The organism is Aliivibrio sifiae, assembly GCF_002954705.1.
Lineage (GTDB): Bacteria > Pseudomonadota > Gammaproteobacteria > Enterobacterales > Vibrionaceae > Aliivibrio > Aliivibrio sifiae_A.
Map to the genome: position 1 here is coordinate 294,167 of NZ_MSCO01000002.1, position 57,671 is coordinate 351,837.

Annotated in this window: 55 protein-coding genes (2 of these 55 running past the window's edge); 41 read left to right on the forward strand and 14 right to left on the reverse strand. The window is 38.5% G+C overall.

Going from position 1 to position 57,671, the window contains the following annotated elements:
• A protein-coding gene (locus tag BTO22_RS12305; protein ID WP_105055776.1) for a YoaK family protein crosses the window boundary here: on the forward strand, positions 1–235 show its end. Its footprint begins 431 nt before the window's first position; only the last 235 of its 666 coding nucleotides appear in the window; its start codon lies off the left edge, out of view; it ends in the stop codon at positions 233–235.
• Between the two features lie 110 nt (positions 236–345).
• Here the strand turns inward: BTO22_RS12305 and sstT are convergent, their stop codons facing one another.
• Positions 346–1,590 carry a serine/threonine transporter SstT gene (gene sstT, locus BTO22_RS12310; protein WP_105055777.1) on the reverse strand — a complete coding sequence of 415 codons (1,245 nt, stop codon included), beginning with the start codon at positions 1,588–1,590 and terminating at the stop codon, positions 346–348.
• Positions 1,591–1,779: 189 nt separating this feature from the next.
• Between sstT and BTO22_RS12315 the strand changes: the two genes are divergently transcribed.
• Entirely contained in the window at positions 1,780–2,724 is a 945-nt protein-coding gene (locus BTO22_RS12315; protein WP_105055778.1) for a chemotaxis protein CheV, read from the forward strand.
• Positions 2,725–3,059: 335 nt separating this feature from the next.
• Here the strand turns inward: BTO22_RS12315 and glgX are convergent, their stop codons facing one another.
• Complete coding sequence (glgX, locus tag BTO22_RS12320) at positions 3,060–5,015, reverse strand: glycogen debranching protein GlgX (protein ID WP_105055779.1); 1,956 nt, start codon at positions 5,013–5,015, stop codon at positions 3,060–3,062.
• A 73-nt stretch (positions 5,016–5,088) separates the two neighbouring features.
• Complete coding sequence (gene malK, locus BTO22_RS12325; RefSeq protein WP_105055780.1) at positions 5,089–6,198, reverse strand: maltose/maltodextrin ABC transporter ATP-binding protein MalK; 1,110 nt, start codon at positions 6,196–6,198, stop codon at positions 5,089–5,091.
• 400 nt (positions 6,199–6,598) lie between these two features.
• Between malK and malE the strand changes: the two genes are divergently transcribed.
• The 4 genes from malE (at position 6,599) to BTO22_RS12345 (ending at position 12,074) form a co-directional block, all read left to right on the forward strand.
• Positions 6,599–7,783: a maltose/maltodextrin ABC transporter substrate-binding protein MalE gene (gene malE, locus BTO22_RS12330; protein ID WP_105055781.1), complete on the forward strand. Its 1,185-nt coding sequence runs from the start codon at positions 6,599–6,601 to the stop codon at positions 7,781–7,783.
• A gap of 143 nt (positions 7,784–7,926) precedes the next feature.
• The gene (gene malF, locus BTO22_RS12335; RefSeq protein WP_105055782.1) at positions 7,927–9,471 is read left to right on the forward strand and encodes a maltose ABC transporter permease MalF; all 1,545 of its coding nucleotides are present in this window, start codon (positions 7,927–7,929) and stop codon (positions 9,469–9,471) included.
• A gap of 80 nt (positions 9,472–9,551) precedes the next feature.
• Positions 9,552–10,442 (forward strand): maltose ABC transporter permease MalG, encoded by an 891-nt coding sequence (gene malG / locus BTO22_RS12340; RefSeq protein WP_105055783.1) that lies wholly within the window; start codon positions 9,552–9,554, stop codon positions 10,440–10,442.
• 438 nt (positions 10,443–10,880) lie between these two features.
• Positions 10,881–12,074: an acetate/propionate family kinase gene (locus BTO22_RS12345; RefSeq protein WP_181044685.1), complete on the forward strand. Its 1,194-nt coding sequence runs from the start codon at positions 10,881–10,883 to the stop codon at positions 12,072–12,074.
• Between the two features lie 81 nt (positions 12,075–12,155).
• On the opposite strand, the gene BTO22_RS12350 is transcribed toward BTO22_RS12345, so the two are convergent.
• On the reverse strand, positions 12,156–13,910 hold the full coding sequence (locus BTO22_RS12350; RefSeq protein ID WP_181044643.1) for an EAL domain-containing protein: 1,755 nt from the start codon (positions 13,908–13,910) through the stop codon (positions 12,156–12,158).
• Between the two features lie 734 nt (positions 13,911–14,644).
• Between BTO22_RS12350 and BTO22_RS12355 the strand changes: the two genes are divergently transcribed.
• The 12 genes from BTO22_RS12355 (at position 14,645) to BTO22_RS12410 (ending at position 28,357) form a co-directional block, all read left to right on the forward strand.
• Positions 14,645–16,240, forward strand: coding sequence for an ABC-F family ATPase (locus tag BTO22_RS12355; protein ID WP_105055786.1), 1,596 nt, complete (start codon positions 14,645–14,647; stop codon positions 16,238–16,240).
• 152 nt (positions 16,241–16,392) lie between these two features.
• Positions 16,393–17,289, forward strand: a complete 897-nt coding sequence (locus BTO22_RS12360; RefSeq protein WP_105055787.1) for a helix-turn-helix domain-containing protein — start codon at positions 16,393–16,395, stop codon at positions 17,287–17,289.
• A 145-nt stretch (positions 17,290–17,434) separates the two neighbouring features.
• The gene (locus tag BTO22_RS12365; protein WP_105055788.1) at positions 17,435–19,585 is read left to right on the forward strand and encodes a TonB-dependent siderophore receptor; all 2,151 of its coding nucleotides are present in this window, start codon (positions 17,435–17,437) and stop codon (positions 19,583–19,585) included.
• A gap of 128 nt (positions 19,586–19,713) precedes the next feature.
• The gene (locus tag BTO22_RS12370) at positions 19,714–20,481 is read left to right on the forward strand and encodes an ABC transporter ATP-binding protein (protein WP_060992883.1); all 768 of its coding nucleotides are present in this window, start codon (positions 19,714–19,716) and stop codon (positions 20,479–20,481) included.
• Positions 20,475–21,419, forward strand: a complete 945-nt coding sequence (locus BTO22_RS12375) for an iron-siderophore ABC transporter substrate-binding protein (RefSeq protein WP_105055789.1) — start codon at positions 20,475–20,477, stop codon at positions 21,417–21,419. Before BTO22_RS12370 ends, BTO22_RS12375 begins: the two co-directional genes overlap by 7 nt.
• A complete protein-coding gene (gene fhuB, locus BTO22_RS12380; protein ID WP_105055790.1) occupies positions 21,412–23,427 on the forward strand; it encodes a Fe(3+)-hydroxamate ABC transporter permease FhuB in 2,016 nt (671 codons plus the stop codon). The genes BTO22_RS12375 and fhuB overlap by 8 nt, the downstream gene beginning before the upstream one ends.
• 76 nt (positions 23,428–23,503) lie before the next feature.
• Positions 23,504–24,271, forward strand: coding sequence for a DUF3450 domain-containing protein (locus BTO22_RS12385; protein ID WP_374954022.1), 768 nt, complete (start codon positions 23,504–23,506; stop codon positions 24,269–24,271).
• Position 24,272: 1 nt separating this feature from the next.
• The gene (locus tag BTO22_RS12390) at positions 24,273–25,634 is read left to right on the forward strand and encodes a MotA/TolQ/ExbB proton channel family protein (RefSeq protein WP_105055792.1); all 1,362 of its coding nucleotides are present in this window, start codon (positions 24,273–24,275) and stop codon (positions 25,632–25,634) included.
• Positions 25,634–26,167 (forward strand): MotA/TolQ/ExbB proton channel family protein, encoded by a 534-nt coding sequence (locus BTO22_RS12395; protein ID WP_105055793.1) that lies wholly within the window; start codon positions 25,634–25,636, stop codon positions 26,165–26,167. Before BTO22_RS12390 ends, BTO22_RS12395 begins: the two co-directional genes overlap by 1 nt.
• On the forward strand, positions 26,164–26,568 hold the full coding sequence (locus tag BTO22_RS12400) for an ExbD/TolR family protein (RefSeq protein WP_105055794.1): 405 nt from the start codon (positions 26,164–26,166) through the stop codon (positions 26,566–26,568). Before BTO22_RS12395 ends, BTO22_RS12400 begins: the two co-directional genes overlap by 4 nt.
• The gene (locus tag BTO22_RS12405; RefSeq protein WP_105055795.1) at positions 26,568–27,191 is read left to right on the forward strand and encodes an energy transducer TonB; all 624 of its coding nucleotides are present in this window, start codon (positions 26,568–26,570) and stop codon (positions 27,189–27,191) included. Before BTO22_RS12400 ends, BTO22_RS12405 begins: the two co-directional genes overlap by 1 nt.
• Complete coding sequence (locus tag BTO22_RS12410; RefSeq protein WP_105055796.1) at positions 27,188–28,357, forward strand: tetratricopeptide repeat protein; 1,170 nt, start codon at positions 27,188–27,190, stop codon at positions 28,355–28,357. The genes BTO22_RS12405 and BTO22_RS12410 overlap by 4 nt, the downstream gene beginning before the upstream one ends.
• Positions 28,358–28,413: 56 nt before the next feature.
• Here BTO22_RS12410 and BTO22_RS12415 read toward each other — a convergent pair whose 3' ends face one another.
• Positions 28,414–29,163, reverse strand: coding sequence for a phosphatase (locus BTO22_RS12415; protein ID WP_105055797.1), 750 nt, complete (start codon positions 29,161–29,163; stop codon positions 28,414–28,416).
• A gap of 143 nt (positions 29,164–29,306) precedes the next feature.
• Here BTO22_RS12415 and BTO22_RS12420 point away from each other — a divergent pair, with 143 nt between their 5' ends.
• Positions 29,307–29,486, forward strand: coding sequence for a hypothetical protein (locus tag BTO22_RS12420; RefSeq protein ID WP_105055798.1), 180 nt, complete (start codon positions 29,307–29,309; stop codon positions 29,484–29,486).
• 183 nt (positions 29,487–29,669) lie between these two features.
• On the opposite strand, the gene BTO22_RS12425 is transcribed toward BTO22_RS12420, so the two are convergent.
• Together BTO22_RS12425 and BTO22_RS12430 are read right to left on the reverse strand one after the other, a co-directional pair.
• On the reverse strand, positions 29,670–30,290 hold the full coding sequence (locus tag BTO22_RS12425) for a LysE family translocator (RefSeq protein ID WP_105055799.1): 621 nt from the start codon (positions 30,288–30,290) through the stop codon (positions 29,670–29,672).
• A gap of 110 nt (positions 30,291–30,400) precedes the next feature.
• A complete protein-coding gene (locus BTO22_RS12430; protein WP_105055800.1) occupies positions 30,401–31,273 on the reverse strand; it encodes a LysR family transcriptional regulator in 873 nt (290 codons plus the stop codon).
• Between the two features lie 78 nt (positions 31,274–31,351).
• Between BTO22_RS12430 and BTO22_RS12435 the strand changes: the two genes are divergently transcribed.
• From BTO22_RS12435 to BTO22_RS12445, 3 genes are all read left to right on the forward strand, one after another.
• Positions 31,352–32,563: a multidrug effflux MFS transporter gene (locus BTO22_RS12435; protein ID WP_105055801.1), complete on the forward strand. Its 1,212-nt coding sequence runs from the start codon at positions 31,352–31,354 to the stop codon at positions 32,561–32,563.
• A 221-nt stretch (positions 32,564–32,784) separates the two neighbouring features.
• Positions 32,785–33,441 (forward strand): 2OG-Fe dioxygenase family protein, encoded by a 657-nt coding sequence (locus BTO22_RS12440; protein ID WP_105055802.1) that lies wholly within the window; start codon positions 32,785–32,787, stop codon positions 33,439–33,441.
• Positions 33,425–34,657: a cysteine desulfurase-like protein gene (locus BTO22_RS12445; RefSeq protein ID WP_105055803.1), complete on the forward strand. Its 1,233-nt coding sequence runs from the start codon at positions 33,425–33,427 to the stop codon at positions 34,655–34,657. The genes BTO22_RS12440 and BTO22_RS12445 overlap by 17 nt, the downstream gene beginning before the upstream one ends.
• Here the strand turns inward: BTO22_RS12445 and BTO22_RS12450 are convergent.
• Entirely contained in the window at positions 34,624–34,980 is a 357-nt protein-coding gene (locus BTO22_RS12450) for a c-type cytochrome (RefSeq protein ID WP_105055804.1), read from the reverse strand. The genes BTO22_RS12445 and BTO22_RS12450 overlap by 34 nt on opposite strands.
• 218 nt (positions 34,981–35,198) lie before the next feature.
• Here BTO22_RS12450 and BTO22_RS12455 point away from each other — a divergent pair, with 218 nt between their 5' ends.
• The 10 genes from BTO22_RS12455 (at position 35,199) to BTO22_RS12500 (ending at position 42,653) form a co-directional block, all read left to right on the forward strand.
• Positions 35,199–35,807 carry a sigma-70 family RNA polymerase sigma factor gene (locus tag BTO22_RS12455; protein ID WP_105055805.1) on the forward strand — a complete coding sequence of 203 codons (609 nt, stop codon included), beginning with the start codon at positions 35,199–35,201 and terminating at the stop codon, positions 35,805–35,807.
• Positions 35,800–36,453, forward strand: a complete 654-nt coding sequence (locus tag BTO22_RS12460; protein ID WP_105055806.1) for a ChrR family anti-sigma-E factor — start codon at positions 35,800–35,802, stop codon at positions 36,451–36,453. The genes BTO22_RS12455 and BTO22_RS12460 overlap by 8 nt, the downstream gene beginning before the upstream one ends.
• Before the next feature lie 125 nt (positions 36,454–36,578).
• Positions 36,579–37,007 carry a nuclear transport factor 2 family protein gene (locus tag BTO22_RS12465; protein WP_105055807.1) on the forward strand — a complete coding sequence of 143 codons (429 nt, stop codon included), beginning with the start codon at positions 36,579–36,581 and terminating at the stop codon, positions 37,005–37,007.
• On the forward strand, positions 37,004–37,741 hold the full coding sequence (locus tag BTO22_RS12470; protein ID WP_105055808.1) for an SDR family NAD(P)-dependent oxidoreductase: 738 nt from the start codon (positions 37,004–37,006) through the stop codon (positions 37,739–37,741). Before BTO22_RS12465 ends, BTO22_RS12470 begins: the two co-directional genes overlap by 4 nt.
• Positions 37,741–39,018, forward strand: coding sequence for an NAD(P)/FAD-dependent oxidoreductase (locus BTO22_RS12475; protein WP_105055809.1), 1,278 nt, complete (start codon positions 37,741–37,743; stop codon positions 39,016–39,018). Before BTO22_RS12470 ends, BTO22_RS12475 begins: the two co-directional genes overlap by 1 nt.
• Positions 39,015–39,746 (forward strand): DUF1365 domain-containing protein, encoded by a 732-nt coding sequence (locus tag BTO22_RS12480; protein WP_105055810.1) that lies wholly within the window; start codon positions 39,015–39,017, stop codon positions 39,744–39,746. The genes BTO22_RS12475 and BTO22_RS12480 overlap by 4 nt, the downstream gene beginning before the upstream one ends.
• Before the next feature lie 10 nt (positions 39,747–39,756).
• On the forward strand, positions 39,757–41,031 hold the full coding sequence (locus BTO22_RS12485) for an SAM-dependent methyltransferase (RefSeq protein WP_105055811.1): 1,275 nt from the start codon (positions 39,757–39,759) through the stop codon (positions 41,029–41,031).
• An 80-nt stretch (positions 41,032–41,111) separates the two neighbouring features.
• Positions 41,112–41,684: a DUF2878 domain-containing protein gene (locus BTO22_RS12490; RefSeq protein WP_105055812.1), complete on the forward strand. Its 573-nt coding sequence runs from the start codon at positions 41,112–41,114 to the stop codon at positions 41,682–41,684.
• Positions 41,641–42,135, forward strand: coding sequence for a chalcone isomerase family protein (locus tag BTO22_RS12495; RefSeq protein ID WP_258132583.1), 495 nt, complete (start codon positions 41,641–41,643; stop codon positions 42,133–42,135). Before BTO22_RS12490 ends, BTO22_RS12495 begins: the two co-directional genes overlap by 44 nt.
• Positions 42,135–42,653 carry a DUF3833 domain-containing protein gene (locus BTO22_RS12500; RefSeq protein WP_105055814.1) on the forward strand — a complete coding sequence of 173 codons (519 nt, stop codon included), beginning with the start codon at positions 42,135–42,137 and terminating at the stop codon, positions 42,651–42,653. Before BTO22_RS12495 ends, BTO22_RS12500 begins: the two co-directional genes overlap by 1 nt.
• Before the next feature lie 92 nt (positions 42,654–42,745).
• Here BTO22_RS12500 and BTO22_RS12505 read toward each other — a convergent pair whose 3' ends face one another.
• A complete protein-coding gene (locus BTO22_RS12505; protein WP_105055815.1) occupies positions 42,746–43,693 on the reverse strand; it encodes a ChaN family lipoprotein in 948 nt (315 codons plus the stop codon).
• Positions 43,694–43,874: 181 nt separating this feature from the next.
• On the opposite strand from BTO22_RS12505, the gene BTO22_RS20000 reads away from it, so the two are divergent.
• Positions 43,875–44,012: a hypothetical protein gene (locus tag BTO22_RS20000; protein ID WP_181044644.1), complete on the forward strand. Its 138-nt coding sequence runs from the start codon at positions 43,875–43,877 to the stop codon at positions 44,010–44,012.
• A gap of 39 nt (positions 44,013–44,051) precedes the next feature.
• On the opposite strand, the gene BTO22_RS12510 is transcribed toward BTO22_RS20000, so the two are convergent.
• The 3 genes from BTO22_RS12510 to BTO22_RS12520 are packed head-to-tail and all read right to left on the reverse strand — an operon-like array spanning position 44,052 to position 48,358.
• Complete coding sequence (locus tag BTO22_RS12510) at positions 44,052–45,932, reverse strand: alkaline phosphatase D family protein (RefSeq protein ID WP_105055816.1); 1,881 nt, start codon at positions 45,930–45,932, stop codon at positions 44,052–44,054.
• A gap of 52 nt (positions 45,933–45,984) precedes the next feature.
• Positions 45,985–47,424 carry a deoxyribodipyrimidine photo-lyase gene (phrB, locus tag BTO22_RS12515; protein ID WP_105055817.1) on the reverse strand — a complete coding sequence of 480 codons (1,440 nt, stop codon included), beginning with the start codon at positions 47,422–47,424 and terminating at the stop codon, positions 45,985–45,987.
• Entirely contained in the window at positions 47,414–48,358 is a 945-nt protein-coding gene (locus BTO22_RS12520) for a YbgA family protein (protein WP_105055818.1), read from the reverse strand. The genes phrB and BTO22_RS12520 overlap by 11 nt, the downstream gene beginning before the upstream one ends.
• A 150-nt stretch (positions 48,359–48,508) precedes the next feature.
• Between BTO22_RS12520 and tyrR the strand changes: the two genes are divergently transcribed.
• From tyrR to BTO22_RS12535, 3 genes are all read left to right on the forward strand, one after another.
• Positions 48,509–50,053, forward strand: a complete 1,545-nt coding sequence (gene tyrR / locus BTO22_RS12525; RefSeq protein WP_105055819.1) for a transcriptional regulator TyrR — start codon at positions 48,509–48,511, stop codon at positions 50,051–50,053.
• Positions 50,054–50,064: 11 nt separating this feature from the next.
• Entirely contained in the window at positions 50,065–50,622 is a 558-nt protein-coding gene (rimJ, locus tag BTO22_RS12530; RefSeq protein WP_105055820.1) for a ribosomal protein S5-alanine N-acetyltransferase, read from the forward strand.
• Between the two features lie 131 nt (positions 50,623–50,753).
• Positions 50,754–50,963 (forward strand): hypothetical protein, encoded by a 210-nt coding sequence (locus BTO22_RS12535; protein WP_105055821.1) that lies wholly within the window; start codon positions 50,754–50,756, stop codon positions 50,961–50,963.
• An 83-nt stretch (positions 50,964–51,046) separates the two neighbouring features.
• Here the strand turns inward: BTO22_RS12535 and bioA are convergent, their stop codons facing one another.
• Positions 51,047–52,327, reverse strand: coding sequence for an adenosylmethionine--8-amino-7-oxononanoate transaminase (gene bioA / locus BTO22_RS12540; protein WP_105055822.1), 1,281 nt, complete (start codon positions 52,325–52,327; stop codon positions 51,047–51,049).
• A 160-nt stretch (positions 52,328–52,487) separates the two neighbouring features.
• On the opposite strand from bioA, the gene bioB reads away from it, so the two are divergent.
• From bioB to bioD, 4 genes are read left to right on the forward strand one after another with little or no spacing between them, the layout of a single operon-like run.
• On the forward strand, positions 52,488–53,540 hold the full coding sequence (gene bioB / locus BTO22_RS12545) for a biotin synthase BioB (RefSeq protein WP_105055823.1): 1,053 nt from the start codon (positions 52,488–52,490) through the stop codon (positions 53,538–53,540).
• The gene (gene bioF, locus BTO22_RS12550) at positions 53,524–54,675 is read left to right on the forward strand and encodes an 8-amino-7-oxononanoate synthase (protein WP_105055824.1); all 1,152 of its coding nucleotides are present in this window, start codon (positions 53,524–53,526) and stop codon (positions 54,673–54,675) included. The genes bioB and bioF overlap by 17 nt, the downstream gene beginning before the upstream one ends.
• Positions 54,676–54,682: 7 nt before the next feature.
• Positions 54,683–55,504 carry a malonyl-ACP O-methyltransferase BioC gene (bioC, locus tag BTO22_RS12555; protein ID WP_105055825.1) on the forward strand — a complete coding sequence of 274 codons (822 nt, stop codon included), beginning with the start codon at positions 54,683–54,685 and terminating at the stop codon, positions 55,502–55,504.
• Positions 55,497–56,177, forward strand: a complete 681-nt coding sequence (bioD, locus tag BTO22_RS12560) for a dethiobiotin synthase (RefSeq protein ID WP_105055826.1) — start codon at positions 55,497–55,499, stop codon at positions 56,175–56,177. Before bioC ends, bioD begins: the two co-directional genes overlap by 8 nt.
• 233 nt (positions 56,178–56,410) lie before the next feature.
• Here the strand turns inward: bioD and BTO22_RS12565 are convergent, their stop codons facing one another.
• Positions 56,411–57,289, reverse strand: a complete 879-nt coding sequence (locus tag BTO22_RS12565; protein ID WP_105055827.1) for a LysR family transcriptional regulator — start codon at positions 57,287–57,289, stop codon at positions 56,411–56,413.
• 115 nt (positions 57,290–57,404) lie between these two features.
• Between BTO22_RS12565 and BTO22_RS12570 the strand changes: the two genes are divergently transcribed.
• A protein-coding gene (locus BTO22_RS12570; RefSeq protein WP_105055828.1) for an HlyD family secretion protein crosses the window boundary here: on the forward strand, positions 57,405–57,671 show its start. The gene runs 801 nt beyond the window's last position; 267 of the gene's 1,068 nt are visible here — the first part of the coding sequence; the start codon lies at positions 57,405–57,407; the stop codon falls past the right edge of the window.

Consider the following 57,671-nt stretch of genomic DNA (forward strand, 5'->3'; position numbering starts at 1 on the left):
TGTGCTTACAGACTTAGGTATTATGTTAGGTATGAAACTAAAAGGTGAGCCAATTCATCATCGTCGTTTGGCATTGTACTTATTTATTGCACTTGGTTTTATTTTTGGCGGTGTCATTGGCGGCTATTTCTACCCCTCTTTAGGGATTAATACGCTAGCGATACCTGCTACATTATGTGCGTTACTGGCTCTTTCTTATTCGATTTATTTGTACCAACATAAAGATCATCAATAATACCAATTACATTAATGATCATCTAATTAGTTACATTAGATAATAAATCCCTAAATAAAAAATGGCAGCTAATTTTATCTGCCATTTTTGATTTTATTTCTTAGTATTGATTAAGAATTTGATGTTTGAACTAGTGGCTTATATGGATTGTCTGCTTTACGACAAGCAGCTGTAGTGAACAGAACATCAGTAGAGCTGTTTAGCGCTGTTTCTGCTGAATCCTGAACTACACCAATGATAAAACCGATAGCAACAACTTGCATTGCGACTTCGTTTGGAATACCAAATAGGCTACATGCTAATGGGATAAGTAATAATGAACCGCCAGCAACACCAGATGCACCACATGCAGAAACAGCAGCAACGAGGCTAAGTAATAGAGCCGTTGGTAAATCAACCGCAACGCCTGATGTATGTACTGCTGCAAGTGTAAGTACGGTAATTGTAATTGCAGCACCGGCCATGTTAATTGTCGCACCTAGTGGGATGGATACAGAGTAAGTGTCTTTATGCAGATTTAAACGCTCACATAATGCCATGTTTACTGGAATGTTGGCTGCAGAGCTTCGAGTGAAGAATGCCGTTACACCACTTTCACGTAAGCATAAGAAAACAAGTGGGTATGGATTACGTTTTGTACGAATAAACACAATTAGTGGGTTTACAACTAACGCAATAATTGCCATTGAACCAAGTAGAACCGCGAGTAGGTGAGAGTAGCTTGCTAATGCATCAAAACCAGTCTCAGCAAAGGTACTTGCTACAAGACCAAAAATACCAATTGGAGCGAACCGGATAACGACCGTTACAATGTTTGAAATACAGTTTGAAAGGTCAATAAACACTTTTTTTGTTGCATCAGATGCAGAGTGTAGACCTAAACCAAGAGCAATCGCCCAGGCTAAGATACCAATAAAGTTGCCAGTCATTAAAGCATTGATTGGATTATCAATGATTTTGAATAATAAGGTATAAAGAACTTCCATAATGCCTTCAGGCGCACTATTGGTTGCAGCGTCAGTGACTAGAGATAAAGTGGTTGGAAAAATAAAACTCATAGTAACGGCAGTTAGTGACGCACAAAAAGTACCAACCAAATATAAAACCACGACAGGTTTCATGTTTGAGTCTTGGCCTCGTTTTTGGTTAGCAATAGAGGATGCAACAAGAATGAATACAAGAATAGGAGCGACCGCTTTTAGGGCACTAACAAATAATTGACCAAAAAGACCAGCAGAAACAGCGGTTTCTGGTGATAGCGTGGCTAGTGCGACACCGGCGACAATACCAATTAAAATTTGTATAACGATGTTTGTATTCATCATACGAACGAGTAAAGGTTGGGCTTGCGGCATATTAAATTCCTTTAATTTAGTACAACATGCATCTTATCTGATGCTTATGCGAAAGATAGTAACATTATTGTCTATTTTTTTGCACTAACTTGTTAAAGACTTCTAGAAAAATGCCGATAATATATTAACGTGTTACAGAAATAATTGCTGGTGATAATATCGGCAATGACAATCAAATGAGTGATGATTATGAGTGAAATGTTAAATAGTGTTGATCAGCGAACCCAACTCGTGGGTGAAAATAGATTGGAATTGTTGCTTTTTAAGCTAAACACCACTCAAATTTTTGCGATTAATGTTTTTAAAGTAAAAGAAATATTAAAAGTCCCTAAGTTAACTAAGCTGCCGGGCTCTCATTATCATATTTCTGGAGTTGCGAGTTTACGTGGTGAATCTGTGCCTGTTATTGATTTGCGTGGTGCTATTGGTATGAAGCCAATGGGTAATGATGAAGAAAGCACCCTAATTGTTACTGAATATAATCGTACAACCCAAGGTTTTTTGGTTGGGCAAGTCCAGAATATTATTAATACCACATGGGCTGATATTCAGCCGCCACCAAAAACGGTAGGACGCCATAACTTTCTTACTGCAATTACTCAAGTTGAGATTGAACCAAATACCACGCGAATTGTTGAAATTATTGATGTAGAAAAAGTATTAGCTGAGATTATTGAATACGATATTTCAATTTCTGAAGGTGTATTAAACCAAGAATTGGTTAGTCATATGCATGGGCGTAAAGTGCTTATCGTTGACGATTCAAGTACGGCACGAACTCAAGTCAGAAATACATTACAACAACTTGGTCTTGAAGTGATTGAGCGAAGTGATGGACGCCAAGCGCTTGATCTTTTAAAAGGGTGGTGTGATGAAGGTAAAGTGGTTAATGATGAGATTTTATTAATGATCACCGATGCTGAAATGCCAGAAATGGATGGTTATAGACTGACTCATGAAATCAGAAATGATCCTAGAATGAATGATTTGTTTATTACGTTAAATACCTCGTTAAGTGGCAGTTTTAATGATGCAATGGTTCAAAAAGTAGGATGTGATCGTTTTATTTCTAAGTTTCAGCCTGATCTCATTGTCGGTGTTGTGCAGGAAAGGCTAGCTCAAATTATTTCGTAATCTTATTCGTTTTATATCCTACGAAGTTATTTACATCATCATAATGTGGGTGAATCTATGCCGAATGTGATAATCTTGTTATTTCTTGGTGTGGATTTAATGGTTATGTTACATTGATGCACTAAGAGCAAGACGCTTTGTCTTTTACACACCATGTTATAAGGTAGATTGTTCGTATATGATCTGGATTACATCCAAGCTAATAATTACGCTGACGGTTTTAGCGTATAGAACATATCACAAAGGACGTGTAAAATCTGAAGCTGGGCTAGACTAGCTTAGTGGAGAACAAAAGGAGGCTTAATTGCCTCCTTTTTTATTGGTATAACCTTTCTTTATTCAGCATTAAATATGGCAATAGACAACGGCGATAGGCTGTAATCAAAAACAGCATGTTTTGGTGTTATTTGAGTATGCTGGGTATTACACACTAAAGCCCAACGAGAATATTGTTTTGGATTTGGTAACTCAAAACGAGTCGGTATATTTGATTGGTTTATTAAGATAAGTAATTCTTTAGTCCCATCATATATATTGAGATGAAGACATAAAGACTCAGCACCGTGCCAATTTGCATGAGTCATATTATTGCCTTCTGAGGTGTACCAAGCGACTTTTTGCTTGGCTCTACTTGTGCCACTAAATGCATTAATGACTGGTACCATATGAGTTTGTCTTGCTTGTATCATCTCTGATAACCAGCGTTTAAACTCTAGAGCCGTTTTATCTAAATTCCAATTAACCCAACTAATATTACTGTCTTGACAGTAAGCATTGTTATTGCCTTGCTGACTGTGTGAGCAAGCATCTGCCGCTAAAAGATGAGGGATACCAAAACTAAATAGTAAAGTTGTCATCATATTACGTTTTTGCTTTTCACGCATGGCAATGATTCTTGGGTTATCCGTTGGACCCTCAATGCCATAGTTATCAGAGCGATTATCGCCATGCCCATCGCGGTTTTCTTCGCCATTGGAAAGGTTATGGCGCTCTTTGTAACTAACAAGATCTTGAAGTGTAAACCCATCATGATAACTGACATAATTAACAGGCAGTTTATGAGGCCAACGAGAGGCACTCACTAGATCGCGAGATCCCATTAAACGCGTTGCTATCGATTTTAAGTAGTTCTGCTCACCACGCCAAAAACTTTTTGTTGTGTCGCGGTATTTATCGCTGCACTCATTCCAACCATCAGGAAACTGACCGACTTGATAACCGTTAGGGCCTATATCCCATGGCTCTGCGATCAGTTTTATTTTTTGAAGAACAGGATCTTGGGCTACAGCTTTGAAGAAAGCGTTGTTCGGAGTAAATTGATCGTATTCACGGCCTAATGTTGCCGCTAAATCAAATCTGAATCCATCGATATGGTATTGTTCAACCCAATAACGCAGAGTATCCATGACTAGATTTAGGCTTGGTTGATGAGTAATATCTAGCGTATTTCCACATCCAGTATAATTTGTATATTTACCGTGATGGTGCAAATAATAATCTTGGTCTAAGCCTTTTAGATTAAAGGTGACTCCGCCATCTCCACCTTCAGCAGTATGGTTATATACCACGTCGAGAATGACTTCGATATTGTTTTTATGAAGCTCTCTGATGGCTGTTTTTAATTCTGTGACAGCATCATTACGCGCATAACGTGGGTCGGGTGCCATAAATGAAATGGGGTTATAGCCCCAGTAGTTCACCATGTTCATTTCAAGTAAATGAGGCTCATGCATACAAGCAGCAACAGGAAGTAACTGAACGCTTGTAATACCTTGGTGTTTTAAGTGTGCGATGTTGGCAGGATCAGCCAACCCAAGGTAAGTTCCTCTTACTTTTTCATCTACTTTCGAATTTAATAGAGTAAACCCTTTTACGTGAGTTTCTAATAAAATGGTTTCGGAGCGAGGGACCTTTGGTCTTGATGTATCTTGCCAATCAAAAGAATCATCAACGACAAGAGATTGCGCTAAAGTCCAGCTTTGTTCCGCTGTATAAGGAACATTATAATGAGGGGTATGTTTTAAGGCTTTACTGTATGGATCAAGTAAAAGTAGCTCTTCCTTCCCTTGAATTATTTTAAAACCATAAGCGGTGTCTTTAGTGATATTGTCAATGAAGGTATATTTAATTGAGCCATATTCTTCAGTGAATGGATGTTCTTTATGGGTCCCATCTTCATTAAATATAATTAATGAGAGAGGAAATGAAGACGAATGATGGACTGAAAAATTACATCCACCGGGAGTTAATGTCGCCCCTAGAGGGTACGGGAAAGCATGATGTGTGTTCACAATATTCCTCTTACTGAATAAACAACAAAACCCCAATTCATTGTTGGGCTTTTTTATAAATGAGTAATGTCAGTTAAGCGCCAGCTTCTTTATAGAGCCTTTGGCATGCTTTTCCATCACCATGGAATAAATGGCAACGGTGTGCAGGTATTCCCACAGAGAAGGCGTCACCAGCCTCAATTAATGCAGTATCAGGGACACGGTATATCATATCGGCATCGGCATCTTCAATTGTTAAATAAATTTGTGTTTCATATCCCAATTTTTCAACAACAAGCACTTCGCCTTTAATTACGGTATCTCCATTTTCGGCAGAGACTAAGTGTTCAGGGCGTATGCCTAGTGACATTCTTTCTCCACGAGTGACGTGCGTACCATCAACAGGAACCCAGAATGAAGTTCCATTTTTGAATTGTACTTTTACTTGATCTTTTTCAACATCTTCGATGAATACACTAATAAAATTCATTTTTGGAGACCCAATAAATCCAGCGACAAAGCGGTTTTTTGGGTAATGATACAACTCTAATGGAGCACCAACTTGAGAAACATAACCGCCATCTAGCACGACAATTTTTTCAGCCATTGTCATTGCTTCAACCTGATCATGAGTAACATAAATCATGGTGCAGTTTAGTTTTTTATGAAGCTTAGCGATTTCGATACGCATTTGCACTCGTAATGCGGCATCTAAGTTAGATAAAGGCTCGTCAAGAAGAAAAACGTCTGGTTGAGACACCAGAGTACGGCCAATAGCCACACGTTGACGTTGCCCTCCAGAAAGCGCTTTTGGTTGGCGTTCTAATAAGTGACCAAGTTGCAGGATATCAGCCGCGTGATCGACGCGTTTTTTGATCTCGGCTTTGTCGGCTTTAGCGAGTTTAAGACCAAACGACATGTTATCGAATAAGTTTAAATGTGGATAAAGCGCATATGATTGGAAGACCATACCAACACCACGTTTAGAAGGCTCAACATCATTCATGCGTTTGTCACCCATGTATAAATCGCCTGATGTAATGTCTTCTAAGCCAGCAATACAACGTAATAACGTTGATTTACCGCAACCTGATGGACCAACAAATACAACAAACTCACCTGAGTTGATTTCTAAATCTACATTTTTCGATATTTTAACGTCGCCATAGGATTTGCAAACGTTGCGTAAAGTGACACTCGTCATTGTGTCCATCCTCTATTTTAATTTTAAATAATAGTAGCTATTCGCTTTATGGTGCCATTCTTCAGTAAAAAGGGCATTACGTCATCCTCCTCCTCCCTCTTTTTTTTGGGGGAGTAGGGGGGAGGAGTACCTAGGTCACGTTTTTAATAAATAGCGATGGAGTTCAAAGTTTTTTTAAATTTCAATGTGATATTGGTCTCATTTTGCGTTTGTTTTGTGAGGTGGGACAATGCATATTCTGATTGAGATCACGGTTTTCACCGCATGTTAAAAGGGCGTAGGGAGTAGGAGGATGAACTTAGGGGATTTATTCATGAAAATACACCATGAAAACTGAATCATCACCAATTTTTATTTCAACCCTACGGATGATTCGCTAATTATAAAGGAAGGATTCACAATGAAAAAAGTCCTCAGCACTGTCGCGCTATGCACAATGGCAGCTTTTGGTTCAATTAACGCTTCTGCAGCAATCGAAGAAGGTCAACTTACTATTTGGGTAACTGGCGATAAATCTTATGAAGGTATGGCTGAAGTAGGTAAACGATTCGAAGAAGATACTGGCATTAAGGTGACCGTTGCTTTCCCTGATAAAGCGGAAGAGAAGTTTGCTCAAGTTGCAGCCGCTGGTGATGGTCCAGATATGATCTTTTATGCGCATGATCGTTTTGGTGGGTTTGCAGAAGCGGGTCTACTTGCTGAAATTAAGCCATCTGAAGAACTGAAATCTGAAATCGTAGATTTTGCATGGGATGCTGTATCTTACAAAGGCAAAACCATCGCTTACCCAATCGCGATTGAATCTGTGTCATTAATTTATAATAAAGCAATCATTAAAACACCGCCAAAAAATTGGGAAGATATTCCAGCATTAGATAAAGAACTAATGACTAAAAACCAAAAAGCAATCATGTGGCCTTTACGTGGTGGTGCTTACTTTACATGGCCTCTACTTGCTGCTGATGGCGGATATGCCTTTAAGAAAACGGCAGACGGTTATGATATTAAGAACGCAGGAGTGAACCAAAAAGGGGTTCAAGATGCGATGGGCTTTATTGAGAAAATGGTAAAAGATAAGACCATTTCTGCAGATATGGATTACTCAGTTGCTGAATCTGAATTTGTGAAAGGCAATGTTGCAATGATGATTAATGGTCCTTGGGGCTGGGCAAACATTGAGAAAGCAGGTATCGACTATGGCGTAACAACCTTGCCTAAATTCCACGGTCAAGCATCTAAACCATTTGTTGGGGTTTGGGTTGGTGGTATTAGTGCTGTTTCTCCAAACAAAGATCTTGCTGTTGAATTTTTTGAAAGCTACCTACTTACAGATGAAGGTCTAAAAAGTCTGAATGATGATAAGCCGCTTGGTGCTGTAGCTTTAAATTCATACCAAGCACAATTAGGTAATGATCCTCGTATCGCAGCAACAATGGATAATGCAATGAATGGTGAAATTATGCCAAACATTCCACAGTTCACAACGTTCTGGTACAGCATGGAAGAAGCATTAGGTAATGTGGTTGATGGTCGTCAAATGATTAATGACGCACTGGCAGCTGCAGAACAACGTATGACCAAGTAATAAATATAGAAAAGAGGGGAGGTATTTTTTCCCTCTTTTAATATTAAAACAAAACTATCTTATCGACATATACCCACTGAGTAAGTTTGTTACCTCATTAATTGACTTACTAGGTTGGTATTTTAAAAAAGGTCTTGGAGCTTATGACAACAGCAGTCGCTTCGCATTCAAATTATAAATCATTAGCAAAATGGGGACTATTGTCTGCTATTGCTGCGATCAATGGTTATGTTTGCGTACTTATGTATTCTCGTGGTGAAACTGCATTTGCAATGTTAACTCTCGTGTTAACATCGTTAGCCGTTTATGTATTTGGTAGTAAGAAAACGTACGCTCATAGATATACCTTTCCTGGTATTGCAGGCATGATTCTATTCATTATTTTTCCACTAGTTTATACCGTTGGACTCGCATTCACGAACTATAGCGCTACGAACCAAGTGACATTAGAACGAGCGCAAACGGTTCATCTATCAAAAACATTTCAAAGTGGAAAGAGCTATAAATTTCAACTGATGAATCAGGGAAATGGTTATGCACTAACCATCAAAGACTCAGGTGGGTTGTTAGCGACAGAAACGTTTAATTTAACTGAGGCTATTGAGCGTAATCTGATCTTAACGCCTGTTGATTCTGTTAAAGGTAAAAAAGCGACAATTAAGCAAATTATCGGTAAACGCCCAAATTTAAATTTAATTACTTTATCTTTACCATCTGGTGGTGAGATTCAAATGAGTGGATTGCGTAAATTTGCAGCGGTAGCGCCACTGTTTGTTTTACAAGAAGACGATGAAACGCTTTATAACAATAAAACTGAAACTTATTTTAAAGCTAACCATGAAACAGGCTTCTATCAAGAAGTGAACGATAATGATGTTTTCATTGGTGATCCAATTTCTCCTGGTTTTGTTGTAAATGTGGGTGCTGCTAACTTTGAACGAATTTGGAAAGATGACGGAATTAAAGAACCTTTTATTAGCATCTTTATCTGGACGGTTATTTTTGCAACTTGTACCGTGGTATTTACTTTGGCAATAGGCTTAGTGCTAGCTGCTGTTGTGCAATGGGAAGAACTTAAAGGGCGTGCTGTTTATCGTCTTCTATTAATTCTCCCTTATGCGGTACCTGCATTTATCTCTATTTTGATTTTTCGTGGTCTTTTTAACCAAAGCTTCGGTGAAATAAATATGTTACTTGATAGCATGTTTGGTATTCAGCCTAATTGGTTCTCTGACCCATTTACTGCCAAAACAATGGTATTAATTGTGAATACATGGCTTGGTTTCCCTTACATGATGATTCTATGTATGGGGCTATTGAAATCGATTCCAGAAGATCTTTATGAAGCATCAGCGATTGATGGTGCAGGGCCAATTCAAAACTTCTTCAAAATCACAGTACCAATGATGGTTAAGCCATTAACACCGTTACTGATAGCTGCATTTGCCTTTAATTTCAATAACTTCGTAATGATTGCGTTATTGACAAAAGGTGGCCCAAATATGATTGGAACCACAGAACCAGCAGGTTATACGGATTTATTAGTAAGTTATACGTATCGAATCGCGTTTGAGGGCAGTGGTGGTCAAGACTTCGGTTTAGCAAGTGCAATTGCAACACTTATTTTCTTATTGGTTGGTGGCTTAGCGTTATTGAACCTACGTTTCACCAAATTATCAAATAACTAAATTAATACTAGTTAAGTAGCTATCTATGAAGAATATTGTATTTAGCTACTTGCATATTGAATAAATAAGGATTCATTGATATGGCAATGGTTCAAGGAAAAAACTTAAAGTACCGTGTTTGGGCTACTCATATAGCAATGTGGATATTTTTAGCAATGATAATATTCCCATTATTAATGGTTATTACTATTTCATTCCGTGAAGGTAACTTTGCAACAGGTAGCATAATTCCTGAAAACCCATCACTAGAGCATTGGAAGTTAGCATTAGGAATAGCAGTAGAACACGCTGACGGCTCTACAACTCAACCTCCGTTTCCTGTTCTCACTTGGTTATGGAATTCAGTAAAAGTTGCTGCGATTAGCTCAGTTTTAATCGTTGCGTTATCAACAACCAGTGCATATGCGTTTGCTCGACTACGTTTTAAAGGAAAAGAAACTATACTCAAAGGAATGATGATTTTCCAAATGTTCCCAGCGGTACTGGCGCTTGTGGCTTTATATGCTTTGTTTGATAAATTAGGTCAGTACATTCCGTTTTTAGGATTAAATACACACGGTGGACTTGTTTTTGCTTATCTTGGTGGTATTGCATTGCATGTTTGGACGATTAAAGGCTACTTTGAAACCATTGATAACTCATTAGAGGAAGCGGCGGCATTAGATGGTGCGACACCATGGCAAGCATTTCGTTTAGTATTGTTACCATTATCTGTGCCAATCTTGGCAGTGGTCTTCATTTTGTCATTTATTGGTGTAATTACAGAGGTTCCAGTAGCATCTTTACTACTTTCTGATGTAAACTCATACACATTAGCAGTAGGTATGCAACAATATTTATACCCTCAGAACTACTTATGGGGTGATTTTGCGGCCGCTGCGGTATTATCAGCATTGCCTATTACATTGGTTTTCCTACTTGCTCAGAAGTTCCTTGTGGGTGGTTTGACAGCCGGTGGTGTAAAAGGATAACGATAATTATACGGACCCGACACATTTTGGGCAGGGTCCATTTGCGTGAAGAGCTTTATGATGGTTTGGTCGCCGATCGGTAAAGTGTTCAGCGCAGTATTGGCATTACGCATAGCTGGGTAAGTGTTGCAGGATGCGACATTACTTCTTGTAATCAGAGCCTGAGTATTATCACTCAGGCTTTTTTCTGTTTGTTATTTACTCTATTGGTATAAATTTCCGATTAGTTTCTTCCGTGTACTTTGTACTTTTTTGAATTGAGATTTAGGACAGATAGCAGCCTATATTTGCTAATGTTGATCTAGAATAAAGAATTGACAAATAAAATATGAATAAATAAAAACAAAAGTTGAATAATTAAAAAAAAGTTGAATAATGGGAGTGTTACAAAAGGCACAAATATATGTGTAACCTACAGTTTATAAAAAGAGAATAATGATGAACAACGAATACGTATTAGTTATCAATTCAGGCAGCTCTTCACTAAAGTTTGCTGTTATCGATACTGCTTCTGGTGATGCAGTGTTAAGCGGGTTGGGTGAGTGCTTTGGTCTGGAAGATGCTCGTATGAGCTGGAAGTATCAAGGACAGAAAACGGAAATCGCCATTGAAGGCGAAGAAAATCACCATAAAATAGCCATTGGTAAATTAGTGGGCTTAACTGAAGAATTGGGTTTTACTGATGGCATCGTTGCTATTGGTCACCGTATTGTTCATGGTGGTGAGAAATTCACGCAAACAGTTCGAATTTCTGAAGAAGTAACAAAAGAGATTGAGAGCCTATCTGATTTAGCGCCATTACATAACCCTGCTGGCGCTATCGGTATCCGAGCAGCTGTTGAAGCCTTTCCTTCTCTTCCTCAATTTGCTGTATTTGATACAGCGTTTCACCAAACTATGCCAAAACGTGCATACACAGGTGCTATTGCTAAAGAGCTATATACTGATTTTGGTGTACGTCGTTACGGTTTCCACGGTACAAGTCACTATTTCGTAAGCCGTGAAGCTGCGAAAATGATTAACAAGCCAATTGAAGAATCTAGCTTTATCTCTGTTCACCTAGGTAATGGTGCATCGGTTTGTGCAATTAAAGACGGTAACAGTGTTGATACCTCAATGGGCTTCACACCGCTTTCTGGCCTTATGATGGGCACACGTTGTGGTGACTTAGACCCAGGTATCATCGAGTACCTACTTAAAAAAGGTTGGTCACAAGAGCAAGTATTTAACTCTCTAAATAAAGAGTCTGGTTTCTTAGGTGTGTCCGGCCTAACAAGTGATGCACGTGGTATCCTTGAGGCAATGGAAGAAGGCCATGAGGGGGCGACATTAGCATTCCAAGTGTTCACATACCGTGTAGCTAAGTACGTTGCTTCTTACCTAGCAGCGTTAGATTCTCTTGATGGTATTATTTTTACTGGTGGTATCGGTGAGAACTCATTACCAATCCGTCGTGAAATCTTAAACAATCTTAAAATTCTAGGATTTGTTGAAGATGTTGCAGGTAACGAAGGTGCTCGTTTTGGCGCTGATGGTGTTATTGCTAAATCTGAAATGCTAAATGCAGTGGCAATGGTTATACCAACCAACGAAGAATTTGTGATCGCTCAGCAATCGGTTGAACTTTTATAACCGTTTTATAACTTATTCAATTGATAAAAAGGCTCAAATTGTAGTTTGAGCCTTTTTTATTTCTCAAAAATAGAGAATAAGTTAACTTGCTTTTAACGTCTCATATTCACTATTTTTTAGTTCTGCTAAGTAATCCGCTAATGGGCGTGGCTTTGCTATTCCATAGCCTTGTCCGTAAGTGATCCCAAGAGGCTCTAAAATTTCAACGTGTTCTTGAGTTTCAACAAACTCAGCGACTGTTTCAAGTTTCATTTCTTTGGCTATTGTTGCAATTGAACTTACGATTAAGCGATCCGTTTCATTTGTTGGTAATTCTTTAATAAATGAACCATCAATTTTTAAAACATCTAATGGTAAGGTACGTAAATATGCAAAACTAGCATAGCCTGTACCAAAATCATCAAGAGCGATTTTACTGCCTGCTTCTCGCAATATATTCAATGTATCAATTGCTTGCTGTTCATTTTGTAAAGCGGATGATTCTGTTATTTCGAAACAAATACGAGATAATGGAATATTATGTTTATTTGCACTTAAAATAATAGAATGTGCAAGACTAGGTAAACCAAGTGATTTTGCCGTTAGATTGATGGCACATTTTTCTATTTTTCCCCAATCATCGACCATTAAATCAAGCATTTTAAACGTATTTTTTACAACCCAAGAATCCAATTTAGTTTCTAAACTAAACTGATTGATTAATGGGAAAAATTCAGCAGGTGGGATCTGTTCCCCTGTTTCTGATTTAATGCGAAGTAATACCTCAAAACTATGACTCTTTGCTGTTTTGTCTGATAAATTTAGATAAGGCTGGCAGTGGAGTTCAAAATGATTATTTTTAAATACACCTTGTATAAAACTCAACTTGCATATTTTATAAATTGGCGTTGGTTGTACGTCGACCCAATTGGTTGAAACTGAAACTAAAGGAGGCTGCTCACATAAGATCGAAACTGCCATTTCAATATCATTATCATTAGATATTTTTGCACAATGCAATGTAGGATCAACTAAAGTAATAGAGGAACCTTCCCAAAAAAACTGGAATTTCTTTAAGTATCGCGCTAAATACTTTAGCTCATCTTTAATGTCGTGTGATAAAGGGATAAAACTTAATAACCCCGTATTAAAAGGTGGGCGATAAAAATTACTCATGCCTTGGTCTCTTGCACTTAAATACAAACTTAATTGTTGGATAAGATGAGAACGGCCTGCATGACCGATGTCACTAACCGTGGTCAGCGTTGGTGTGATATCAAGATAAATAAGAACAGAGGTTCTTATATGTGATAAATCGTCTTTCAGTTGGGTGATATTATATAGTCCAGTGTAAGGATCTATACGTTCATTTAAGATTTGTTTTTGGGTTAATTCATAATTTTTAATGTTATGGCTAGCTAATAAATAGGCTAAAGCGGTAATTACGGATAAAACAACGAATAAACCATAGAAATTAGCATCTATGTTTTGAGATAAATTAACTCGGGTAACGCTATCAAAAACCATCATTAAAATGACAACCGCAGCCATAATGAGAGGTCGAATAAACCCATGTTTGCCAAAGCCAACAATAATGAGAACTAATAGAAAAAAGCATAATGAGTTTAGAAGGAGTGGATCTGGCTGAGTGACTGCAATTAGCATTAATAAGGTACAAGTTAATAACCATATTTTGTAACTTTTATCGTTATCTGAAGAATTACGCATATCACGATCAAGAGTTTTATACTCTTTTAAACTTTTTTCGTTAAATTGGCTAACGGCAAAAATAAGTACCGGCGAGATCAGACTTTGAGTAAGAAAAGATCCTAAAACAGAATAAGATAAAAAGTCCATGCTTGGTGCTATTTGATCGCCAATAAAACGAACCCAAAGTAAGAGCAATGAGTTGGATATAGGGAAGCAGCAGCAGAAGATTATAAAATATAAGCCAATTTTTTTAGATATTGGATAGTCGTTAAAACGCTTACTAATGGTATTAAAAAGTAGTGCGAAGACATAAGGAAGAGAGGGAAGTATCAAAGAAAAAAGAAGGGTAACTCCAATTTCTTTACCTGCAAAATAATAGTGTAAAAAAAGGCCACTAATTATACCAACTAAAGCTCGATTGCCGTAGCAGATAAAGCTAACAGCCATCACTGAACTGACAATAGAAATGGTAGGGAAATGCTCAGGTTCTATAACAAAAGCTTTTGAGATAATAAAGCTTATTAAAATAGCACATACAAAAGTGAGTGACCGTTGAAGATGTTTAATTAATATTGTCGAGGGCATGATTATCGGTAGTTCAACCAAAGTAGAGTGGCGCGGATAATATCAGATTTTTATTTTTTACAGCTAACACTTATTTAAGATATTTTATCTTGTATAAGGTTATATGACATAAAGCACAGAACTTGATTAGATGAGCTTTAAATCCAACAAAAATGCTAGCTAAGCTATTGAAAAGAATAAAGCAGAATAAAAAGTGATGTAAATCACAAATGCTGCTATAATTGGCGAAAATTTGAAAAGCTGGACATATGGGCCAGTTTTTTTATGTCTATTTGAATAACTAATTGGAATGTACTGTGCTAACGACTGCTAACATCACAATGCAATTTGGCGATAAGCCACTTTTTGAAAATATTTCTGTTAAGTTTGGTAACGGTAACCGCTACGGTTTAATCGGCGCGAACGGCTGTGGTAAATCTACCTTTATGAAGATTTTAGGTGGTGAGTTAGAACAGTCTGGCGGTACAGTTTCAACAGATCCAAATGAACGTATGGCTAAGTTAGGCCAAGATCAGTTTGCATTTGAAGAATACACAGTAATCGATACTGTTATCATGGGTCATAAAGAACTGTGGAAAGTAAAAGAAGAGCGTGACCGTATTTACTCTTTACCTGAAATGTCAGATGAAGATGGTATGCGTGTTGGTGATTTAGAAACTGAATTCGCAGAGATGGATGGCTACTCAGCAGAAGCTCGTGCGGGTGAACTTCTATTAGGCTTAGGTCTTCCTGAATCACAACATTTTGGTTTAATGAGCGAAGTTGCTCCAGGTCTTAAAGTTCGTGTTCTTTTAGCACAAGTTCTGTTCGCAGAACCAGATATCATGCTTCTTGATGAACCAACGAACAACTTGGACATGCACACCATTGCGTGGTTAGAAGACGTTCTTCTGGCTCGTAACTGCACAATGATCATCATCTCGCATGACCGTCATTTCTTAAACGCAGTATGTACACACATGGCTGATGTAGATTACGGCGATATTTGTCTGTTCCCTGGTAACTACGACGAATACATGACTGCAGCAACGCAAGCTCGTGAACAACTTCAAGCAGATAACGCTAAGAAGAAAGCGCAAATTGCTGACTTACAAACGTTCGTAAGCCGCTTCTCTGCAAACGCATCAAAAGCAAAACAAGCAACGTCTCGTCAGAAACGTCTGGATAAAATTGAACTAACAGAGATTAAAGCATCTAGCCGTCAATCTCCGTTCATTCGTTTTGACCAAGAAAAACCACTTTTCCGTAATGCATTAGAAGTAGAAGGTCTAAAACAAGGTTACGGCGAAAACATTTTAATCAATGGTGTAAACCTAATGGTTGAAGTGGGTGAGCGCATTGCAATCATCGGTGAAAATGGTATCGGTAAATCAACGTTCCTAAATACGTTAGCGGGCGAGATGGAACCAATGTCAGGCATGGTGAAGTGGTCTGAAAATAACAACATCGGTTTTTACGCACAAGATCACGGTCATGATTTTGCTGAAGATTTAAATCTATTAGATTGGATGGGCCAGTGGAAACAAGAAGGCGATGACGAACAAGTTGTTCGCGGTATTCTTGGCCGTATGCTTTTCTCTCAAAGTGATATTAAGAAATCAGTAAAAGTGATTTCTGGTGGTGAGCAAGGTCGTATGTTATTTGGCAAGTTAATTATGCAAAAGCCAAACATCCTATTAATGGATGAACCAACAAACCACATGGATATGGAATCAATCGAAGCATTGAACTTGGCACTTGAGAACTACAAAGGTACATTAATGTTTGTATCTCATGACCGTCAGTTTGTATCTTCAATTGCAACACGCATCATCGAAATTACAAAAGATGGCGTAAACGATTTCCACGGTACTTACGAAGAGTACCTAGCAAAACAAGGTCTAAAAGGCTAATTTAGCTAATAAATCCTGATAGAAATCTATATGGCAGCTTATTTATAAGCTGCCATTTTTTATGCTTGTATTATTTATTAACTATTGTACTTTATGGCAAGTACCTATATTTAATATAAGCGATTACCTACTTTAATGGTCGGAGAATAGTAATGTCAGCAGATATCGATAATGATAAAACGTTCAATCGAATCGATACTATTTTGGCGTATATCCATCAAAATATGGATAGCCCATTATCTGTTGAACTACTGGCAGAGATGAGCTGTTGGTCTCGGTGGCAATTACAACGTGTATTTTTAAATCATACTGGAATGAATGTGGCTCAATACGTACGAGAGCAACGTTTAAGTATGGCTGCGCTTGAGGTTTTAAATAAAAAATATCGAATGTTAGATATTGCCTATTTATATGGTTTTACCTCAGAGATAGCCTTTAGTCGTTCTTTTAAACAGTATTTTAAAATGTCACCACGAGAGTACCAAAAACAAGGTAAGAAAGTTGGTATTCGTAAGCCTTTTCTAAAAAGTAAAAGCCAAACAGAGATCCAAGGCTCTGGTTTTTATCAAGTACGTTTAGAGTATAGAGAGAGCTTTACGTTAACGGGGCTACCAACTAGGTTGCAAGGTTTGCTTTCTGATGTACCAGATTTTTTAGATAAGGTTCCTCAAGTATGGCAAGAGCTTGATGACTATTTGACGCAAATGTCTTCAACCCCAAAAAGTAAATATGGCGTCATTGATACTCGAAATGATACCGAGTCTTTAATTTACTGGGCAGGAATTATTGAAGATGAACATTTATCCCCAGAGTTAATGTTACTAAGTAAAAGTGTATCACGTATCATAATTCCATCTCAAGAATATGCGGTTCTCCCTTATATCGGGCCTTCAAGTGGTTTAGCGAAGTCCGTTGAATGGTTGATCTCAGAATGGCTACCGTTATCTGGTCATCAAGGCATTGAAGGTTTTGATCTTGAAATTTACCAGCAAAATACTAATGAAGAAATTATTGATGTTGAGTATTGGTTGCCAATTCGAAATCTGTAGCTGTTGTTATAAATCAATTTATCAGTAAAAATTTTATTTCATGCCCCAAATTGTTAACTTTAGATAAAATAAATCATTATACTCATGCGCAAGAGAATCATTCTCATTTGTATTCAATTTTTAAGAAGTTGTAAACAGGATTATAATGAACGTATCTACTGAACATCCAAAACTTAACGTCACTCTATTAGCAACGGCAATTGCTGCCTCTTTTTTATTTCCTATTTCAGCAATGGCTAATGACAATAACTCTTCTGATGATATTGAGACTATTTCAATATTTGGTCAGGCTTATCGTAATACCGCAACAAAAACATCGTTAGAGCCAGAGGAAACTCCTCAGGGCATTACTATTCTCGATGGTGAGGCATTAGAACAACGCAGTGTGAAATCTCTTAATGAGGCACTACGTTATGTTCCTGGTGTGACAACCGAGCAGAAAGGTGGTGCAGTGACAATGTACGATACGTTCAATATTCGTGGATTTGATGTAAACCAAAGCTATTACGATGGTTTGGTTTTACAAGGCTTAAATGGGTGGAATTTACAACCTCAGATTGATCCTATTGCGCTTCAACAAATTGAAGTATTTAAAGGGCCAACGTCAGTATTATATGGGTCAATGCCACCGGGTGGTATGGTCAATATGATCGCCAAATCACCACAAAAAGAAAAAAGTACGGATGTAAAATTAGCAACAGGTACTGGTAATCTTGTGGAAGCCTCTATTGATACGACAGGGCAGTTTGGAGACAGTGATTTCTCTTATCGTTTTATTGCCCTTGCTCGTCAAAAAGATGGTCAAGTTGATTACACAAAAGAAGAACGCTACGTTATTGCCCCATCAATTGATTGGCAAGTAAGTGACCGAACGCTGATCAACTTTAATATGTATTATCAGAATGATCCGTCAATGGGTATGAACTCTTCAATGCCATCTTCTGGAATGATTTACGACAATCCAAATGGCAGTACAGATCCGTCCACGTTTGTTGGAGATAAAAACTGGAGTACGTTTGAGCGTGAATTCTTTATGGCTGGTTATAAGATCAACCATGAGTTCAATAATAACTGGTCATTCTTACAAAACTTCCGTTATATGAATGCATCGCTGTATCAAGAGAATACATACCATATTGAAAGTAACTTTGATGCATCAACGGGCAATCTTGATCGCAATATTTACAGTACTGATGAAAGCTCAACTGGTTATACGATTGATAACCAACTGTCTGGTCGTGTAGTGACTGGAGGTATTGAGCACAATCTGTTGTTTGGTATTGATTACCAGAAATTAGACGGTGACTCACTTTATCAAGAGTTTGGTACGACCAATCAGTTTGGTAATTTTAATATTTTCAATCCAAACAATGACATGATTGATAAAAGTAAACTTACCAAGTCTTATGAATCGAAAGAAAAAATCAGTGTTGAACAATTAGGGTTCTATACTCAAGATCAAGTGCGAATTGATCGTTTAGTTCTGATTGCCGGTGGTCGTTTCGATCAATATAAATCAAGCAATACAACAAGCACAACGTCTAAAGATGCAGATCAAAGTCAATTCTCATACCGTGTTGGTGCACTGTATGAGCTTGAAAGTGGTTTCTCACCATTTATTAGCTACGCAACCAGTTTTGAGCCAGCTGCCGGTCTTGATGGAAAAGGTAACGCTTATGATCCTGAATTGGGTGAGCAAATAGAAGCGGGTGTGAAATATGATTCAGCTGATTATACAAAAACAGCGTCAGCATCGGTGTTTAGAATCGTAAAAAGTGACGCATTAATGTCAGATCCGACAGACCCATGGGGACCTCAATTGCAAATTGGTGAAATCCGTTCTCAAGGTGTTGAGCTGCAAGGTCAGTGGATGGTTAATGATAGCTGGGACGTCGCTGCAAACTATACGTATATTGATATGGAAATTACCAAAGACAGTGGTAATGACTTAGAAGGTAAAACACCAATTTATGTACCAACCCATGCCGCTAGCCTTTGGTCTAACTACTATATCTACGATGGTATTCTAACGGGAACACGCATTAGTGGTGGTTTACGTTATGTGGGTGAAATGGAAATGGATGCGAACAATACAGATAAAGTACCTGATTATACGGTTGCTGATGTCTCTATTGGTTATGAGTTGGATGGATTAAGTGAATCATTGGCTGGTGCAACGGCGCAACTAAGCGCAACTAACCTATTTAATACTGAATATTACAGTTGTTATGACTCGGCTAACTGTTGGTACGGTGCAGAGCAAACGGTAGAATTGAGTGTTAATTATAACTTTTAAGCTTAATTAAGAAAAAGGGGGAAGTACGTATCATTTTACGTGCTTCTTTTCTTGCGTTTTTGCCATGAAAGAAATGAATTAGGTATGACGTAAAGAAATCCATTTACACACATAAATAATGTAGCTGTATGTATCAACTAAATAATATAAAAGTGATCAGGGACGAACGTACGATTCTTGATATTGATGAATTAACAATAGATCCAACCGCCTTAACGGTGGTACTTGGCCATAACGGATCAGGTAAATCGACCTTGGTAAATTTGTTGGCGAATCAATTTTCACCAGAAGAAGGTGAAGTGAGATTAAATCAACAACAGCTGTCTACGTTAAATTCGAAAAAATTTGCTCAAAAAGTGGCGTTTTTGCCTCAAAAATTACCAGAAGTCGCAGGGCTTAATGTTGAAGAGCTTGTTCGCTTAGGTCGTTATCCTTGGCGTGGTGTTCTTGGGCGTTTTAATAAAGAAGATGCTCAGATTATTGACGAGTCAATGAGAAAAACAGGTGTAGAAACTTTTCGTTCAATATTGGCTGACCAACTTTCTGGTGGGGAAAGACAACGAGCGTGGGTGGCGATGTTATTAGCTCAGCAAGCGGATATTTTGATTTTAGATGAGCCAACATCAGCATTGGATATTCATCACCAATATCAACTTATGGGACTATTGAGTGAGTTAAACCAACAAACAAAAAAAGGGATCATTGTTATTCTGCATGATCTTAATTTAACACTTCGTTATGCGACACAAATCATTGCACTTAAAGGCGGAAAAGTGGCTTTTAAAGGAGAAGCAGGTCACTTGCTTGATGATGCGTTATTGTCTGACTTGTATGGCACACCGATCACCTTAATTGATCACCCTATTCATAACCACAAAGTTGCTATCGTATGTTGAAAAATCGTATTCTTTCGTTTATCACTCTTTTATTTTTGATGGTAAGTCACACTGCATCGGCTCAATTTTTTGTGCAAGACAGTCGTGGAGAACAAGTTCTGGATTCAATACCTCAGCGAGTTGTGGCCTTAAATTGGGATCTAGCAGAGCAAGTTATAGAGCTCGGTGTTACACCTGTCGCAATCACAGATACGGCGGGGTACAGTGAGTGGGTAGTACAACCCGCATTATCGAGTGATATTGAAGATGTCGGTACTCGCGCAGAACCCAATTTTGAGAAAATAGCGGCGGTAAAACCGGATGTGATTCTTGTTGCTTCTCCGCAGGCCGATTTAATTCCTCAGTTAGAAAAAATAGCGCCTGTGTTGTATTTTCAAACTTACTCTGCAGATCATGATAATAGCTTGATGGCGATTAATAATTTTAAAGCTATTGCCCTTGTGTTAGGAAAAGAGAAAGTCGCACAAGAAAAGTTAATTGAGATGGATATCGAGATAGCAGAATTAAAGCAGCAGTTAGCTGACGCGTATGGTAATGCGTTACCAGCCGTGTCTGTGTTTCGATTCGCAACTATGACCTCGGTCTTTATGTATGGTGATAATTCAACAGCGCAATACGCGTTAAATAAGTTAGGGTTTACCACCGCGTTGCCTCAAAAAAGCAACCAATGGGGAGTGACCCAACTTCGCTTAACAGAGCTTCGTCATATTGATGATGGTATCGCGCTGTATATAGAACCGTTTAATGAAGAGAGTAAATTAAACAAATCCGTTATTTGGAATGCGATGCCTTTCGTACGTGCCCATCGAGTGAATAGTGTTGAATCGGTATGGAGTTATGGTGGCGCAATGTCAATTAAATACACAACAAAAGCATTGGCAAAAAGTTTACTTGAGATAGCGCCTAAATCAATTAATGTTAGTGGTAATAATGAGTAGCCAGTTAAAGGGTGTCTCTTTCCGTTATCTATCGGTACTTTGTGTATTGATTGGGTTGGTGGCTGCTACGTTTCAATTTGATGCTGTATTGAGTTTATCTCAGCAATGGCAAGCAATAAGCCAAGCGAGTGTTGATCTCACTTTACTTGATGACTTTGATAAGATCATCTTTGTTGAGTCACAATTACCTCGTTTAATCATGGCACTTTTGGTTGGTGGAATGCTTGGATTAGTCGGTAGCTTAATGCAACAGCTGACTCAGAATGCGCTTGTTTCCCCAATGACACTTGGTACGGCATCAGGTGCGTGGCTAGCTTTGGTCATTATGAATGTGTGGTTTGCTGAATATGTGGCTGATTATGCGTCTATGGCGGCACTCGTTGGAGCCTCGCTCACGTTTGGTTTAGTCGTTGCTATTGCTGGTATTCGAAATTTATCAGGCTTACCTATCGTGCTATCTGGTATGGCTGTGAATATTTTTCTGGGTGCTGTCGCCACCGCTATTATTTTATTAAATGAGCAATATGCAAAGAACTTGTTTATTTGGGGGGCAGGGGATCTGGCTCAGAATGGATGGGATCAAATTGTATGGTTATTACCAAAACTATCAGCCGCTGTACTTATTTTTATCTTCGCGCCTAGAGTCTTAGCATTATTACGTTTGGGTAATGTTGGCGCTGCGGCTCGTGGGCTTAATGTTATTCCTGCTTTCTTTGGGTTATTTACTGTTGGTTTGTGGCTGGTTGCTTCTTCGATTACAGTGGTTGGCGTGATCAGTTTTATTGGTTTACTTGCACCGAATATTGCGCGTCATTTAGGAGCTAGAACTCCAAGAGATGAATTGTTCTTTAGCTTATTATTAGGCGCTACGTTATTAGTTGGTACTGATTTATTGGCGGTAGTGCTCAGTCATTACACAACAGATATGATCCCAAGTGGAACAGCGGCGGCATTCATTGGCGCACCTGCACTTATTTGGTTTACTCGAAGAAACATGAACTCGCAAGATCAACTGTCGATCAGTTTACCAAAAGGGAAATCGTATTTACCAACAGGGTTAATTACATCATTGATTGTGGGTCTTGTGGTCGTCGCGGTTTTAGCGGTTGTGATAACAAAAGATTCAACCCAAACACTTCATCCGTGGGTAATGATGATCCCAAGTGAGTTCAGTTGGGAGTTAAAATGGCCAAGGCTACTTACCTCTTTATCTGCAGGGGCTGGATTGGCCGTTGCAGGCGTATTATTGCAACGATTGATTTATAATCCTTTAGCAAGTCCTGATATTTTAGGTATCTCAGCGGGAGCGACATTAAGCTTAATTGGTGGCAGCGTTTTTTTAGGGTTTAATATCTTTGAAGCCGCGCCTCTTGTGGCTTTTTGTGGAAGTTTAGCGGTATTAGTGCTGTTATTGGTGCTAGGGAAGCGTCATCAGTATGCGCCTTCGATGCTCATTCTTACTGGGATAGCATTAACGGCGTTAATCGACGCTTTAGTCCAATTTTCATTAGCAAAAGGGAATGAGGATTCATATTCATTATTGAATTGGCTTGCCGGTTCTACTTACCGAGTGTCTCCCCAATCTGCTTTTGTTTTGTTCTTTTGCGTCGTTTTATTGGTGGCTTTTGCGTTATTAACCCATCGTTGGCTAACTCTTATTTCAGCAGGTCGTTTGTTTGCACAAGCCAGAGGATTAAACGTAACTAAGAGTTTTATCGCATTGCTTATTTGTGTTGCATTACTTTGTGGGGCGGTAACTGCTACCATGGGGCCGATTGCATTTATAGGCTTACTTGCTCCCCATATGGCGGTTCTTTTTGGGGCGAAAAAAGCATTTGAACAGATTGTCGTAGCGGCATTAATTGGCGCTTGGTTAATGGTGATTGCTGATTGGTTAGGTCAGCATATTTTATTTCCATCTCAAGTGGCAGCAGGAACGTTAGTGTCAGTGATTGGTGGTATTTACTTTATTGGGTTGCTGATAAAAGGCCAACGCTCTACACATTAACAATAGACGTTCAATAATGGCTAGCCTTGCATTGATATTGGCTAGATGAATTTAATTAATTAGCGATTTGATTATGATAAAAATGACGAAGAAAGCATGGCTATTGGTCATGATGGCACAACCAATGGCGGTATATGCCAGCGATTTAGGAACGGCTCAAGCCATTCAAAATAAGACCAATACGGCTTCTGCTCAAAGCCAGGCTCGTATTAGTCATAGTGCCGATTCTACTTTATCGTTGCGTGCTGATATTGAGCAACTGGAAGAAGAAGTTAAAAACCTCGATGTTTACCGCAAGCATTTAGAGGCATTAGTAAAAGATCAACACAGTGAATTGAGTAATATTGATCAGCAAATTTCAGACATTGAACAAACTCGTCAGGGGGTTGTGCCTTTGATGTATAAAATGATTGATGGTTTAAAACAAACAGTTAAAAACGACAAACCTATTCGTATTGAACAGCGCAATCTTCGCATTGAAAAGCTAGAGACCATGATGACAGTGGCGAATGTCAGTGATGCTGAGAAGTATCGTCGTATTTTAGAAGCGTATCAAATCGAACTGGATTACGGCATTAAGTTGGGTGTTTACCAAGATAAAATTACGCTTGATGATGATAAAACCATTGAAGCTAATATTTTGTATTTAGGTCGAATTTCTTTAATTGCATGTAATTTTAATCAAGACAAATATTGGGCTTGGGATCAAAAAGAAAAGGCATGGAGATTATTAGATTCGTCACTTAATTCGGATCTTAATCATGCGTATGCCGTCGCGAATAAAGAGGTAGCCCCAAGCTTACTTACGTTGCCTGTGTCACTGAATATTACTGAGGAGAAATAAGATGAATTACGTATCCACACTTCTTAGTGTTTGCTTATTAAGCCTTTCTTTTTCAGTTGCAGCTCAAGGTGATTTAGCAAGCAGTGCACAAGCTCAAAATAAAGCACAAAAGTCGCATGATGTGCAGCGAGAATCGGGGTTTAAGCAAACAGAGAAAACGTATCTACAACAGAAAAAAGAACTTGCTGAACGAAAACGCCAAGTTCAAAAAAAGATTAATGCATTGACGAAAACCTTCAGTGAAAATGAAGGGCTATTAGCAAAACGAGAAGAGAAACTGCGCTTAGATACTGGCAGTTTAGGTGAATTGTTTGGTGTGGTTCGTCAAGCAGCGAAAGAATTGAAAAGTGAAAATCAAACCAGTGTTACCGGTGCGGATCATCTTCAATACTCACAAGCGGTAAACACCATCGTATCTGCTAAAACGTTGCCAACCTTGTCACAGTTAACTGAATTATGGATGAGCATGGATGAACAAATCCAGGCCAGTGGTGAACTGAAAAAAATTAATACCAATGTGATTGATGGTGAAGGTCAAATCGCTTCTCAAGTGTCGTATCGCTTAGGATCGATAGGCTTAATTGCCGATCAAGGCTACTTGAATTGGAATGGCACACGTAAAGACGCCACTTATTATGTTAAGCAACCAGATAATGGCCCAAGCTTGAGTTCACTGTCTGATCTTGCAAGTGGTGATATGGAAACCATGGTTGTCGATCCGTCTCGTGGCTTCATGATAGACCAACTGGCATTAACACCAACCTTGGTTGAAAGACTCCAAGCCGGTGGTGTTGTAGGTAAAATCATTCTTGCGTTATTAACGTTAGGATTGGTGATTGCGATTTTCCGAGGCGTTAAATTAGCGATTATTCAACAACAAATAAAAACACAGTTGAAGAATCCAGAAGATCCAACAGACAACCCGTTAGGCCGAGTATTATCTGTTTACGATGAAGAAAAACACCGTAGTGTTGAGTCATTAGAATTGCGTTTATTAGAAGCGATTGTTGATGAGCAACAAGGGTTAGAAAAAGGGCTTTCAATGCTGAAATTACTTGCAGCCCTTGCGCCAATGCTTGGTTTGTTAGGTACAGTTACTGGCATGATTGAAACATTCCAAGTGATCACTCAGTTTGGGAATGGAGATCCAAAAGTGATGGCTGGAGGGATCTCGATGGCATTGGTCACCACCGTTCTTGGTTTGGTTGCTGCAATGCCGTTGTTGTTTGCTCATAATATTTTAAGCACTCAAGCTGAGAATATACGTAGTATTCTAGAGAAACAAGGCATTGGTTTAGTCGCAATACAGGCAGAAAAGCAACCGCAGTCGACAGTGAAAACAACGGTAGGAAGTAACATTTAATGGCAATATCATGGCTATCTAATTGGCTTGATATATTACTGCAATTTATGGCACAAGGTGGTCATATTTTGTGGTGGCTGGCAGGGGTTGTCGTTGTATGTTGGTTATTTGTTGTTGAGCGCGTGATATATCTTGGTTTTTATTTTCCAAAACGCCGTCAAGAATGGATAACACTATGGCATCAACGCAGTGAACATGAATCTTGGTATGCCCATGCGATTCGTGACAGTTGGTTAAATCAGGCCCACATAGAATTAAATCAGAACTTAAACCTAATCAAATGGTTAGTATCAATTTGTCCAATGTTAGGATTATTAGGTACTGTGACTGGAATGATCTCTGTTTTTGATGTGATGGCAACATTAGGCAGTAGCCAACCGAAACTTATGGCCTCAGGCATCTCACTGGCTACGCTACCAACGATGGCGGGTATGGTTGCCGCTCTTGCTGGATTGTTTGTTCATGCACGTTTAGCAAAGACGTGTCGTTTACGTGAATTGAAGTTAGAAAAATCATTAAGGAGTCCAACATGAGACTCGGAAGACGCGATACAAAAACAGAAGAAGCTCAAATTGATTTAACGTCAATGCTGGATATTGTCTTTATCATGCTGATTTTTTTCATTGTGACGAGTTCGTTTGTACGTGAATCAGGGGTTGAAGTGAATCGGCCTCAAGCATCCAATGTAACAAGCCAGAAAGACGCAGGCATCTTTGTTGGCATTGATGCATCAAATGATATTTACATCGATAAACGAATAATAGATGTAGAGCGTGTACAAGCGACGTTAGAGCATCTGTTATTAGAGCAACCTGATGCTTCACTTGTGATCCAAGCGGATAAGCATGCGTATAACGGTACGGTAGTTAAAGTGATGGATGCGGCAAAAGGGGCGGGCGTGAAGCAAATAGCATTGGCAGCGGAGAAGCGATAGTGTTTAGGTTACTAATGGCGTTACCTATAGCTGTCGCTATCAGTATTGCCTTATTTTCAATGATGGCATGGATGGTCGACAATGGTAACCAAGGAAAACCAGAAGCCAGCGAAAATCTAAGCTTTACAATGATGATGGTTGAACCTGAAAGTGAGCTTCAACGTCGTCAGCGTTCTGCTCCTGAGCAGCCTAAACCGCCAGAATTACCACCAGAAACGAAAGTATCCCAGTCGCAATCAGAGATGTCTTCGGTGATGTCTGTAACGCCAATGTCTTTGGCTGGTTTAGATACGGCGATTAACGGATTAAAAATAAGCGCTCCAACGTCGTTTGGAAGTTTTACGACGAACCAACAGGCAATGCCATTGTATCGCGTAGAACCACGATACCCGAGTAGAGCATTAAAACGTAAAATTGAAGGCTACGTTATTATGTCTTTTTCTATTGATGAAACAGGCGAACCTTTTGATATCGAAGTCAAAGGAGCGGAGCCAAAACGAATATTTGATCGTGATGCGGTTCGGGCACTAAAACAATGGAAGTACCAACCTAAATTGGTAGAAGGAAAAGCCATTGTTCAGCAGAATCAAACCGTTAGACTGGAGTTTAAATTAGCCAAATGATAAAAAATATCGCACTAATGGCTCTTTTTACCTTGTTTTGCAATGGTGTGATGGCGGCGGAATTGAGCCGATATACCGTCACAAAAGTACAAAGGGCACAGAACCTTCAGCAAAATGAAAAATTAAGTGAAGCCATTGATGTTCTTGCGGATGTTGATACATCGAAAGCCTATGATAAAGCATTCGTAGCTCGAATGTTGGGTGTGTTTTATTGGCAGAATAATCAAAAATCACAAGCGATTAAACAGCTTGATTATGCGGTTTCGAGTGGTCAATTACAGGATAAGCAAGCGTGGACAACCCGGAAAATGTTAGCCGATATCCTCTTAATGGAGCAAAAGTATAAAGCAGCGCTACCCCATTATTATCAATTGGTTAAAACGGTACCAAAGAGTGAGAAAGGGGATGAGTTATGGCTTAGGATCGCTCAGGTCCATTATCAGAGCTCAGAGTTTACACCAACCCTTAAAGCGATTGGTCGATATGAATCGTACCGAAAACCAGATGAATTGACGCCATTGTCTTTGAAGTTTGGTGCGCAAGTTCAACTTAAGCAATGGAAGCAAGTTATTCCTACTTTAGAGCGCCTGATTGTACTACAGCCTGAGAAATTAACGTGGTGGCGTCAATTAGTTACGGTTCACTTGCAGTTAGGTCAAACCAAGCAAGCATTGAATGTATTAGTGTTAGCGGATATCAACAAATTATCTCTTCCTGAACAAGACATTAAATTGTTGGCTCAGCTATACGCAAAACAAGGTATTCCAGAAAAAGCTGCACAGACATTAGGACGCTTATCAACGGCAAATACTGATGTTGATTTATTAGTAGAGCAAGCCGTGCATTGGCAAAATGCGAAAGAGTGGGATAAATCTATTCAATTCTGGAGTAAAGCCGCAAAAATATCGTCTCGTTATTACTGGCAAGAATCTCAATTACTTTTGCAGCAAAAACACTATGAAGCGGCTTTGAGATCGTTAAATAAAGTGAAGGATCCTAAGAAAAAACAAGCGGTGTTATTGGCGAAGGTAAAAGCGTATTACAAACTGGATCGCTTAGAAGAAGGGTTGATTAATGCGAAAAAAGCCAATGATATATTCGCCTCTAATGAGACGAAGGGCTGGGTTAAATACTTATCTAATTTGAGGCGATTAGAATCGCAATAAAAGAGTTAAAATGGAAGGTTAGTGATAGCCTTCCATTTTTATATATCGGTTTAGAACTATTGCGTTAGTGCTTCAAATTCTGTAATCGGCGCTCGCCCACGCAAAGCAAGAAAGCTTAAAAATTGCTTAGGTGTATGAGTAATAATTTTATCTAATGGGAAGTTAACGGCATCAATAAGCTGTTCTACTTTCTCAAATTTACCAATATCCTCACAAAAGTGCGCATCACTGCCAGTCGTGATAAAAGCGCCTAATTCTTTTGCTGTTTTTGCTATTTCATAACAACGATCAATACTTCCTATTCGACTTCCCCCTTTAAGAGACGTGTTATTAATTTCAATCGCTACTTTATGATCGGCAGCACACTGAATTACCTTTTTAAAGTCAAAATCAAAGTTTGGGTTGCCCAAGTGACCTAAGGCATCAACTCTACCTGATTTTATAATCTTGATTAATGCTTGGGTGTGTACTAGCTTATTTGTAGGAGAAAAAACAGGTTCATGGAAGCTTGCGATAACCCAATCGAGGTTTTGGTCAACGGAAGGTGGAATATCAATATCGCCTTCTATATTGCGAATGTTTACTTCGCAGCCTCTGATAATAGCTACACCATGAAGAAAGCGAGGAAGAACGCGTTGGTTGCTAAAAAACCAGTAATGAGGGGCGCCAGGCATCAAAGAAGCATGGTCTGTCGTGCAAAACATTGGCAAGCCAAGCAGAGAGGCTGAAAAAGCGTTTTCACTGATGGTACTGTAAGCGTGACCGCTAGCGTAGGTATGAGTATGGGTATCTACTTGAATGCGCATTTGTTTTCTCCATTAAACAACAATGCGGTTAGTATAACTTATTTTTGCAACTTTTAGCTTTGACATTTGTCTGACAAAGTGTACGAAAAAGAGAACTATTATTCACACTGTTGATGTGAAACGTAATATACATGGAGTTTTTTATGATTAGCACAGAAATATTAAAGAGTGAGTTAAACGAACTCACGGTATACCAACTGCGAAGCCTTCAATATGCGATCGCTAAAAAGTTAGAGGAAAAAGCAGCAGCTAAAACTAAATCAGAAAATGCACTGCTTACTGATGAAGAACTGGATATGCTAGCAGAAGTAATGAGAAGTTGATTTTCACATGATCTAAACTTCTCTTTTCTGCTGTTGATTTAAACCATTATGCCTTTTGTTCATTCGCTGCTTTATCAGTCTTGATGTATTACAAAGTAATAGCAGTTTTTCCTTTCTTTCAAATTCTAAATTAAGCGACCCTCATGCAGAATCGCCTTATCTAGATGCTATAAAGCGACTTTCTCACCCTACAAATAACCAAATCGCAACGCCAATCATTAAGCTGCCTGAAATACGGTTCATTATTTTTACATTATTTGAATGCCCTAATGCGCGCTTAAGGCCTTTACCGCCAGCAGCATAGAGTGTCATACATAAAAATTCACAGACTAAAATAATAGAGACAAGAGCAACTAACTGCGGTCCAATTGGATTACTTCCATCAATGAACGGAGGAAGTAATGAAACCATGAAAGCCCAGCCTTTAGGGTTTGCTATTGCAGTGACAAAACCTTGTACCACTAAATCCCAGTCTTTACCCTTAGGGGCGTCTGTTTGTTCGGCGCTCATGGCTAACTTGCCTCTTGAACGCCACATTTGAATCCCAATATAAGCAAGGTAACTTGCGCCAAGGGCTTTAAATATAGTAAAGAGCCATGGATAATTTAGCATAATAGCGGCAACGCCTAAGACTGCAGCTACCGCGACAACAGCAACGCCAACTAATTCTCCCATCATCATCCAGAGTGTACGTTTGTAACCAATGCTCATTCCTAAGCTAAGTGCTAATGTCATACACATGCCTGGAGTAACAGAAACGAAGAAAAAGGTAGGGATAAAAGCCCATAAAATTGCAGTATTCATTTGTGTCTATTTAGTTTAAAGAGATAATCAAAACAGAGTACGAATATTAAGGTTAAAATCAATATAAATGTTCGTTCATAATATGAAACTTGTTAATAGTGTTACACACGTCAACTTAGTTTACTCTTTAGATACTTAATAAAAAGCTGCGTTCGTGTGTGTTCGTAATCTAATGTCGGATAATAAGCATTAACCAAGGTGTGATCGGTTGTAAATTCGGGAAGTACAGCGACGAGATTTCCTGATTGAATATCATCCCTCAGCATTTGTTTACTTGTGAGTAATATACCCATGCCTCGTTTAGCTGCATGAAACAACGCCTCTGGATTCGTGGTAGCAAAGTTACCACGTAAAGTAATGCGTTTTCCGTTTGATAATTTTACTTCTCTAACAGGACGTTCACCCCATATAAGCATATTGTGGCGCTTGAGATCATTAAGGTTAGCTGGCATTCCTTTTTTTTCAATGTATTCCTTAGAGGCAAAAAAACCAGAATGGTGCTCAAAAAGTGGCGTAGATTTATAGCTAAATGTATTTAATTGCTCTAATTCACGGCTAATAAAAACATCAATATTACTTTCAGGAACTTGTCCCGGTAATGTAGTAATTAATTGAACCTTAATTTTAGGGTAAGTAACCAAAAATTCGTCTAAATATTGAATGATAAATTTAGAACCAACAGCAAGGGTAGCGCCTATTTTTAATAACCCCGTAGGAGTTTGGTTAATTGCGCGAGTTTCATCGACAAGGTGTTGCCATTGATCAAGCTGCAAGCGTGCTCGTTGATAAAATAAAATACCCGCATCGGTCTGGTGTACTGAACGAGTGGTTCGAGTTAATAGCTGCACTCCAACTCGTTCTTCAAGCCAATTTATGCGTTTACTGATGGCTGATCCTGATGTATTTAGTACTAAAGCCGCGGCATTAAAGCTGCCTTCCTCAACAACTTTAATATAACTTCTAACACTTTCAATCCAATCCATGATTAGTTCCTTCTGGGACTTAATTTGATTCCTATGATAGCTATTATCAATCATATCGATTGAATGTAAACTGAATAAATGAATAAAAATAATACCTCAACGCTGCCTACTGGCCGCTTAAATAAAACACCGTTACTTCTTGCAATGATGATTATTGCAACGGGGCAAGTTGGTGTGAGCATTTATCTACCGTCATTGCCTTTAATTAGCCAAGATCTTGGAGTTTCCCCAGCAGATGTTCAGTTACTTGTTACGCTATTTTTGGTTGGCTTTGGTGGATCTCAGTTGTTCTATGGACCTCTATCTGATGCATTAGGTAGGCGACCAATCTTTATTTTAGGGCAGGGGATTTATTTGTTAGGTACTCTCTTGTGCTTTTCAATGACAGATAACTTTACTGCTTTAGTGTTAGGGCGTTTACTGCAAGGTCTAGGGGCGGGTAGCGCATCAGTCCTAGGTCGAAGTGTATTAAGAGATAGCTACAGTGGGCATCATTTAACAAAGGCAATGTCTTATATTTCCATTACCGCCTCTATTTTGCCGATTCTTGCACCTGTTATGGGCGGCTGGATTGCTTGGCATTTTAGCTGGCAGTGGGTGTTTGGTTTTGTATTGATATACCTAAGCTGTATTTTAATCGTTGGGTACTTTATTCTTCCTGAAACACTCCCCTATAAACCTCAAAAGTTTAGCTTTACTCAAACATTACGTGATTATGGTTCACTCTTTTCTAACGCTCAGGTTATTTCTAGTGCAAGTTTAAATTGGGTTAGTTATTTAGGTAGCCTTGTGTCTGTTTCCTTATTGCCTTTTTTGCTTCAAGAGGGATTAGGTTTAACGACGGCCGAGTATGGTCAAATAATGATAATTCCTTCTGCGGGTTTAATGATAGGCAGTTTTATTCTTAATAGCTTAAATAAGCGGTGTTCTGTTGATATTTTAATTGGTATTGCCCTCGGTATTATGACCTTATCCGGTTTATGGCTGATAAGTTTTGATACCTCACTGTTTTCTTTAGTATTTGCGTTTACCTTATTAGCCGTTGCTCAAGGTATTACATTCCCACTGTCTATTAACTTATTACTTGCTCCGCATACTAAAAAAGTAGGGACGATTTCAGCGTTATCAGGATCTATTCAAATGGGCCTTGCCGGTGTATTTGGTGGTTATCTCGTCAAAAGTTTGGTAACAAATCAATACTCTTTAGGAGTGTTTTATTTAACGATAACGTTCATTATGTTTTTTGTTTTATTATGGAATAAACGAGTGAGAAGTGGAATTACTGATTAATAATCAATGGTATATGTTTATTTTAGTGAAGAATTCTAGTTTTGAGGTATATTAAAAAAGAGAACTAGAATTTAGTACCTACTTACAGTACTGGAATAGAGTTATCTGTCGAATATTTAAAAATAAATGAATAAAAGAACTGCTTTATTTGATTTATTAGCATTTTTTCATAAATAATAAAGATGTAAATTAAATGTTAATCTTATTATGCAGGAGGCAATATGATTCATTCTCACGATACAACATTACAGCTGACACAATTAAGTCATGCTGCTGTTCATCAGCTCGCACCCTCATTTACAGGTTTACCTAAAACCACTCACGCCGATGGTAACTTTCGATTACGTCGTTACTCAGTCATTTGTGTTGTTAATGAAAAGGTGGTTGAAACCAACAAACATAACTTTGTTCAGAGTGAAGATATTAATCATTTTCAAGGAGATATTGTTCGCGAATTTGAAGGAATTGAAGCGCATATTTTACATAGTGAAGGCATGGCGGAAATGTGCCAAGTCTTTATGGACCTAAATCATCTTCCTAATGGTCAGGAGATTGAGATACATCAAATGCGTATCTCTGCCATTTATGAAGAAACACAAATTGCGCCAGAAGGTGTTCACCAAGATGGTTTTGATCATATTGCATTGATCGGTATTGATCGTTCTAATATCGAGGGGGGGGAACTGCTTGTTTATAAAGACTCTAATGAAGAACCATTTTTTAGAAAGATTCTGGAAGATGGAGAGGTCGCCATGGTTGATGACAGAAAACTATGGCACAACGGAAAACCAATACGTTTGATTGACCACGCGCATGAAGGGCATATGGATGTATTTGTATTAACAGCAAAGGATAAAGCTAATGACTTTCACGCCTGATAACGTACGTCCTCAATTTCCAGCGTTGTCTCAAACAATCGAGAGTCATCCCGTTTTATTTTTAGATGGCCCGGGAGGCTCTCAAGTTCCCACATCAGTGCTAACGGCAATGACAGAATATTTAGGTTATTCGAACTCTAATCTAGGCGGTCATTTTTTTTCGAGCCAGAAGACAAATGCAGTTATGGATAATGCTCGAACTGCTTGTGCTGCTTTATTGAATGCACCAAGCAGTAATAATATTGTATTTGGGGCAAACATGACCTCCCTGACTTTTCAATTAAGCCGAGCGATCAGTCGAGATTGGAAGGCGGGTGATGAGATCATTGTTACAGCATTGGATCATTACTCGAATGTATCAAGCTGGCAACAGGCAGCTGAAGATAAAGGAGTTATCGTTCATCAGGTTCGTGTTAATTCTGCTGACTGTACTTTGGATATGGAACATTTTTATTCTTTACTGTCCGATAAAACAGTACTTGTGGCGACAACGTATGCGTCGAATACAACGGGCTCTCTCGTTGGTGTTGAGTCTATGGTATCAGCTGCTCACCATTTTGGTGCCATGATTTATGTTGATGCTGTTCATTATGCTCCGCATCATTTGGTTGATGTTCAAACTCTAGAGTGTGATTTCTTAGTATGTTCTGCGTATAAATTCTTTGGTCCTCATGTTGGGATCGCATATGTATCACCACTCTATTTAGAATCACTTTCTCCTTACAAAGTGGAACCTGCAACGAATATTGGCCCAGGACGTTTTGAAACAGGAACGCAGAGTTTTGAAGGGCTAGCAGGAGTAAGTGCCGCAATTGAATACCTAGCTCAATGGGGAACTAAAGGGGAAAGTTTGAGAGAAAGGCTGGTGACTAGTTTTACTCAATATCAACAACATGAATTAGTGTTAACACATTATTTTTTGAATAAGGTTGAAAGCCGATTTTGGATTTCGTTATTTGGGATAAGTGATCCTGAACATTGTGAACGTAGAACACCAACGTTTGCTATTCGCTTGAAGGGTCATACACCAGAGCAAGTAGCCAAAGAGCTAGGATTAAAACAGGTGTGTGTTTGGAATGGGCATTTTTATGCGCTGGGCTTAATTAGACAACTTGAGTTGGAAGAGAGCGGTGGTGTTGTACGTATTGGATTTATGCATTACAACACGGTTGATGAAATAGACTATTTATTTTCGATATTAGATGAGCTGGCATAAAACGCGGCAATGTCTTTTAAGTCTTGATCATTAAGTCGCTGTAACTGGGCCTTCATCATTTGAGCTAGAGGGCCCTTTCGCTCGTCATTTTGGTAAGATTTCATTGAAGAATATAAATATGTTTCATTTTGCATATTTAGATTTGGATAACTAGCGTTAACCGCTTCTCCTGTTTGCCCATGACAAAATACACAACTTGGTGCTTTTAGTTTCCCTAACTTGGCATCTCCTGCACTTGCATTAAATGAGAGAAACAATATAAAAATTAAATATTTAAACACGATTAAAGCCTTATGAGTTAATAGTCGATTAAGCCAACACATATCTTTTTAGTCAAGAATATTTATCGCTTTTTGAAATGTGGTTTATGTTTCTATTATCAACTTTTCTTTGGCTACTCTTCATCAAATTTTATTTTCGATACTGTGATAAATATATTGAAATCAATAATATTTAAAATAAATGCAATGTTATATTATAAATAGTGATCCAATTTCTTAGCATTATCGTAGAACAAAGTATGAAAACTTTGGAGATGATTATGCAAACTCATTGTGTAGAGGTTAGCAGTCAGGTGAGCCAAATACAGACTAAATCAGATGAAGAAGATAAAGTAAGATTAGATAGTTGGTTAAAAGAAGTCGCTTTATCTCAAGATAAACAGGCATTTTCCGAGCTGTTTTCTTGGTTTGCACCAAAAATTAGAGCGTATGGATTAAAGAAATTTAATGATCCAACATTAGCGATGGATTTAGTCCAAGAGACCATGACACTTGTTTGGCGAAAAGCCACACTGTTTAATCAGAACAAAGGCAGTGCATCTGGTTGGATATTTACGGTCATGCGTAACCATAGTTTTGATATGTTACGTAAAATACAATCAAATAAAGAAGATACGGTCAGTGATGAATTATGGCCATTATTTGATAAACAAGTTGAAACTATAGAGCTAGATTGGCTTGAAACTAAAAGATTGAAAAAAGCAGTTAGTGTACTACCCAGTAATCAACGAGTAGTTGTTGAAGGGATTTATCAACAAGGTTTGACTCAACAAGAGCTTTCAGAGCAGCTTAGTGAACCAATCGGAACGATTAAATCACGGCTGCGTTTAGCATTAACCAAATTAAGACAGGAGTATGAGCATGAATAAAATTACCCACCATCCTAGCGATGCTTTATTACGTTCTCATATTGATGGTGATTTACCTGAATCTCTTGCTGTTGGTATGACGCTACATTGTGATTTGTGTGAACATTGTAAGCGTAAATCAGAACAATTCACTCAAGAGTTTGCAGCGAAAGCATGGCAAGAACCAGTAGAAGCGGAATCGATTGATTTTTCTCAAATGCTTAACGGTATATTAAATACCGAGGTTGAAACTAGCTATTTGAAAGAGCCATCGGTAGAGCATATTTTTATTGATTCTTTTCATTATGAATTACCTCGAGTATTGACGCGTTATGTTGATATGAAATGGAATCAAATGGGAGCGGTCAGTCGTGCTCGTTTAATAGAAGAGGGAGAGATACGATCCAACTTACTGCACATCAATGCGGGTGGCGTGATCCCTACGCATACCCATAAAGGCTTTGAGTTAACCTTATTGTTAGATGGCAGTTTTGAAGATGAATCAGGACAATACCATAAAGGTGATTTTATTTGGTTAGATTCTTCGCATGCGCATAGCCCTAAAACCATTGATGGGTGTTTATGTTACACAGTGCAAAATGCGCCACTGCATTTTACCCAAGGAATAAGTAAATTATTTAATCCGATAGGTAACTTATTGTACTAATTATATACATATAGGTAAGTAAGCAGAGCTAACGCTAATTTCCTTTTATTAAAAAGATCACAGGATGTGATCTTTTTTGAATACTACCACGTAGTATTTCATAAGTTTAATAAGGACATATCATCATGAAGCACTCTAATTTTGTTACTACATTTATATCACTTTATAGTGAATTAGATCGCTCAACCCTTCATCGCCTTCCTGAAATCTATTCCAATGACGTTCAATTTATTGATGCTGTCCATCAGATCGATGGTCTTCCTATGCTTACTGAGTATTTTGAGCACTTATACGAGAATATTTTAAATTGTCAGTTTCATATTCATCATGTTATCGAGAATAATAATGAAGCCAGTCTTTTTTGGACGATGGAATATAGCCATCCTAAAATAGGTAAAGGGAAAAGTATTTCTGTTGATGGCACTTCACATATTAAATTCAATGAAAGAGTGTATTACCACAGAGATTACTTAGACATGGGGCAGATGCTGTATGAGCATTTACCAGTTCTTGGTTCAGCCGTGAAGCTGATTAAAAAGAGAATGCAGTCATGAAAACAATATTAATCACAGGCGCAACGTCGGGCATCGGTCTCTCTTTAACAAACAAATACCTTAAACAAGGGTATCGGGTTTATGCGTGTGGTCGTAATTTTTCTGGGTATGTTGATTCAGAATACTTAACCAGCGCGAAAGGCAACGGAAGTTTAATTGAGGTCGTTTTTGATCTTGATGACAGCAACTCAATCCTCGACGTACTTTCTACGATTGAAATGCTAGATACCGTGATTCTTAATGCCGGGACATGTGAATATATCAATGATGCGACTCAGTTTGACGCTGTATTATTTGAGCGAGTGATCACAACTAATGTAATTTCAATTGGGTATTGTTTACAAGCGTTAATACCAAAAATGAAGCAGGGCGGTCACTTAGCGTTAATGGGATCAAGTGCTTCTTATGTTCCATTTCAACGGGCAGAAGCGTATGGAGCAAGTAAAGCGGCAATCCATTACTTGGCAAAATCGCTTCAATTAGATATATCACCAGAGCAATTTACGATTAGTGTCATTGCGCCAGGTTTTGTTAAAACGCCACTAACAAATAAAAATGATTTTTCTATGCCAATGTTAATCGACGTTGATAAAGCAGCAGAGCATATAATTACTGGTATAGATAAAAATAAAAAACACATTCATTTTCCATTTCCATTTACGAGTTTCTTAATTTTAATGGGAAGTCTCCCAGATCGTATTTGGCACTGGCTCGCTTTAAGGATGAAACGATAATGAAAAAAATTGCAATAGTTGGTACAGGTATTTCAGGATTGGTGTGTGCTCACCTATTATCACGAGAGCATGATGTGACAGTATTTGAAGCCAATGATTATATTGGTGGGCATACCGCAACAAAACGAGTAAAGGCAGAAGGAAAAGAGTGGGATATTGATACTGGGTTTATTGTGTTTAATGATCGAACTTACCCAAACTTCATTGAGTTATTAACTCAACTTGGTTTATCTGGGCAAGAAACAGAAATGAGTTTTAGTGTAAAAAATGTCATTTCTGGTCTTGAGTATAATGGTCATAATTTAAATACGCTTTTTGCTCAACGCTCAAACTTATTCAATACTAAGTTTTTGTCTTTAATTAGTGAGATTTTACGCTTTAACAAACAATGTAAAGAGCTGTGGAGTGTCGATTACAGTGATGACCATATGGATCTTGATATCGATGGCACATTAGGTGATTTCTTATACCGTAATGAATATAGTAGCTATTTTTCTGAGCACTACATTTTACCGATGGGTGCGGCTATTTGGTCATCTAGCTTACAAGATATGAAAGCTTTTCCATTGCACTTTTTCATTCGCTTTTTCCATAATCATGGTTTGTTAGATATTGCTAATAGACCTCAATGGTATGTGGTCCCTAATGGTTCTCATTCATACATTAAACCTCTGATTGCTACGTTTAAAGACAAAATTCATTTAAATAGTCCTGTAACGAGTGTAACTCGAAACCCTAGAGGGGTGACGTTAGAGATAAATGGTGAAGATAAACATGACTTTGATGAAGTGGTATTGGCTTGTCACAGCGATCAGTCATTAGCAATGTTAAGTGATATTACAACCGCTGAAAAAATAGTGCTAAGTAAACTCACTTATCAAGAAAATGAAGTTGTTATGCATACTGATGAGAGCTTATTGCCAATACAAAAACGTGCATGGGCGGCTTGGAATTATCATTTAGATACGGGGAATAAAAATAACCCATCTAGTGTGACTTATAACATGAATATTCTCCAAGGATTAGAAACTAAAGAAACAACATTTTGTGTCACTTTAAACAACTCACCATTGATTCATAAAGATAAAATATTAGGTTCGTACAAATACGATCATCCGGTATTTAATACTGACACCATAGAGGCGCAAGCTCGTCGAGAAGAAATCTGTGGTCGACACCATACCCACTTTGCTGGTGCGTATTGGTATAACGGTTTCCATGAAGATGGCGTAAAAAGTGCGCTAGATGTATGCCAGCGTTTTGGTATTAGCTTATGATCAATTCCTGTCTATATTATGGCGACGTAAGACACAGGCGATTTCAAACGAAAGCACATAGCTTTAGTTATCAGATGTTCTTTGTCGCCTTAGATTTGGATGAATTAGAAAAAACAGAACAGGTGGGGTGGTTCAAAAAGGGGCGTTTTGCTCCTCTAAACTTTCGTCGTTCTGATTATCTCGGCAATCAAGAGGAGCCCCTAAAGCAATCTGTTTGGAATAAAGTGAGTGAATTAGGTGGAGATAACAGCCAAGGTAGAGTGCTCTTTGTTGGACAGGTTCGTTGTTTTGGGGTCTATTTTAGTCCGATTAATCTTTATTACTGTTATAACCAACAAAATGAATTAACGGAGTTGTTGGCCGAGGTGAGTAATACGCCATGGAATCAAACCCACTATTACTTAATAAAAATTGGCACTGAGCAAATCATTGATAAAACCTTTCATGTATCGCCCTTTTTGGATCTGAATATGAAATATCATTGGTTTGTTAAAGCACCAAGTAAGCGATTATCGTTACACCTAGAAAACCGTGGTTTAGATGAAAAACAAGAAAAGATTTTTGATGCAACGATTGCTATGACTCGAAAAGAATTTAATTCAAAAAATATACGTGAACAAGTGATCTCAATTCCCATGATGACCGTAAAAATAATATGGGGCATTTATTGGCAAGCATTGAAATTATTCATAAAACGAATCCCGTTTGTGCCACACCCAGAGCAATAAGGAGAGAGCAATGGCTAGTAATCAAATAGAGAGACCAGCATTGAAAGAGTCAGTGCTAATCGATAAGAAAAATCATAAGTCAATGCGATGGATTGATGGCATGGCACGTAAAGTGTTATTGGATTATTTAGGAAAAATGACTCAAGCGTCACTAACAATAAACGATGAATTTGGACAAGTGGTTTTGGGAGACCCATTAGCCTATCTGAAAGCAGTCGTCGAGATCAATAACACCGAAGCGTATCGAAAAATTTTATTTGGTGGTGGCATTGGTGCGAGTGAGGCCTATGTCGCAGGTTGGTGGACAAGTCCAAATCTAACAAAGGTGATTCAAGTGTTAGGTCGTGAAGAAGGCGTACTTGATCGAGTAGAAAATAGCTTTAGTAAACTGGTTCAATTCTTTGATTTAATCAATCACAAACGCAATAAAAATACCAAAGAAGGGTCTAAAAAGAATATCTTAGCACATTACGATTTGGGCAACGAAATGTATAAAACGTTTCTAGATAAAGAGATGCTATATTCAAGTGCTATCTATCCCAATGTTGATGCCAATTTGGAAGAAGCTCAGTTATTTAAATTACACACCATCTGTGAGCGACTTGAACTAAAAGAAGGTGAAACCTTACTTGAAATCGGTACGGGCTGGGGAGCGTTAGCCATTTATGCAGCACAACATTATGGTGTTAATGTTACCACGACGACGATTTCTGATGCGCAATATGACTTTGCAGAACAAAGAGTAAAAGCCCTAGGCTTAGAAGACCGAATTACCCTTCTAAAGCAAGATTATCGAACACTTGAAGGTCAGTACGACAAATTGGTTTCGATAGAAATGATAGAAGCGGTGGGACACGAATACCTAAGCACTTTCTTTGATGTGTGCAGCCGACACCTTAAACCTGAAGGTAAAATGTTAATCCAAGCAATTACCATTGCAGATCAACGTTATGACCAATACCGTAAAAGCGTCGATTTTATTCAGCGATATATATTTCCTGGGGGCTGTTTGCCATCGGTTAGTGTTATGGCGAATAAAGTAGCTCAAAACACAGATATGGTGATTACTTCTCTACATGACATCGGTTTAGATTATGCAAAAACATTACGTCATTGGTATGAACGTTTTGATGATGCAAACAGTGATTTAAAACAGATGGGTTATGGTGATGATTTTATCCGTTTATGGCAGTTCTACCTTTGTTACTGTGAAGGTGGTTTTTTAGAACGCAAAATAAGCACTGTGCATTTAGTGGCTGCAAAACCACAACATGGAGTGTGCTAGTCGATTATTATTTGCATTATACCAATCTAGATAAGTCAGCAAACAAGTACTTATTTAGGTTGGTATTGTAGGAGGCTTCAATGTCACGTTATTTCCCACTTATTAATGCTATTTGGTTTCAATTGGTGTGGTTTTCTGTGATCCTTTATCAACAGCAAGCCGTTCCTTTCTTAGTCGTTTCAATATTACTTCATCTTTTAGTATCACCAACTCGAAAAATAGACTTTTATTTACTCATTTTCATTTCGATGTTAGGTGTCTTTGGTGATGTGCTACTGTCATTTACTGGCGTGTATCAATTTCCGAATGATGCATTAATACCAGTGTGGCTTATTTTATTATGGTGTCATTTTGGTTTTGCTATTAATCACAGCTTAGGATGGCTATCTCGTTTCAATCTTGGACTTATTGCTTTGCTTGGTGCGATTGCAGGCCCACTAAACTATTTAGCTGGTCATCGATTAGGCGCTGTTGATTTCTCATATTCATATCAAATCACTTTATTTTCAATTGGAGTGATCTGGGTAGTCAATCTACCCGTATTTATTATTATTCAAAAGCGTTTAAGAGCAAGAATAAATAATGAGGGGAAGGGTCATGAGAAGATTGATGAGTATACTCACCATAGTAATAAGCCTATTAACAATAAATAATGTGGCAGCCGCTCCATTACAAGGCTTACAAAGTAGCGGTAAATCAGAGCTGTCATGGTTCTTAATCTCAGTGTATGAAGCGCAGCTGTTTACTACTTCAGGCCAGTTTATCTATGGTCAATACCCACAAGCACTTGAGATTGAATATTACCGTAATATCACTAAAGAAAATCTAATTAAAGCGACTAAAGATCAATGGGAAGAACAATCTATTAAGCATCCTGATTTAGATTCTTGGTTAGTTGAATTAGAACAAGTATTTCCTGATGTGAAACCTGAAGATAAGTTAGTTTTTAGCATTGATGAGATAGGGAATAATCAGTTTTTTCTAAATGATAAACCTATTGGAAAAATAGCGAATAAAGACTTTTCTCAGCTTTTTCTTGATATTTGGGTCTCAGAAAAAACCACTTATCCAGATTTACGTCTTGAATTGATAGGAGATAGATAATGAAAAAGATAGTCCTATTTGTTTTTAGTATTCTATTAGTCGGTTGCTCTTCTCAAGACATTAATGATTATGCAGAGACAACGCCTGAATTTTCAATGAAGGCCTTTTTTCAAGGTGATTTAAAGGCCGAAGGGATAGTAAAGGACTTTAATGGCACTGTGATAAGAACGTTTACCGTTGATCTTCAGGCTAACTGGAAGGCGGATACATTAACCTTAGACGAACAATTTCTATTTAATGACGGTGAAGAGCAAGAACGAACGTGGGTGATTCAAGATTTAGGTGATAACTCGTACACAGGAACTGCCAGCGATATTCTTGATACAGCTTATGGGAAAAGTGCAGGGAATGCCCTTAACTGGAAATACTCGATGGTATTAAAGGTAGATGATTCAGAATATGAAGTTGAATTTGATGATTGGATTTATCTAATCTCAGATAGTGTTGTTATTAATCAAACCGAAATTTATAAATGGGGTATACAAGTAGGTGAAGTTGTACTTGTTATCCGAAAATAAGTAAAAACCTTGAAATGAAACATGCCGCTAAACCAAAACCACCCACTTTGATTCCCTCGTCGAAGTGAGTGGTTTTATTTTTTATGCGTTAATTATTTACATACAAGGTCATTGTTACGATTTTTAATTGCTTTGTATGCTTTCATCATGTTTTCTTGTTTTACAAAGCGTTTCGGTGGGGCTAAAACTTCCAGTTGATAGTCAGAGCCGTCATTAGAGGCTTTTTCTATTGGTGAGATAACCACAACATTAAGCTTTGGGTTTAATTTGACTATTTGTGCCGCTGTCCCTAGACCATTCTCAATATGAAACTTTCCTGCAATGTGCATAATTTGAGAACTAGGATGGTCACTTATGTAATTGACGATACTTTCCGCCATTGTGGCATCCCATGTCATTTGAGCAGCAAATTGTTTTTGAGTTTGTTCTTCATCGCCATGGTGCATAGAAGCTAAGAATTTAGACTTATAAGGAGAGTCCGTAAGGTCAATGTTTTCAGCTAGCCATGATTTTTCATCTATATCGAGTTTATCTACATAACTAATGCCTTGTTGACCAATGCATTTTACGATTGGCTTTGGGGCGTTTGCAGCGATAACATCGCGTCCTTCAGCTTTTGCGATTTCAACTAATGGACGATAGTCACTTTCATAATTAGGCCACGCTTTCGCGTCAGATATTAACGTTTGTTCGCCAATTTTTCCTGACAAATAATCATCAACAACTGTTTGTTTATTACGACTGAACTGCTCCATAGATAACGCTAATTTAGGGTTTGTTGCAGAGAGCTCTTTAAATAAATCGGTTTGAAAGCGATGGATAGCGGCATGAGTGTGCCACTCACCAACCAGAATAACATCAGCTTTTATTATCTCATTAGGTAAGGTTGAAAGAGATAAAGGCAAGCCTGTTGGTGATAGTAATTGATAATCATAGAAACTGGTGATAGCTTGGAAAGGTGTCGATGTCGATTGAATTTGTTGACTGCAACCTGACAACAAAAGAACAGAAGCAAGAGAAAATAAAACCGTGGATTTCATAATAGAGATTCAGTAGAGAACAGTCCTATAGAGTAGGATAAAACGAGAGATAATTCAATCTTAATAATAATCATTACCATTTGTAGTGGTGCGATTTGAATAGGATTTTGTATATCTGTCACAGTATTGCAATTCAAGACTCGTATAATCGGGCTCTTGGAACTCACATAAGGATATTAATATGAGTGCAGACTACCTTGATAAAACTAGGTATCATGAAGAGTTGGAATTAGAGTGGCTAGACGCAATTGAAACGGGTCTATACTTCCATAACTCAATAGAGGTTGAGAGTGGTTCTGACACTACCCTCAACGATTAATGTTTTCAGTTCTTACTATTTTTAATAGTACAAAGTGATTCAGTCACTTGATTTAGGCAAGAAGGAAATAGATTCTCCTTCCGCGGTTAAAATCGAAATCTGCTCCGGCTTGCCTTTTTCATCCAACCTTAATTCCCCAATTGAGCTTTTATTAATTAGTTTATCGTTATTTGTGACCGATGGATCTCGTTTGGTAACTAATAAATTCTTACGCTTTGTAAACCAGTTTAATGGAGAGTGTGGGCTATAGAGTACTCTGTCCATAAAATCACAAAAACGAAGTAAGACATTAGGAAACTCGTTTTTAAACCCACTACAAGTAATTTGGTAGATATCAGGGCTTGATTTACTGTGACGCAATTTAATATCATAGGCGAAAGAATAATGCACATCACCAGATAGAATGACAAAGTTTTGTGGTGTTTTAGGGTGAGTAAGAATACTCAATAATGTATTCGCTGAGCCTGGGTGAGCCATCCAGTTTTCTGCATCAATCACTAACGGTTGTCCTAACATAGTCATTGTTTTTTGCAGGGCTTCAATAAATTTAACCCCAAAAATAGGCGCAGCAGAGATGATGATGATCGCTTCTTGTCCAATAAGCTCATGCTGAAAATCAAGCATTGCCTCCCAATCCATCAAACCTGATGGTTTATTAGTATTGGATTCAGAACGCCAACGACGAGTTCGAGTGTCTAACACCACGATTTTAGGCGTCGTATGGATAGAGTAATGCCACTGTTCAAATCGAGTTAACTGCCTGATAAGTTGTATATGTTTATCATGAGTGTAGTCGCTAAAGAGCTGACGGAAACCATCTAAAAATTCATTATCAAATTGCTCAGGATTATTTCCCCAGCCCTGACACAGAAAGTAGCCCATTAAGCCATTGCCAATAACTTGAGCTGCGAGTGGATGCCCATTAACGGCATTCTCCCAGCCAATGGTTAAATTCCAATCATCAGTGATGTCGTGGTCATCAAAGATCATGTAAGTCGGTATATGCGCAAACAGTTGTTGGACGTCATTCAACCCTTGCACAAATTGGTCAATAATGATTTTTTCTGTTTTCCAGCAAGCGTGCCATTTTTTATCTAATTTGTTATCAGGATCAGGAAGTGACGCGGGCAGACTTACACATTCCCACAATGCAGGCGACCAAACTAATAAATACATGACGAAGAATTCGGCACAGGTGATTAGATGATTTTCGTGCTCACTGGAGCTAAAAATGGGACGAGACTTATATAGATTCCATCGAGAAAGAAAATTAGTATTATCAACATAGTGCGGCAAAAGCTTATCACGCTGATAAAGGTTATGTTGATGGGCGTAAAGCGAAGTACTTGTTGGGATAGCTGTATCAGGAAGCGATTCTTCAAATAACTCTAATTGAGGAATGATTTGCTGAATCGCCATTAACATCGGTCCTGCGACATCATCTGCATAGATTTGGTCACCACTCATCATTAATAGTGAAGCTCTCTCTTCAAGCGCTTGTGTTTTCAATTGTTGATTGGCGATGACTAAGCTGTCTTTGCTAGGATAATGAGGATTACGGCATGAACCATGTAAGACATAATCAGCTTTCTCTTTAATGATGAATGAAAAGAGAGATTCATTAGAATAAAGCGTATTAGGTAACAAACCAGATAATGTGCCATGTTGAGTTATTATATCGTATTCGAGCGCTTGATTTACCGGAAACTCCGCTTGGCATTGCAGTAGATATACCCAAGCATGGTGACCGATTTGAATGCATTGTTTATCTGTGATCATAAACTCAAGTGAGTTATCTGCCCATTGAATTAGGGCATGACCTTCGAGGCGTTCTGAAGTCGTTAGCCATAATTTGACTTCAGTCGCACTCGATTTTCTAATAATAGGCCCAGCAAGAACTAACGGTAGTGATTTAGACATCAATTAATACAACTCTTTATAACAGATGAGACCATCATAATACTTGCTATGGCTAACTTGCAATATCCTGAGCTTTGGCTTGCTTATAGATATCTAATGTCTTTAATCGTTGTACTGCATGCTCAATAATAGGCTCTACATAATTATCCGGTTTTAATAGCGGCTTGTTATTGGGTTGATGCAATAGCTTTCCTGTTAGTTCCGTTAACTCTGGTAGCCAATGTTTAATAAAAACACCATTATTATCAAACCGTTCGCTTTGTGTTGTGGGGTTAAATATGCGGAAGTAAGGCGTACTATCGCAGCCTACCGATGCGCACCATTGCCAACCTCCATTATTTGATGCAAAGTCACCATCAATAAGTTTTGACATAAAGTACTGCTCGCCCCAACGCCAATCAATGTGTAAGTCTTTGACTAAAAAACTGGCAGTGATCATTCGCAGGCGATTATGCATCCAACCGGTATTGTTGAGTTGCTTCATTGCAGCATCCACAATAGGAAACCCAGTTTCGCCATTACACCATTGCTCAAACTTATCGCTGTCGTTATTCCATTGAATGTATTTGTCAAAACTCAAAAAAGCGTGGTTTTTAGACAACAATGGATAAAAGTAAAGTAGATGAGTGTAGAACTCTCGCCATATTAATTCATCAAGCCAGATCTCTTGTCCCTGAGTTAGTTGATTATTCGCTTCTAGGTGTAATCGTAAAATACATTGCTTTGCTGAAATTGCACCAATAGCCAGATAAGGAGAAAGTTGACTTGTCCCTTCAATTGCTGGGTAATCTCGTTGGTCATTATATTGTTGTGATTTTTCACGACAAAATTGACGCATGGTATTAACTATTGTTTTATTTGATACAGGCCATGCTTTACTTTCATTACTGATAGAGTTGGTAAATTCGTGTGCATTATAACTTTTCAATGAGTCGAGTTGCGGACTCGATAGTTCAACTGAAGCGGTCACTTTTTCAATGGTTGGAAAGTGTTGATAAAAGTACTCTCTCCACGCTTTTTTAAAGGGTGTAAAAACCTTGTAGGGCTGGTGGGTTTTATTCAATACTTTTCCAACTTCTACAGCACATTTTGCGTCGTAAAAAGCACATTGAACATCAGATAGTTGTGCTGCAACATCGGCATCTCTGCTTAATTCATCTGCTTCATATTCTTTATTGGCAAATAGATGTGATATACCAAGATCGTTACACAATGTGTGAAGCTGTAGTGGTACATCTTTAAACCAAGGACAGGATAACACCAGTAGTGGAATATCTAGTGCGTGCAGCTCTTTTTTAAGTTCAAGCAAACGCCTCTTTATCAGATCGATTTGAATTGACGCTTTATTGTGTTGTTGCCATTGAGATTCACTGGCAACAAAGATGGCGACAGTAGGCGCTTGATTAGCAAGAACGGCAGATAACGCTGGGTTATCCGCCAATCTTAAATCGGTACGAAACCAAACGCATTGCATGGTTGGTTTATAATCCATAGCGTAATCTCAATTCTTGAGGATATGGATTAAGGAAAGATTGCTTTGCTAAATACTCATTTGTATGAATACCTAAATGGTGTTTAATTAAGGTAATTGGTGAAAGCAAAGGCAATAGCCCTTGATTGTAATCTTGGATTATTTGAGCAAGCTCTTGTTTTTGTGGTGACTCAAGTTCTTTTTTGAAATATCCCTGAAGATGCATTAATACATTCGTATTGTTTTTACGAGACGCTCGTATCGTCATGGTCTGCATTAACTGTGTACGATAAATAGCAAAAAACTCATTAATGTCATATTCCGCCACTTTCGCAACCAATTTACCTAAGTTTTTGTATCCAACGGTGGAGTGTGACATCAGGGTATATTTATAACGAGAATGGAAGGCAATGATTTTACCTGCTGTAGGCTCTCCATCCATAGATTTATATAGATCATTTAAACAAAATACGCGAGTAATGAAGTTTTCTTTAAGGACGGGATCAGTCAGTCGTCCATCTTCCTCTACTGGCAGCCACGGCATTTCTTTCATCAAAATTTGAGTATAAAGACCGACGCCATTTTTTTTTGCATTATTTTTGCTATATACCTTAACTCGCTCCATACCGCAGCTTGGAGAATTAGCACATACGATGTAGCCACACATCTCAGTTTCTTTTAGACGATCGACGGTTTTTTGAGAGAACTCGATCATTGAATCTGTGTAGTCTAGAGATGCGTCTTTTGAATCAACAAGGGCTATTCTTTCTTCATTTGTGATTAAACGTATCGTTGGTCTTGGTACAGACATACCGCTGCCAACTTCTGGACAAATAGGAACATAAGTAAAGTACGGGGCAAGGACTTTAGAAGCGAATTTATTACTTTTGTGCCCACCATCAAAACGAACACTTTCACCGTTAACACAGGAACTTATACCAACTTTAATATCCATGATTGACTCTCCATTGCTTATTTTTATTATCAATGAGTAATTAAACGAATTAACTCTCTATTTGGATCACTTCAGCTTGACTCTTTTTTTGTAGTCGAGCAAACTAACTGTAAACATATTGTGACACCTATCTTAGTTAAGGAAGCTTCTGTGCGTCTTGAAGTGCAATGTAAAGATCGATTAGGACTAACCCGTGAATTACTTGATATTTTGGCTTCTCAAAATATCGATTTACGAGATATTGAAATTGAAAAAACAGGGTTAATCTATCTTAATTTTCCAGAAGTAGAATTTGATGAATTCAGTCAATTAATGGCAAAAATTCGTCGAATTGAGGGAGTAATGGATGTTCGTAAAATTCCATTTCTTCCGAGTGAACGTCGCAATACAGAACTATTAGCGGTATTAAGTACGCTCCCTGACCCTGTTTTCTCTATTAGCTTAAAAGGTAAAATTGATAACGCAAATCAGGCCGTAGCCTCTTTATTTAATTTAGACAAAGAAACGCTTATTGGCCAACCAGCAAGCCTATTATTGCCTGATTTTAATATTACTTATTGGCTAGAGGAATCTCGCATTCGTCAGCGAGAATCAATGGAAATAGAAGGCGTAAATTATGTCATGGAAATCATGCCTGTTTATATCACTGATGATGACAACGCCTCTATCTTAGCCAGTGCCGTCGTTATTATTAAGCCATCGATTGATTCTCAACAAGCACGTCCATTTTTACCTGAATCATCTAATCTTGGTTTTGAACATTTTGTTGGTTCCTCGACTAAATATAAGAAGCTAATCTCTCAGGCAAAGAAGCTGTCTGATATTGATCAATCATTATTGATCCAAGGTGAAACTGGCACGGGTAAAGAAATGTTAGCTCGTGCATGTCATAGTGCTTCTGTTCGCTCAGGTAAAGCGTTTATGGTGGTTAATTGTGCTGCTATGCCAGATGATGTCGCAGAAACTGAATTATTTGGATACGCTTCTGGTGCGTTTCCAAATATGCCTGAAGGTAAAAAAGGGATCATAGAGCAAGCAGACGGCGGAACCGTTTTCTTTGATGAGATCAGCGAAATGAGTCCGCTTCTACAGATCAAATTATTGCGTTTCATTCAAGATGGTAATTTCCGCCGTGTGGGTGAAGAGAAAGAAATCCATGTTGATGTGGGGATTATTGGCGCAAGTAAGAAAGAACTTCTAGACTTAGTAGAACAAGGCGTATTCCGGGAAGATCTTTATTATCGTTTGAATGTACTGTTCTTAGAGATACCGCCATTGCGTGAACGTCCATCAGATGTTGCGACGTTATTTGAGTTTTTTGTTGCCCAACTATGTAAAGAGTTAAGTATTGTAAAACCGTCGATTTCTGAAGACGTATATGATTATTTACGCAGTTACTCGTGGCCGGGTAACGTTCGCCAGCTTAGAAGTTCGACGTTAAAAGCATTAACACAAATGGACAGAAACCAGTTAAGTACATCTCACTTTATGCTACCAATTGCTGATAATAATACGAATGTGATTAATATTAATGTGGATGGCACATTAGATGAAATAATGAAATCGTATGAGTCAAACATATTGTCAGGCTTATACAGTGAATTTCCCTCAAGCCGTAAATTAGCGAAGCGTTTAGGGGTTTCACATACTGCAATTGCGAATAAACTGCGCGATTACTGTATTGGTAAGAAGTAGGGAGAAACGACATGGATGTACATTTTGATTTTGATCATTACCAAGTTCGTTTAATTAAAAGTGCCGATGCTGTGATGATAGCGAACTACTTTATGCGTAATCGCCATCACCTCGAACCATGGGAGCCAAAGCGTGCAAATGCTTTTTTTACACCTGAAGGATGGAAACAACGTCTATTACAACTAGTTGAACTGCATAAGCATAATTTAGCTTTTTACTTCGTAATTTTTGATAAACAAGAGCACAAAATTATTGGTACGGTGAGCTACAGTAATATTACGCGATTTCCTTTTCATGCCTCTCACCTTGGTTATTCTTTGGATGAAAAGTATCAAGGAAACGGCATTATGCAGCGAGCAGTTAAAGAAACGGTTGATTGGATGTTTTCTGTGCAGAATCTTCATAGAGTTATGGCGGCTTATATTCCTCATAATGAAAAAAGTGGCAAGGTATTATCAACCTTAGGTTTCGTTAAAGAAGGTGAAGCTAAGAATTATTTATACATTAATGGAGAGTGGGAAGACCACATTCTCACTTCAAAAGTAAATGATGATTGGAAACCTGATTAGAGTTATTTCGTCATAAAAATAAGAAAAATTAAGAAAATAGGAGAAGTTAATCATAGAGATGTACTAAGTTTAGTGTAGTCTATAAGAGTTAATTTCAATTATTTTAAGATAATGATAAAGAAGGAATTTAAATGCTGAAGTTCATCAAGTTTTTACAGTTATTGATTTTAGGTGTTGTTGGTGCGTTTGTTATTCAATCAACTGTGTTGCACGGTATTGGTATTTTCAGTGAACGTTACGTCATTATGACCTTGGTATTAACGGCATTGTTAGAACTGGCTATTTTCATTATTTATAAGTTGGTAGAAGATGATTTTACTAACGAGTCGAAAAAGAAATAGTGATAAAGTAGATTTGTTGCAATGATTCAATAAAAACCGATACGCTTAATGTAGCGTATCGGTTTTTTTATGTTTACTTTTAATTAGAAGAGCTTATTTAACGCACTATCAATAGCATTAACCAATTTAGTAATGTGTTCAGGCTGCGAAATAAACGGCGGCATCATATAAATCAACTTACCAAATGGTCGTATCCAAACCCCTTGCTCGACAAAATGTGCTTGGATTTTTTCCATCTCAACAGGCGTGGTTAATTCCACAACGCCTATCGCACCAAGCCATCGAACATCGGCAACCACATCGTGTTTTTTAAGTTGAGGCAGTAATTCTGAAAAGCAGGTTTCAATCTGTTTAGTTTGAGTCTGCCAATGATTTTGTTGGATCAGTTCTAAACTGGCATTCGCAACAGCACAAGCCAGTGGATTTCCCATAAAGGTCGGTCCGTGCATAAAGCAGCCGGCGTCTCCACTGCATACAGTATCAGCAACAACTTTACTGGTGAGTGTTGCAGATAATGTCATGTAGCCGCCTGTAAGTGCCTTACCAATACACATGATGTCAGGCTCAATGTCAGCGTGCTCACAAGCAAATAATTTTCCTGTTCGTCCAAAGCCGATTGCTATCTCATCTAAAATGAGGAGTAAGCCATATTCATCACACAAGCGGCGTACTTCTTTTAAATATTGAGGGTGGTATAAACGCATTCCGCCTGCGCCCTGAACAATAGGTTCAAGGATCATAGCGGCGATTTCTTCATGGCGTTCAGCTAGCATCTTTTCTAAAGGAAGAATATCTTCAGGGTTCCATTCACCACCAAATTTACTGGTCGGTGATTCTACAAATAGATGCTCTGGTAAAAAACCTTTATATAGACCGTGCATTGAATTATCGGGATCGGTTACCGACATCGCCGCAAAAGTATCACCGTGATAACCATGTCTAACCGTCACGAATTTCGAGCGAGGTTGTCCTTTGGCGTGCCAATATTGAAGCGCCATTTTTAAGCTGACTTCAACCGCTACTGAGCCTGAATCAGCTAAAAAGACTTGCTCTAATCGAGAAGGGCTTAGTTCAACTAACTTTTTACATAAATCGACCGCAGGTTGATGAGTAATACCACCAAACATGACGTGTGCCATTTTATCGGTTTGATCTTTAATGGCTTGGTTAAGATGAGGGTGACTGTAGCCGTGAATGGTAGACCACCATGAAGACATTCCATCAACTAATTCTGCTCCATCTTCTAAATAGAGATTGACACCACTAGCGTGAGTAACAGGGTAGCAAGAAAGTGGGTTAATTGTAGATGTGTAGGGATGCCAAATGTGTTGACGGTCAAAATCCAAATCGACGCTATTGTTCATTTATTCACCAGTTGTAAACTTTATCTATCCATTAAGGTTGACAGTGTATCGTTTAACCGTAGACTAGCCAAGTATAAATAGAGACCAAAAAGCACAATCAAAAGTGGTCTGATCTTAGCAATAGCAATGGTTATAGCATGTTAACGAAAGGAATTTACACGTGGAAGTGAGACATAACTGGACAGTAGCAGAAGTACAGGCGTTGATGGATAAGCCGTTTATGGACTTAATCTTTGATGCTCAATTAGTACATCGTAAGTATCAACAAACAAACCATGTACAAGTCAGTACATTGCTATCGATTAAAACGGGCGCTTGTCCTGAAGATTGTAAATATTGCCCGCAAAGTGCTCATTACCGCACTGACGTTGATCGTGAACGCTTGATGGAAGTAGAAAGCGTTTTGGATGCGGCAAAAAAAGCGAAGAACTCAGGTTCAACCCGTTTCTGCATGGGTGCGGCTTGGAAAAATCCAAAAGAGCGTGATATGCCTTATCTGCTAGATATGATCAAAGGCGTCAAAGAGATGGGCCTTGAGACGTGTATGACGCTAGGGATGATCACCTCAGATCAAGCGGGTGAATTATCAGAAGCCGGTCTTGATTACTACAACCATAACCTAGATACCTCGCCAGAGTTTTATGGCAACATCATTACCACTCGTACTTATCAAGATCGTTTAGATACATTATCCCACGTTCGTGATGCAGGGATGAAGATCTGTTCTGGTGGCATTATCGGCATGGGCGAAAGTGACAGTGATCGTGCGGGTCTGTTTGTTGAATTAGCGAATCTTCCTCAGCACCCAGAGTCTGTTCCTGTCAATATGCTGGTAAAAGTAAAAGGCACGCCATTAGAGGATGCTGAAGACGTTGATCCATTTGATTTTATCCGTTTGATCGCCGTTGCTCGTATCATGATGCCTGAATCCGCTGTGCGTTTGTCTGCAGGTCGTGAAAGCATGAATGAGCAGATGCAAGCCTTATGCTTTATGGCGGGTGCTAACTCGGTATTTTATGGATGTAAACTACTGACAACGCCAAACCCGGATGAAGACAGCGACATGCAACTGTTTAAGAAACTGGGTGTGAATAGCCAACAAGTTGCGCAAAAACCAGATGTGGTTCAAGAGCATGAATTATTAGATCGCGTTGCTGAGCGTGTTGCTTCTCGTCCTGAAAAAGACGATCTATTCTATGAAGCGAGCGTTTAATCAACGTATTAGCTCCACACTTACTCAACGTAAGCAAGCGGGGCTGAATCGTTCTCGAACGGTAATAGAGCAAGGTAATCAATCTCGATTAGTGGTGGATGGCCAATCCTACATTAATTTTTCAGGTAACGATTATCTTGGTCTTGCTGGCAGTCAAGAATTAACTCAAGCATGGCAACAAGGTTTGGTTTTGTATGGTAGTGGCAGTGGTGCATCTCCATTAGTGACTGGCTATTCAAAACCACATGCTGATCTGGAATCTCAATTGGCTGAATGGCTTGGGTTTGATTGCGCATTATTGTTTAACTCTGGTTTTAGCGCCAATCAAGCGGTGCTTTTTTCATTATTAGAAAAAGGCGATACATTACTGCAAGATAAACTCAATCATGCGTCGTTAATGGAAGCAGGTATGCTTTCACCTGCAAGCATGAAGCGCTTTAAGCATAATGATGTTTTTCATCTAACTAAATTATTGACGACGTCTGATGATTCCCCTTCTTTGGTTGTCACTGAAGGGGTCTTTAGTATGGATGGAGATTTATCTCCGTTGGCAGAAATCGCTAAAATAACAAGTGCTAACAATACGTGGTTAATGGTGGATGATGCCCACGGATGTGGAGTGTTAGGCAGTAATGGTCGAGGTTGTAGTGATTTTTATCAAGTCACACCTGATATTTTAGTTGTCACGTTTGGTAAAGGGTTTGGTTTATCGGGTGCTGCGGTTTTATGTAACGCAGAATGCGGTGATTATTTCGCGCAATTTGCACGTCATCACGTTTATTCTACCGCTATGCCGCCTGCTCAAGCTCACGCGTTGTCTCATGCCCTTTCTATGATCCAGCAGCAAGAGTGGCGACGAGAAAAACTGACTGAACTGAGTCAACAATTTGAATCTGAGTTAGGTAGCTTTTCAGGTGCGGTGAAGACAGAGACACCAATAAAACCAATTATTATTGGTGATGCGGATAAAGCAATGGAAATTTCAGCTGCTTTGAAAAATCAAGGATTATGGACAACGGCAATTCGTCCGCCAACAATACCTTCCGGCACTGCGCGTTTAAGAGTGACACTAAGCGCTAATCACACGCAACAAGATATTAAACAGCTTACACAAGCAATAACAGAATTAGGATGATGGAGTTATGGTTAATCAAGCTGTCGCCATAGAAACCTATAATTGGACACCAGGCCAAGAGAAGCAAGCCATTCAAGCTGCATTTAGCAAAGCAGCAAATACATACGACCGCTCGGCTGAATTTCAACGTCAGGTGGCGGATACCTTATTATCTTATTTACCTCAAGATCTGTCAGGGCAGCGTATAGTCGATGTCGGTTGTGGAACAGGTTATTGCAGTGAACAACTGCTGAAGCGCGGTGCAACAGTAGTGGCGTTTGATCTCTCTCAATCGATGTTAGATAAAGCCAAAGAACGCTGTGGTGAAATAAACATTAGTTATGTTCAAGGGGATGCTGAGCAATTACCGTTTAAGAACAATGAATTTGATGTAGTTATTTCTAGTTTAGCACTGCAGTGGTGTCAGGATTTATCCGTACCGCTAGCTGAAATGAATCGAATTGCCTATAACAAAGGCAAGGTTATATTTTCAACTTTGTTAGATGGCTCACTGTTTGAGTTGAAAAATGCGTGGTCAAAGGTTGATTTATATCAACATGTTAACGATTTTATTACGCCATCTATGGTAAACCTTGCGTTAGCACAATCTGAATGTAATAAGTTTACACTAGACTGCACGCCAGTCGAGATGACGTATTCTTCTGCTCTTGCTTTAATGAAAGATTTAAAAGGAATTGGAGCAACGCATTTACCTAATGGTCGCCACTCAGGTTTATTGAGTAAAGAAAAGCTATTAGCAGTAGAAGAAGCGTATCAAGTTTTTAAGAATGAATTTAATAAGTTACCTGCTACTTATCAGGTAGGCTTTGGAGTTATAAGTAATGATTGATGCATTTTTTGTTGCAGGTACAGATACCGATGTGGGTAAAACCGTTTCATCAAAAGCGATTTTAGATGCTTTAAATATGAAAGGGCTAAATACAGCCGCATATAAACCTGTAGCAGCAGGATCTGAAGACAAAGGTGAAGGCGTCCAAAATTCTGATGCAATCCATTTACGTTCTGTAGCCAATGTTGAATTAAGTTATGAAGAAGTAAACCCATACGCATTACTATTGCCTGCATCGCCACACATTGCGGCAGAAGCTGAGAACGTAGTGATTGATTATTCTGTATTATCAAAAGGTTTAACTGCGTTGAAAGCTAAATCAGACGTGGTTTTAGTTGAAGGCGCTGGTGGTTGGCGTGTACCTGTTTCTAAAGATGATTGCTTATCAACTTGGGTTCAACAAGAGAAATTACCCGTCGTATTAGTGGTGGGTATTAAGTTAGGTTGTTTAAGTCATGCAATGTTAACGGCAGAAGCGATTCAACATGATGGTTTAGAGATCATTGGCTGGGTAGCAAATCGAGTAAATCCGGGTACTGAGCATTACGCTGAAATTATCACGATGTTAGAAGATAAAATGCCAGCACCAAAATTAGGCGAAATCCCATATATGCCAAGTGTTAAGCGCAAAAATATGGGTAAATACATTAATTTAGATGTACTAGAAGCGTAATTATACTTTTTACCTGATAGAGATAAAGCCAACACCATCCTTGATGTTGGCTTTATATTTAGGGCTCACTTAGGCTAGTTGAGTAGTTAATGAATAACAATCACCCTAAAGTCGTTTGATCATATATAAATAATATTATTACTAATATAGCAATTGCCGATTTTCTTTATAGCGATATGCCTATTTTGAACTCATTTAGCATGATAAATGAAGCTGGGCTGCATCACTAAATATTAAGAAAACGTTTCTCTAAATAGTTTCACCATCGATCTGGTTTTTTCTGGTAGATAACTTGGTGTTGGGTAAACTAAAGTAATGGTTAAATCTGTAAATGACGTTCTGGGTAAGACCTCAATGAGTTGGCCATTTTTGATTTTATCTTCAATTAATATGGATGGTAGAAGGGCAATGCCTTTACCTGAAAGTGCTAATCGTTGGAGTAGGTTAAGATCATCACTAAATAATTGATAATCAAGTCCTTGAGGGAGCAAGCTTTTATTATAACGGCTAGCAAGCAGATGAAAGTCATTTAACTGAGCTACATTATCAGGGTATCCGTTAAGAGCTAAATATTCAGAAGAAGCAACCATGCTATAAGGTATTTGAATTAAGCGTTGCTGAATATAGTCATCATGCAAAGGTTCGATGTAGCTAGGCAGAATTTGTAGATCAACATTTTCACGACGAAGATCCAACGATTGAACATGATGTTCAATCTCTAATTTAACCTCTGCATACTCCTTCATATACTGTTCAATTAGCTGGGAGAAAATCTCGGTCATTCCAAGAGCGGGTGGAATAGCCACTTTTAATCTACCTTTTGGCGTTAAATGTTGCTCCTTCATTAGTCGATTCGCATCCACTAACGTATTAATTGGATTAGAGCTTTGCTCATATAGCCATTTCCCTTGCTGGGTTAACTCAATCGCTCTTGTCGTTCTGATGAGTAATTGATGGCCAAGTGCTTTTTCCAATTCTTGTAGGCGACGACTGACTTTTGAGCGTTGTAATCCTGCAAATTGTGCAGCAGAACTAATGCCTTTTTGCCTAACAATAAGCACAAATAGATAAATGTCATCAAATGAAACCGTGCTTTCTTCGTTCTTACTCATGCTTATTGTCCTGAAAATAGGTCGTATATGAGCTATTCTGCCATCTATTCGAAATAAATTCACGCTTTATAATGAGAACCAGATCACGGCAATTTTGACTTTATCGAGAACTTCTATGCAAGCTGCAGAACAAAAATTCAAACAATGGATGCGTATCCTAATTGTACTATTTCTTATCGTAACAGCTTATCTAGTGATGTCAGACAGACTAACGCCACTAACAACACAAAGTAAGGTGCAAGGTTTTGTAGTTCAAATATCACCAGAAGTATCCGGCCGAGTCGTTGAAGTCAATCATACAAATAATCAGCTCGTTAAAAAGGGTGAGTTGTTATTTAAAATTGATGATGAAAAATACTTACTTGCAGTGCAAAAAGCAGAG

Excerpts from the sequence above, each read along its gene's own strand:
- BTO22_RS12375 (WP_105055789.1), top strand. The coding sequence starts at position 20,475 with ATGTTGAAAAATCGTATTCTTTCGTTTATCACTCTTTTATTTTTGATG.
- BTO22_RS12455 (WP_105055805.1), top strand. The coding sequence starts at position 35,199 with ATGCAAACTCATTGTGTAGAGGTTAGCAGTCAGGTGAGCCAAATACAG.
- BTO22_RS12395 (WP_105055793.1), top strand. The coding sequence starts at position 25,634 with ATGGCAATATCATGGCTATCTAATTGGCTTGATATATTACTGCAATTT.
- BTO22_RS12370 (WP_060992883.1), top strand. The coding sequence starts at position 19,714 with ATGTATCAACTAAATAATATAAAAGTGATCAGGGACGAACGTACGATT.
- BTO22_RS12365 (WP_105055788.1), top strand. The coding sequence starts at position 17,435 with ATGAACGTATCTACTGAACATCCAAAACTTAACGTCACTCTATTAGCA.
- BTO22_RS12350 (WP_181044643.1), bottom strand. The coding sequence starts at position 13,910 with ATGGACTTTTTATCTTATTCTGTTTTAGGATCTTTTCTTACTCAAAGT.
- BTO22_RS12410 (WP_105055796.1), top strand. The coding sequence starts at position 27,188 with ATGATAAAAAATATCGCACTAATGGCTCTTTTTACCTTGTTTTGCAAT.
- BTO22_RS20000 (WP_181044644.1), top strand. The coding sequence starts at position 43,875 with ATGAGTGCAGACTACCTTGATAAAACTAGGTATCATGAAGAGTTGGAA.
- rimJ (WP_105055820.1), top strand. The coding sequence starts at position 50,065 with ATGGATGTACATTTTGATTTTGATCATTACCAAGTTCGTTTAATTAAA.
- BTO22_RS12425 (WP_105055799.1), bottom strand. The coding sequence starts at position 30,290 with ATGAATACTGCAATTTTATGGGCTTTTATCCCTACCTTTTTCTTCGTT.
- BTO22_RS12505 (WP_105055815.1), bottom strand. The coding sequence starts at position 43,693 with ATGAAATCCACGGTTTTATTTTCTCTTGCTTCTGTTCTTTTGTTGTCA.
- BTO22_RS12500 (WP_105055814.1), top strand. The coding sequence starts at position 42,135 with ATGAAAAAGATAGTCCTATTTGTTTTTAGTATTCTATTAGTCGGTTGC.
- BTO22_RS12415 (WP_105055797.1), bottom strand. The coding sequence starts at position 29,163 with ATGCGCATTCAAGTAGATACCCATACTCATACCTACGCTAGCGGTCAC.
- fhuB (WP_105055790.1), top strand. The coding sequence starts at position 21,412 with ATGAGTAGCCAGTTAAAGGGTGTCTCTTTCCGTTATCTATCGGTACTT.
- BTO22_RS12535 (WP_105055821.1), top strand. The coding sequence starts at position 50,754 with ATGCTGAAGTTCATCAAGTTTTTACAGTTATTGATTTTAGGTGTTGTT.
- BTO22_RS12485 (WP_105055811.1), top strand. The coding sequence starts at position 39,757 with ATGGCTAGTAATCAAATAGAGAGACCAGCATTGAAAGAGTCAGTGCTA.
- BTO22_RS12565 (WP_105055827.1), bottom strand. The coding sequence starts at position 57,289 with ATGAGTAAGAACGAAGAAAGCACGGTTTCATTTGATGACATTTATCTA.
- malE (WP_105055781.1), top strand. The coding sequence starts at position 6,599 with ATGAAAAAAGTCCTCAGCACTGTCGCGCTATGCACAATGGCAGCTTTT.
- BTO22_RS12420 (WP_105055798.1), top strand. The coding sequence starts at position 29,307 with ATGATTAGCACAGAAATATTAAAGAGTGAGTTAAACGAACTCACGGTA.
- BTO22_RS12490 (WP_105055812.1), top strand. The coding sequence starts at position 41,112 with ATGTCACGTTATTTCCCACTTATTAATGCTATTTGGTTTCAATTGGTG.
- BTO22_RS12475 (WP_105055809.1), top strand. The coding sequence starts at position 37,741 with ATGAAAAAAATTGCAATAGTTGGTACAGGTATTTCAGGATTGGTGTGT.
- BTO22_RS12470 (WP_105055808.1), top strand. The coding sequence starts at position 37,004 with ATGAAAACAATATTAATCACAGGCGCAACGTCGGGCATCGGTCTCTCT.
- BTO22_RS12495 (WP_258132583.1), top strand. The coding sequence starts at position 41,641 with ATGAGTATACTCACCATAGTAATAAGCCTATTAACAATAAATAATGTG.
- BTO22_RS12390 (WP_105055792.1), top strand. The coding sequence starts at position 24,273 with ATGAATTACGTATCCACACTTCTTAGTGTTTGCTTATTAAGCCTTTCT.
- sstT (WP_105055777.1), bottom strand. The coding sequence starts at position 1,590 with ATGCCGCAAGCCCAACCTTTACTCGTTCGTATGATGAATACAAACATC.
- bioD (WP_105055826.1), top strand. The coding sequence starts at position 55,497 with ATGATTGATGCATTTTTTGTTGCAGGTACAGATACCGATGTGGGTAAA.
- BTO22_RS12360 (WP_105055787.1), top strand. The coding sequence starts at position 16,393 with ATGTCAGCAGATATCGATAATGATAAAACGTTCAATCGAATCGATACT.
- malF (WP_105055782.1), top strand. The coding sequence starts at position 7,927 with ATGACAACAGCAGTCGCTTCGCATTCAAATTATAAATCATTAGCAAAA.
- phrB (WP_105055817.1), bottom strand. The coding sequence starts at position 47,424 with ATGGATTATAAACCAACCATGCAATGCGTTTGGTTTCGTACCGATTTA.
- BTO22_RS12480 (WP_105055810.1), top strand. The coding sequence starts at position 39,015 with ATGATCAATTCCTGTCTATATTATGGCGACGTAAGACACAGGCGATTT.
- bioF (WP_105055824.1), top strand. The coding sequence starts at position 53,524 with ATGAAGCGAGCGTTTAATCAACGTATTAGCTCCACACTTACTCAACGT.
- bioA (WP_105055822.1), bottom strand. The coding sequence starts at position 52,327 with ATGAACAATAGCGTCGATTTGGATTTTGACCGTCAACACATTTGGCAT.
- bioC (WP_105055825.1), top strand. The coding sequence starts at position 54,683 with ATGGTTAATCAAGCTGTCGCCATAGAAACCTATAATTGGACACCAGGC.
- BTO22_RS12465 (WP_105055807.1), top strand. The coding sequence starts at position 36,579 with ATGAAGCACTCTAATTTTGTTACTACATTTATATCACTTTATAGTGAA.
- BTO22_RS12510 (WP_105055816.1), bottom strand. The coding sequence starts at position 45,932 with ATGTCTAAATCACTACCGTTAGTTCTTGCTGGGCCTATTATTAGAAAA.
- BTO22_RS12435 (WP_105055801.1), top strand. The coding sequence starts at position 31,352 with ATGAATAAAAATAATACCTCAACGCTGCCTACTGGCCGCTTAAATAAA.
- BTO22_RS12445 (WP_105055803.1), top strand. The coding sequence starts at position 33,425 with ATGACTTTCACGCCTGATAACGTACGTCCTCAATTTCCAGCGTTGTCT.
- BTO22_RS12440 (WP_105055802.1), top strand. The coding sequence starts at position 32,785 with ATGATTCATTCTCACGATACAACATTACAGCTGACACAATTAAGTCAT.
- BTO22_RS12520 (WP_105055818.1), bottom strand. The coding sequence starts at position 48,358 with ATGGATATTAAAGTTGGTATAAGTTCCTGTGTTAACGGTGAAAGTGTT.
- BTO22_RS12345 (WP_181044685.1), top strand. The coding sequence starts at position 10,881 with ATGAACAACGAATACGTATTAGTTATCAATTCAGGCAGCTCTTCACTA.
- malG (WP_105055783.1), top strand. The coding sequence starts at position 9,552 with ATGGCAATGGTTCAAGGAAAAAACTTAAAGTACCGTGTTTGGGCTACT.
- malK (WP_105055780.1), bottom strand. The coding sequence starts at position 6,198 with ATGACGAGTGTCACTTTACGCAACGTTTGCAAATCCTATGGCGACGTT.
- BTO22_RS12450 (WP_105055804.1), bottom strand. The coding sequence starts at position 34,980 with ATGTGTTGGCTTAATCGACTATTAACTCATAAGGCTTTAATCGTGTTT.
- BTO22_RS12315 (WP_105055778.1), top strand. The coding sequence starts at position 1,780 with ATGAGTGAAATGTTAAATAGTGTTGATCAGCGAACCCAACTCGTGGGT.
- BTO22_RS12400 (WP_105055794.1), top strand. The coding sequence starts at position 26,164 with ATGAGACTCGGAAGACGCGATACAAAAACAGAAGAAGCTCAAATTGAT.
- BTO22_RS12430 (WP_105055800.1), bottom strand. The coding sequence starts at position 31,273 with ATGGATTGGATTGAAAGTGTTAGAAGTTATATTAAAGTTGTTGAGGAA.
- BTO22_RS12460 (WP_105055806.1), top strand. The coding sequence starts at position 35,800 with ATGAATAAAATTACCCACCATCCTAGCGATGCTTTATTACGTTCTCAT.